Annotated in this window: 37 protein-coding genes (1 of these 37 only partly in view); 14 read left to right on the top strand and 23 right to left on the bottom strand. The window is 68.4% G+C overall.

The annotated features are described in order from the left end of the window. The 4 genes from A3OM_RS0122980 to A3OM_RS0122965 all read left to right on the top strand — a co-directional run. On the top strand, positions 1-587 hold a 587-nt coding region (locus tag A3OM_RS0122980; RefSeq protein ID WP_018046151.1), incomplete at its 5' end, for an undecaprenyl-diphosphate phosphatase. Positions 588-785: 198 nt separating this feature from the next. Then, positions 786-2657 (top strand): methylmalonyl-CoA mutase subunit beta, encoded by a 1872-nt coding sequence (locus A3OM_RS0122975; RefSeq protein WP_018046150.1) that lies wholly within the window; start codon positions 786-788, stop codon positions 2655-2657. Between the two features lie 65 nt (positions 2658-2722). After that, a complete protein-coding gene (locus tag A3OM_RS0122970; RefSeq protein ID WP_018046149.1) occupies positions 2723-3109 on the top strand; it encodes a hypothetical protein in 387 nt (128 codons plus the stop codon). Positions 3110-3254: 145 nt separating this feature from the next. Further along, positions 3255-3683 (top strand): hypothetical protein, encoded by a 429-nt coding sequence (locus A3OM_RS0122965; protein WP_026176341.1) that lies wholly within the window; start codon positions 3255-3257, stop codon positions 3681-3683. A gap of 87 nt (positions 3684-3770) precedes the next feature. Here A3OM_RS0122965 and A3OM_RS0122960 read toward each other — a convergent pair whose 3' ends face one another. The 9 genes from A3OM_RS0122960 to A3OM_RS0122915 form a co-directional block, all read right to left on the bottom strand. After that, on the bottom strand, positions 3771-6842 hold the full coding sequence (locus A3OM_RS0122960) for an N-6 DNA methylase (protein ID WP_018046147.1): 3072 nt from the start codon (positions 6840-6842) through the stop codon (positions 3771-3773). Between the two features lie 105 nt (positions 6843-6947). Further along, complete coding sequence (locus tag A3OM_RS0122955) at positions 6948-8492, bottom strand: sensor domain-containing diguanylate cyclase (protein ID WP_018046146.1); 1545 nt, start codon at positions 8490-8492, stop codon at positions 6948-6950. 169 nt (positions 8493-8661) lie between these two features. After that, entirely contained in the window at positions 8662-10467 is a 1806-nt protein-coding gene (lepA, locus tag A3OM_RS0122950) for a translation elongation factor 4 (RefSeq protein WP_018046145.1), read from the bottom strand. 195 nt (positions 10468-10662) lie between these two features. Continuing rightward, on the bottom strand, positions 10663-10923 hold the full coding sequence (locus A3OM_RS24590) for a type II toxin-antitoxin system HicB family antitoxin (RefSeq protein ID WP_018046144.1): 261 nt from the start codon (positions 10921-10923) through the stop codon (positions 10663-10665). Next, positions 10920-11228 (bottom strand): BrnA antitoxin family protein, encoded by a 309-nt coding sequence (locus A3OM_RS0122940; RefSeq protein WP_018046143.1) that lies wholly within the window; start codon positions 11226-11228, stop codon positions 10920-10922. Before A3OM_RS0122940 ends, A3OM_RS24590 begins: the two co-directional genes overlap by 4 nt. After that, a complete protein-coding gene (locus A3OM_RS0122935) occupies positions 11203-11490 on the bottom strand; it encodes a BrnT family toxin (protein ID WP_018046142.1) in 288 nt (95 codons plus the stop codon). The genes A3OM_RS0122940 and A3OM_RS0122935 overlap by 26 nt, the downstream gene beginning before the upstream one ends. A 417-nt stretch (positions 11491-11907) precedes the next feature. Further along, on the bottom strand, positions 11908-14856 hold the full coding sequence (locus tag A3OM_RS0122925) for a response regulator (RefSeq protein ID WP_018046140.1): 2949 nt from the start codon (positions 14854-14856) through the stop codon (positions 11908-11910). 307 nt (positions 14857-15163) lie between these two features. Beyond that, complete coding sequence (locus A3OM_RS0122920; protein WP_018046139.1) at positions 15164-15892, bottom strand: Crp/Fnr family transcriptional regulator; 729 nt, start codon at positions 15890-15892, stop codon at positions 15164-15166. A gap of 386 nt (positions 15893-16278) precedes the next feature. Beyond that, positions 16279-17550 carry a polysaccharide biosynthesis/export family protein gene (locus A3OM_RS0122915; protein ID WP_018046138.1) on the bottom strand — a complete coding sequence of 424 codons (1272 nt, stop codon included), beginning with the start codon at positions 17548-17550 and terminating at the stop codon, positions 16279-16281. Between the two features lie 394 nt (positions 17551-17944). On the opposite strand from A3OM_RS0122915, the gene A3OM_RS0122910 reads away from it, so the two are divergent. The 3 genes from A3OM_RS0122910 to A3OM_RS24580 all read left to right on the top strand — a co-directional run bounded on the left by A3OM_RS0122910 (position 17945) and on the right by A3OM_RS24580 (position 21463). Continuing rightward, the gene (locus tag A3OM_RS0122910) at positions 17945-18949 is read left to right on the top strand and encodes a UDP-glucuronic acid decarboxylase family protein (RefSeq protein ID WP_018046137.1); all 1005 of its coding nucleotides are present in this window, start codon (positions 17945-17947) and stop codon (positions 18947-18949) included. After that, positions 18946-19902, top strand: coding sequence for a WecB/TagA/CpsF family glycosyltransferase (locus tag A3OM_RS24585; RefSeq protein ID WP_018046136.1), 957 nt, complete (start codon positions 18946-18948; stop codon positions 19900-19902). The genes A3OM_RS0122910 and A3OM_RS24585 overlap by 4 nt, the downstream gene beginning before the upstream one ends. Before the next feature lie 103 nt (positions 19903-20005). Further along, positions 20006-21463, top strand: coding sequence for a sugar transferase (locus A3OM_RS24580; protein WP_157196531.1), 1458 nt, complete (start codon positions 20006-20008; stop codon positions 21461-21463). A 623-nt stretch (positions 21464-22086) separates the two neighbouring features. Here the strand turns inward: A3OM_RS24580 and queC are convergent. From queC to queE, 3 genes are all read right to left on the bottom strand, one after another. After that, positions 22087-22797 (bottom strand): 7-cyano-7-deazaguanine synthase QueC, encoded by a 711-nt coding sequence (queC, locus tag A3OM_RS0122895; protein ID WP_018046134.1) that lies wholly within the window; start codon positions 22795-22797, stop codon positions 22087-22089. A gap of 2 nt (positions 22798-22799) precedes the next feature. Beyond that, entirely contained in the window at positions 22800-23159 is a 360-nt protein-coding gene (queD, locus tag A3OM_RS0122890) for a 6-carboxytetrahydropterin synthase QueD (protein ID WP_018046133.1), read from the bottom strand. A gap of 61 nt (positions 23160-23220) precedes the next feature. After that, positions 23221-23853: a 7-carboxy-7-deazaguanine synthase gene (gene queE / locus A3OM_RS0122885; RefSeq protein ID WP_018046132.1), complete on the bottom strand. Its 633-nt coding sequence runs from the start codon at positions 23851-23853 to the stop codon at positions 23221-23223. A 363-nt stretch (positions 23854-24216) separates the two neighbouring features. Between queE and A3OM_RS0122880 the strand changes: the two genes are divergently transcribed. The 3 genes from A3OM_RS0122880 (at position 24217) to A3OM_RS0122870 (ending at position 27867) form a co-directional block, all read left to right on the top strand. Next, entirely contained in the window at positions 24217-25725 is a 1509-nt protein-coding gene (locus A3OM_RS0122880; protein ID WP_018046131.1) for a serine hydrolase, read from the top strand. A gap of 31 nt (positions 25726-25756) precedes the next feature. After that, the gene (locus A3OM_RS0122875) at positions 25757-26875 is read left to right on the top strand and encodes a GTP-binding protein (RefSeq protein WP_018046130.1); all 1119 of its coding nucleotides are present in this window, start codon (positions 25757-25759) and stop codon (positions 26873-26875) included. 137 nt (positions 26876-27012) lie between these two features. Next, positions 27013-27867 carry a hypothetical protein gene (locus A3OM_RS0122870; protein ID WP_018046129.1) on the top strand — a complete coding sequence of 285 codons (855 nt, stop codon included), beginning with the start codon at positions 27013-27015 and terminating at the stop codon, positions 27865-27867. 39 nt (positions 27868-27906) lie between these two features. Here A3OM_RS0122870 and A3OM_RS0122865 read toward each other — a convergent pair whose 3' ends face one another. From A3OM_RS0122865 to A3OM_RS0122845, 5 genes are all read right to left on the bottom strand, one after another. Next, complete coding sequence (locus A3OM_RS0122865; protein WP_018046128.1) at positions 27907-28233, bottom strand: HPr family phosphocarrier protein; 327 nt, start codon at positions 28231-28233, stop codon at positions 27907-27909. A gap of 174 nt (positions 28234-28407) precedes the next feature. Beyond that, a complete protein-coding gene (locus tag A3OM_RS0122860) occupies positions 28408-28809 on the bottom strand; it encodes a PTS sugar transporter subunit IIA (protein ID WP_026176340.1) in 402 nt (133 codons plus the stop codon). A gap of 122 nt (positions 28810-28931) precedes the next feature. After that, positions 28932-29456 carry an HPr kinase/phosphatase C-terminal domain-containing protein gene (locus A3OM_RS0122855; protein ID WP_018046126.1) on the bottom strand — a complete coding sequence of 175 codons (525 nt, stop codon included), beginning with the start codon at positions 29454-29456 and terminating at the stop codon, positions 28932-28934. 12 nt (positions 29457-29468) lie between these two features. Continuing rightward, positions 29469-31226, bottom strand: a complete 1758-nt coding sequence (locus A3OM_RS0122850; RefSeq protein ID WP_018046125.1) for a sensor histidine kinase — start codon at positions 31224-31226, stop codon at positions 29469-29471. Positions 31227-31394: 168 nt separating this feature from the next. Continuing rightward, positions 31395-32105, bottom strand: coding sequence for a response regulator transcription factor (locus tag A3OM_RS0122845; RefSeq protein ID WP_018046124.1), 711 nt, complete (start codon positions 32103-32105; stop codon positions 31395-31397). 338 nt (positions 32106-32443) lie between these two features. Here A3OM_RS0122845 and A3OM_RS0122840 point away from each other — a divergent pair, with 338 nt between their 5' ends. Continuing rightward, positions 32444-33259, top strand: a complete 816-nt coding sequence (locus A3OM_RS0122840; protein WP_018046123.1) for a DUF2470 domain-containing protein — start codon at positions 32444-32446, stop codon at positions 33257-33259. A gap of 174 nt (positions 33260-33433) precedes the next feature. Here the strand turns inward: A3OM_RS0122840 and A3OM_RS0122835 are convergent, their stop codons facing one another. Then, positions 33434-34735: a polysaccharide biosynthesis C-terminal domain-containing protein gene (locus A3OM_RS0122835; RefSeq protein WP_157196530.1), complete on the bottom strand. Its 1302-nt coding sequence runs from the start codon at positions 34733-34735 to the stop codon at positions 33434-33436. A gap of 172 nt (positions 34736-34907) precedes the next feature. Continuing rightward, entirely contained in the window at positions 34908-37100 is a 2193-nt protein-coding gene (locus tag A3OM_RS0122825) for a polysaccharide biosynthesis tyrosine autokinase (RefSeq protein ID WP_018046120.1), read from the bottom strand. A gap of 332 nt (positions 37101-37432) precedes the next feature. On the opposite strand from A3OM_RS0122825, the gene A3OM_RS24575 reads away from it, so the two are divergent. Next, on the top strand, positions 37433-38971 hold the full coding sequence (locus A3OM_RS24575) for a right-handed parallel beta-helix repeat-containing protein (protein ID WP_085984235.1): 1539 nt from the start codon (positions 37433-37435) through the stop codon (positions 38969-38971). On the opposite strand, the gene A3OM_RS0122815 is transcribed toward A3OM_RS24575, so the two are convergent. The 4 genes from A3OM_RS0122815 to A3OM_RS0122800 all read right to left on the bottom strand — a co-directional run bounded on the left by A3OM_RS0122815 (position 38949) and on the right by A3OM_RS0122800 (position 52282). Continuing rightward, a complete protein-coding gene (locus A3OM_RS0122815) occupies positions 38949-39803 on the bottom strand; it encodes an FkbM family methyltransferase (RefSeq protein ID WP_018046119.1) in 855 nt (284 codons plus the stop codon). The two genes, A3OM_RS24575 and A3OM_RS0122815, sit on opposite strands and share 23 nt — an antisense overlap. A 52-nt stretch (positions 39804-39855) precedes the next feature. Continuing rightward, positions 39856-46089 (bottom strand): type I polyketide synthase, encoded by a 6234-nt coding sequence (locus A3OM_RS24570; RefSeq protein ID WP_018046118.1) that lies wholly within the window; start codon positions 46087-46089, stop codon positions 39856-39858. Between the two features lie 34 nt (positions 46090-46123). Continuing rightward, entirely contained in the window at positions 46124-50758 is a 4635-nt protein-coding gene (locus tag A3OM_RS24565) for a MupA/Atu3671 family FMN-dependent luciferase-like monooxygenase (RefSeq protein WP_018046117.1), read from the bottom strand. A gap of 294 nt (positions 50759-51052) precedes the next feature. Then, complete coding sequence (locus tag A3OM_RS0122800; protein ID WP_157196529.1) at positions 51053-52282, bottom strand: hypothetical protein; 1230 nt, start codon at positions 52280-52282, stop codon at positions 51053-51055. 424 nt (positions 52283-52706) lie between these two features. Here A3OM_RS0122800 and A3OM_RS0122795 point away from each other — a divergent pair, with 424 nt between their 5' ends. Together A3OM_RS0122795 and A3OM_RS0122790 are read left to right on the top strand one after the other, a co-directional pair. Further along, a complete protein-coding gene (locus tag A3OM_RS0122795) occupies positions 52707-53510 on the top strand; it encodes a response regulator transcription factor (RefSeq protein WP_157196528.1) in 804 nt (267 codons plus the stop codon). A gap of 848 nt (positions 53511-54358) precedes the next feature. Continuing rightward, positions 54359-54724, top strand: partial view of an SDR family oxidoreductase gene (locus A3OM_RS0122790; RefSeq protein WP_081612717.1) — the 5' portion only. 726 nt of this gene lie beyond the right edge of the window; the window shows 366 of its 1092 coding nt (coding positions 1-366); the start codon lies at positions 54359-54361; its stop codon lies beyond the right edge, outside the window.

Here is a 54724-nt window from a genome sequence, read left to right as displayed (position 1 = left end):
TTCCGAGCGATCCGAACGCGAGACGCTTCGTCCTGGGCATCCTCCTCGCCTTCCTGCCGGCGGCGATCATCGGCGGCCTGTTCTCGAAATACATCAAGTTCTACCTGTTCAACCCGTGGATCGTCTGCGCCACCCTGGTGGCCGGCGGCCTCGTCCTCCTCGTCCTCGACGAGACCGACCTCGAGGTGAAGAAGCGTGACGTCTTCGACTTCACCCTGCCGATGGATTTCAGGATCGGCCTGTTCCAGTGCATCGCGATGATCCCGGGCGTGTCGCGCTCCGGCGCCACCATCGTCGGCGCGATGCTGATGGGAGCGGACAAGCGCTCGGCCACCGAGTTCTCGTTCTACCTCGCGATCCCCACCATGGCCGGGGCCTTCGCCAAAGACCTCCTCGACAATTACAAGAACCTCTCGCAGGACGATTTTGGCCTGATCGCCATCGGCTTCGTCGTGGCCTTCCTCTCGGCCTTCGTCGTGGTCCGCACCGTGCTCGACTACGTCTCCTCCCACGGCTTCCGGCTGTTCGCGTGGTGGCGCATCATCGTCGGCTCGCTCGGCTTCGCGGGGTTGATCCTGTTCGGCTGACGCACCCGCCTCGCGGCCCCGGACCCGCCTCGCACGCCGGGGCTCGCGACGCGGCGGCGGCCTTCGTTTTTCTTTGAGTCCGCGCTGATTTCTTTGATGAGTCCGGCGTGTTGCCCGGCAAGCCTCGCCGTGCGAGGGCTGTCGCCGACAGCGTCCGGCCATGCGCGGCCGGCGGAAGCGTGCGCCAAGGCCCTGACGATGGACAATCGCCCCCTCGCCGACCTGTTCCCCACGCCCACGCGCGAGCGGTGGCTCGGCCTGGTCGAGGGCGTGCTCAAGGGCGGCGATTTCGAGAAGCGCCTGGTCTCGAAGACGGCGGACGGCATCCGGATCGAACCGCTCTATGAGCCCGCCGCGCCGGTGGCGCAGCCCATGCGCGCGCCCGGCCCCTGGCGCATCGCCCAGCGGGTGGACCACCCGGACGCGCAGGCCGCCCACGATCTCGCCATGGCCGATCTCGAAGGCGGCGCCGATGCGCTGAACCTCGTCTTCGCGGGCGCGGTCTCGGCGCGCGGCTTCGGCCTCGCCGTCGACGACGTCCCGGCCCTCGACACCGCCCTGTCGGGCGTGATGCTGTCCCTCATCGCGACACGGCTCGACGCCGGCGGGCGCGGGCTGGAGGCCGCCCGTCTGGTCAAGGCTTTGGCGGCGCATCGCAACGAGGATCTCGGCAGTCTCGACCTCGATCTCGGCCTCGACCCGATCGGGACGCTCGCCGCCACCGGCCGCCTCGACGCGACGCTCCCTGAGATCGGCGCGGCGGTCTCGGCGCTCCTGTCGGAGTTCGACGGAGCCGGCTTCACCGGCCGCGCGATGCTCGCCGACGGGCGCCCCTATCACGAGGCCGGGGCCAGCGAGGCTGCGGAACTCGCCGCCACCCTCGCCACGGCCGTCGCCTATCTGCGCATGCTGGAGGCCGGTGGGCACGACCTCGCCCGCGCCCGCGATGCCGTCGCCATCCTCCTCGTGGCCGATGCCGACGAGTTCCTGACCATCGCCAAGTTCCGCGCCATGCGCCGCCTCTGGGCGCGGGTGGAGGCCGCCTGCGGGCTCGACCCGAAGCCGCTGCGCCTGCATGCCGAGACCGCGTGGCGGATGATGAACCGGAACGACCCGTTCGTGAACATCCTGCGCACCGGCATGGCCGCCTGTTCGGCGGGGCTCGGGGGTGCCGATTCCGTCACCGTCATCCCCTACACCGCCTCGCTGGGCCTCGCCGACGCCTTCGCCCGGCGCGTCGCCCGCAACAGCCAGATCGTCCTGATCGAGGAATCCAACCTCGCCCGCGTCGCCGACCCGGCGGCAGGGGCCGGCGGGTTCGAGGCGCTCACCGAGGAGCTCACCACCACGGCCTGGGCCGCCTTCCAGGCCATCGAGCGGGAGGGCGGAATCGTCGCCAGCCTGCAGGCCGGCGCGATCCAGGCCCGGATCGGCGAAACCCGCGCCACCCGCGCGAAGAACGTCGCCACGCGCCGCGAGCCCCTCACCGGGGCGAGCGAGTTCCCCTTCCTCGCCGAGAAGCCGGTGACGGTCCTCGACCTGCCGCCCTTCGATGTCGTGGCGCCCGCCTTCGCCCTCGGTGGGGCCGGGACGACCACCTGCGAGGCCCTGCCCTCCTTCCGCCTCGCCGAACCCTACGAGGCCCTGCGCGACGCGTCCGACGCCCATCTCGCCGCGACCGGGCGGCGCCCCCTGGTGTTCCTGGCCAATCTCGGCACGGTCGCGGTCTTCAACGCCCGCTCGACCTTCGCCGCCAACGCCTTCGCGGCCGGCGGCATCGAGGCGGTGAACGAAGAGGGTTTTTCGGAGAGCGACGCGCTGGCCAAGGCTTTCGCCGCATCCGGCGCGCGCATCGCCTGCCTCTGTTCGTCGGACGCCCTCTACGCCACCCACGCCGTCGCGGCGGCCGAGGCTCTGAAGAAAGCGGGCGCGACCACCGTGTACCTCGCGGGCAAGCCCGGCGATCTCGCGGAAGGGCTCAAAGCCGCGGGGGTCGATGCCTATCTGCACGCGGGAGGTGATCTCCTCACGCTGCTTCAGGCCGCCTTGGGCGAAGCCACACGAGCGTGAACCGCAACCGATACGCGATCAGGGGCGTTTCCAGCCCCGATCACGTCCTTGCAGAACAGGCTACGATGCGACGCTTCCTCCTTGCCGCCGGCTCCCTCGCTCTCCTCACGACGTCCCTCGGAACCACCGACGCGGCCACGCGGAAGGTCTCGGTGCCCAACCGCTACGACGGCGCCTGGAGCATCGAGGTCATCACCCAGGACGGCCCCTGCGACCGCGCCTATCGCTACGGCGTCCGGATCGCCAAGGGCGAGGCGAGTTATCCCGGCGGCGATTTCGACATCCGGGGACGCGTCTCCGGCAACGGCTCCGTGCGGGCGACGATCATGCGCGGTTCCGATGGTGCCACCGTGGTCGGCCAACTCGATCGCGGCGGCTACGGCAGCGGCACCTGGTCGAGCAACGGCATGATCCGCTGTTCCGGCCGCTGGAACGCCGAGAAGCGGGGCTGACCCGGCTTCTGTGATCGGCCGGGCACAGTCGGCTCACGAAATCGCGCATCGCAGGTTTCGGGGCGCATCGTGCCCTGTTCCTGTCCAAGTCTTCGATGAATACTTGGGGCGAATCGATTTCGATCGACCTCGAGGTATGTGCGCGATGAAAGCTCGGCTGCTTGGCGCTTTCTTGATCCTTGTCGCGACGGCGGGTGCCGCGAACGCGGCGCCCCGCACACCCGGACACGCCCATGCGGCCATGGCGCCACTGGAGCGCGCCGCCACGGAGTGTTTCGCCGAGACGGTGATGGCCAACCCAGCGGCCATGCGCCATGCCCGGGCGGGCCGCTGGTACGAGGCGGCGGGGATCATCGGCTTCCTCTGCCGCCCCGAGGTGGATGCGATGATCCGCACCCATGACCAACTCTTCGGCAACGGCACCGGCCAGCGCTACTTCAAGGTCGCCTATACCCGTCATCTCGGCGGCGAACTCGCCATCCGCCTTCAGCCGATGCTGGAACGCACGGCCGTGGCGACCGCCGAACCGGCCGCCGATAGGACCGCCCCGGAAACCGGCGACAAGGCCGAGTAGCGACTTCGAACCGAGCTTCGCCGGGTCCGGCTCACTAAGGCCTGTCTGCGCGACCGAGCGGCGGTATTCGTCCGCCGGGCCTTGGTATCAGGCGTCGACGGTCTCTTCCTCGTCGCGGGCAGGAACGGCTTCGTCGTCCGGCAGGGCGAGGCGCGGATCAGGCCCGAGGAGCGTCTCCACCAAAGCGTCGATGCGGGCCGACACGCCCTCCTCCCGCAAGGCGTCCCGCACCAGGGCCCTCGCCTTTTGGAACGAGACCCCCATGGGCAGCGCGACGGCGGCCGCCACCTCCTCCGCCACCGCGCCTTCCGCCGCCAGCCCCGCATGAACAGCCTCGCGCGGGTCGAAGCGGGGGATCGGAAGCGTGAACATCAGCTTGTCGAAATGTCGCGGCCCCTGCTCGCCTCGTGCCTGCATGTGAGCGATGCGGCGACGCACGGCTTCGCTGTTGAAGAGAGCCTCCAGATAGCGTGCTTCCGCCATCGACTCGACCGCTGCCCAATAAAGGCTGTGGTCGATGATTCCTTCGGGACCGAGGAGGCACGAAGCCAGTCGGGAGCCTGTCTTGGTGAAGACCACGCGAATGGGCTGCACCGGAAACTGCGCGGACAATCCGCGTTGAAAATTCCAACGCTGCTTTAGGGTGATGCGTCCGGCGCTGTGTTGCGCCCAGCTTGCCTCGGCCTGTCGCATCCAGGCTCCGAGGCGGGTCGCACCATGATCGCTCGCCTGTTTCGCGTCGAGAACATTCCCATCGGGTGTCATGGGCACGATGCCCTCGAACGGATTCAAAACGCGAAACGACGCGATGGATTCGCCGAGATAGACCGGCCGGACGTAATCGCTTTCGACAGCCCCCTGCTGAGCGGGCAGGTCTCGCCAGGGGACTTTCTCCTGTGGGGACCTCCTGCTTCTCAAGAGAGGTGCTGCGGCGTTACCGCCGAGACGGCCTGACTGAACGCGATCCACCAGACACAGCATGCGCGGAACGAGGGTCGCCCCTTGATGGAAGAGCGGGCGATAGGGCGACCCGGCCTCGAAGTTCGCAGGCACCGGTGCATCGGCCCGATCCAGCCGCAGGCAGCGATCCGCCACCTCCTCGGGCACGTCCTTGAAGGGGAGCCGCCCGGCGAAAGCCGTGACCCGCATGGGCGTCGGCCGGGCCTCCCCCGCCGTGACATCGGCGAACAGGACGCAGGTGGGCACCCTGAACAGGGGCGAGACGGCCTGATTGTCGAGAACCCAGGCGTCCGAGAACGCGACACGGACCTCGGTCCAGTCCCCGCTGCGGAAGGCTCGGAACTGGCCCCGGCTCAGGGCGGCGAGCGGCAGCACCATGGCGACCCGGCCGCCCGGCCGGTCGCCCTCCGGCGGCCGGACATAGAGCTCCGCCGCCCGTGCGAAGAACAGGCCCGACAGATCGGTCTGCGTCACCAGCCGCGCCTCGTCGGGGCCGACCCAGATGCCGAGCCGGCGCGCGGTATCCCGGAACAGGGCCTGCAGGGCGGGCGCCATGTAGCGGTAGGACAGCCAGGGCGGGTTGCCGATGACGACATCGACCCTGGCGCCGTCCGAGAGCGCCACCGGGCGGCTGAGGTTGCGGGCGAAGAAACCCCAGACATGGTCGCGCCCGGCCCGGCGCAGGCGGTCGTAGATCGTGAAGGTGGTGACGAGCGTTGCGTGCTGCTCCGCCGCGACGCCAAGCCCCGCGAGCCCACGCGCGAAGGCGTCCGCCGTGCGGCCGGCCTCGCTGGCATCGTACATGGCGGTGACGACGCGGTCGAACAGGGGCGGATCGGCACAGAGGCCGAGGGGGAAGCGCAGGGTCGGCGCGCCTTTGCGGCCCTCGCGGGGGTCGCGCGGCACCTCGACCACGAGGTCGCTCTCGAACGCGTCGCGCTTCACGTTCCATTGCAGCGCATCGCCGAGATAGACCGGCAGGGAGATGTCGCCGCCTCGCCCCGGCAGGGCGTCGCCGAGGGCCAGCAGGTAGGTGACGCGGGCGAAGATCACGGCCACCGGATGGACGTCCAGCCCCGTGACGGAAGCGCAGCAGCGCGACGCGATCTCCGTGAGCGGCACGCCCGCCGCGATCAGGGCCTCACGCTTGAGGCGCACGGCGTGGAACAGGAAGCTGCCCGAGCCGCAGGCGGGATCGAGGCAGGTCTGCTCGGCCGGCCGGTCGAGGGCGCGCCGCACCACCTTCCGGGCGAGCCAATCGGGCGTGTAATATTCACCGAGATCGTGCCGTTGCGCCGGATCGATGAGGGATTCGTAGAGCACTTTCAGAAGGTCGACATCGACGCTGCCGAGGTCGAACCGGGCGGCATGCGCGGCCAGGCTGGCGACGATGGACTCCCCGCCCGGCGCCTGGATCACCCAGCCGAAGAAATCCGTCTCCACCGCGCCGTGGACCCCCGCCTCGTGGAAGGCGCGCCCCGACAGCAGATCCTCGGGCGAGCGCCCGGTGGCGCCCATGGTTCCGGCGGCGATCGCCTTGGCGAGGATGACCAGATAGGTGTGCTGGAGCCAGAGCGTGTCGTCGTCGATGGCCTTGCCGTAGACGAAGCCGAGATGGCGCGACCAGAGCTGCCGCTTCAGGACCGCCTCCGGGTCCGCCGCCAGCGCCTCCCAGGCCTTGGCGAGGAGGCCGAGGGTCCGCGCGAAGGCGGCGCTCTGGCGGCCGAGTTCGTTGGTGATCCCGGCCGCGTCCGCCGGCAGCCAGTCGAGGACCGCGATGACCCCTTCGAGCCAGGCGGTGAGGCCACGGGCGTCCGCCAGCCTCACCTCGTGCTCGGTGAGCCGCACCAGGACGCCGTCCCGCATCTCGTAGGCGGTGAAGGTGGCGCCGTCGGTGGCGAGCCCCACGTAACGCTGGCCGGTGGCGCCCTCGCGTTCGGGCAGGTAGCGGGTGAGCTGAGCCTCGGCGTCCCTGGCCTCCCGGCGCAGGTCGGACTTGATCTCGATGATCGTCCTGCCGAGCAGGGCATCGAGGCGCCCTCTAACCTCAGGTATCTTTCTCTCGAAGAAGATCTGCTCGCTCTTGGCGCCCAGCGCCTCGATCAGCAGGCGATAGAGCAGCGCCCTGACCTTCTCATGTCCCGGACGGATCGAGAGTTCCGCGATGATCGGAGTCAGAGCATCGTCATCGATCGCCATCGCCAGCCCTCACGTGAGGCTGCGAACTATATATACCTGAGGTTGCCCATCAAGCACGGAACGCGATCACGCACAGGTTGTACGCGAGGCGTGGGTGCGCGCCCTTCAGGCGCCCGCCAGACGAAAGCTCGCCTGGCGCCGGTCCACCACGCCGCGACGGCGCTCGACGAACCGGGTCTGATTGCGGCCGTTGGCCTTGGCCTCGTAGAGCGCGGCGTCCGCGAGACTGAACAGGTCCGACGGCGTGAGGGGGTCGGCTCCCGGCGCGCCCATGGTCGCGACGCCGATGCTCACGGTCACCGATCCGGCTTCGATCCCGGCCGAGTCCACCGACAGGAGCGCCACCCTGGCATGAACCCTCTCGGCGATGAGCAGGGCCGCCGTCTCGTCGCCATCCGGGATCAGGATCGCGAATTCCTCGCCGCCCACCCGGCAGACGAGATCGACGGGACGGTGAACGCTCTCCAACAGGCAGCGGGCGAGGCCGCGCAGCACCTCGTCGCCCACCGCATGCCCATGGCGGTCGTTGAAACGCTTGAAGTGATCGGCATCGATGACCAGCAGCGCGAAGGGGCGGGCCGCCTGGTCGGCATCGCCCCGCAGGGCGGTCAGGGCCTCCTCGAACCGGCGGCGATTCGGCAGGCCGGTCAACGCATCGGTGAGCGACTGCCGGGCGAGTTCGACCTGCATCGCGCCGCGCCGCTCCAGCTCCCGTCCGAACAGGAGCAAGAGGCCGATGGTCAGGCCGCACAGCACCACCACGATGGCGCTGATGACGATCGCCTTCGCGCGCCATTCGGCCTCGATCTCGTTCACCGCCAGGGCGACGTTGAGGATCAACGGCAAGGTCCCGACCTGCGTGAAGGCATAGTGCCGGTCCACCCCGTCAAGGCTGGAGGTCCCGACGAAGCTACCGCTGCCCTCGCGGACGAACCGCTCGAAATTGGCCGTTCCGGCGAGGCTCGTCCCGAAATCGGAGTCCCGGTTCGGGTAGCGCATGACGCGCGTCCCATCGTGCAGGTACAAGTTGATCGCGCCGTCGCGCCCGAGGCCCAGGCGGTCGAACAACCGCGTGAAGTACGACAGCTTCAGGGTGCCCAGGACCACCCCGCCGAACGACCCGTCCGGCTTGTCGACGCGTCGGCTCAGCACCATGACGCGTGCGCCCGTCAGACGCGACATCAGCGGCTGGCTGATCAGCAAGCCACCGCCGCCCCGGGCCTTGTGGGCCTTGAAGTAGTCGCGGTCGACATTGTTGGTGTGGCGCGCCGGGATGGCATGGCCGTCGAGAATGCTGTCGCCTCGCTCGTCGAGGACGAGGATCACGCCCATGTCCTGTGCCGAGATCGCCCGATCGAACAGGATCAGCTGGCGCAGCTCCGGCGACAGATCGGCGAGAGCGGGAAGTTTCAGGTTCTCGGTGACGCCCTGCAGCGACAGATCGATGATCTCGATATTGCGGGCGATGTCGCGTTCGATGATCTGGAGCAAGTTCTGCGAGGTTTGCTCCGCCTTATCCCAGGCGTCCTTGCGCAGGTCGAGCAGCATGATGGCGGACACGACGAGCATGCCCACCGGCGCCAGGATCCCGAAGAGGATCCACGTGCGCGCCGAGCGGAACCTGCGAGCGAATCGGCGCGGCAGGACCATCGGCATCTCCTCCCAGGTCACCCGGAGGTGCCTGGTTCAGACCATGTTACCCGCCTCTTCAGCCGGGACACGGCGTGCCGTGGGTTCTAAGCCACAGGCCTTAATGCGGGGTTAAACGCGCCGCGACACAACCGGAGGTGGAGACGGAGGCTCCCGCTCCGGCTCCGGCTCAATCGTCCATCTTCAGCGCGGCGATGAACGCCTCCTGCGGGATTTCCACGCGGCCGAATTGGCGCATCTTCTTCTTGCCCTCCTTCTGCTTGTCCAGCAGCTTGCGCTTGCGCGAGATGTCGCCGCCGTAGCACTTGGCGGTGACGTCCTTGGAGAGGGCCTTGATGGTCTCGCGGGCGATGATCTTGCCCCCCAACGCCGCCTGGACCGGGATCTGAAACAGGTGGCGGGGGATCAGGTCCTTCAGCTTCTCGCACATGGCCCGGCCGCGATGCTCGGCGCGGCTGCGGTGGACCAGCATGGAGAGGGCATCCACCGGCTCGGCATTGACGAGGATCGACATCTTCACGAGGTCGCCCTCCCGGTAATCCGAGATGTGGTAGTCGAACGAGGCGTAGCCCTTCGAGATCGATTTCAGGCGGTCGTAGAAGTCGAACACCACCTCGTTGAGCGGCAGGTCGTAGACCACCATGGCGCGCTTGCCGACGTAGTTGAGGTCGACCTGGGTGCCGCGCCGGTCCTGGCAGAGCTTCAGGACGCCGCCGAGATACTCGTCGGGGGTGAGGATGGTGGCGCGGATCCACGGCTCCTCGATGGCGGTGATCTTCATCACGTCCGGCATGTCGGCCGGGTTGTGCAACTCCTTGATCGTCCCGTCGGTCATCTGCAGGCGGTAGACCACGGAAGGAGCGGTGGAGATCAGGTCGAGGTTGAACTCGCGCTCCAGGCGCTCCTGGATGATCTCGAGGTGGAGCAGCCCGAGGAAGCCGCAGCGGAAGCCGAAGCCGAGCGCCGCCGAAGTCTCCATTTCATACGAGAACGAGGCGTCGTTGAGCCGGAGCTTGCTCATGGCGCTACGCAGGGTCTCGAACTCGGCGGCATCCACGGGGAAAAGCCCGCAGAACACCACCGACTGCACGTCCTTGAAGCCCGGAAGCATCTCCTTGCAGGGGCGCTTGTCCTCGGTGAGCGTGTCGCCCACGCGGGTGTCGGCGACCTCCTTGATCGAGCCGGTGAAGAAGCCGACCTCGCCGGGGCCGAGCTCGCCGATATCGGCCATCTTCGGCCGGAACACGCCGATCTTGTCGACGCCGTGCACAGCGTCGGCCCGCATCATGCGGATGTTCATGCCCTTCTTGAGCACGCCGTCGACGATGCGCACCAGCACGACGACGCCGAGATAGACGTCGTACCAGCTGTCCACCAGCAGGGCCTTGAGGGGCGCGTCGCGGTCTCCCTTGGGCGGCGGCAGACGCTTGACGATGGCCTCCAGCACCGCCTCGATGTTGAGGCCGCTTTTCGCCGAAATCGCCACCGCCTCGGAGGCGTCGATGCCGATCACCTCCTCGATCTGGGCGCGGATGCGCTCGGGCTCGGCGGCCGGCAGGTCGATCTTGTTGAGGACGGGGACGATCTCGTGGTTGGCGTCGAGCGCCTGGTAGACGTTGGCGAGCGTCTGCGCCTCGACGCCCTGCGAGGCGTCGACCACCAGCAGCGAGCCCTCGCAGGCCGCGAGCGACCGCGACACCTCGTAGGCGAAGTCCACGTGGCCGGGGGTGTCCATCAGGTTGAGGATGTAGTCCTTGCCGTCCTCCGCGCGGTATTCGAGGCGCACGGTCTGGGCCTTGATGGTGATCCCGCGCTCCTTCTCGATGTCCATGGAGTCGAGCATCTGCTCGCTCATGTCGCGGAGCGCCACCGTGCCGGTGGTCTGGATCAGCCGATCCGCCAGCGTCGACTTGCCGTGGTCGATATGCGCGACGATGGAGAAATTACGGATGTTGTCGATGGGGACGGTGGTCATCGAGGGGTCTGTCTCCGGCGCGGTCGCGGTCCGTCGGCGTAAGGACGGGCCCGGCGCACGGCTTTTCGGTGTGTGGACGCGTGTCGGGAGATAGCAGTGCGGCACCGGCACGCCAAGCGGAGCCGCGTCCGCACGTGGTCGCGCCCCTCGGTTCCAGGCGCGACGGCTCTCAGAGCGGACGACGGTGAGCAGACCTCACCGTCGTCCGGTAGAGACGACGTCCCGTAAAGCGACACGCTCGGTCTCCTGCGGCGTCCCCTCGGTTGGCTGCGGCATAGGAAGGCCCCAGCGCCCATGCCCCCGCCCGACGGCCAACAGGGCCTCGGCCATTTCATGCAATGCCTCCTCGCGGGTCGCCCCCCAGGCGACCGCTTCCGGTACGGCTGAGCAATAGGCGTGGAGCGTGCCGTCCTCCTCCCGGCGAAGCGCGACGGAATAAATCCGTTCGCCCGTCATCGCGCCAGCTCTCCCGCGCCCCTCGCAAGGGCCTCGTGCATCCGCGTCTGCCAGCCGGCGCCCGTCGCCTTGTAGGCGTCGAGCACGGCGGGATCGACGCGGAGCGTCAGATTCACCTTGGGGGACTCGACAGGCGGTCGGCCGCGCCCGCGCTTCGTCATGAGCCTATACATCTCCGGCGCCGCTTCCTTGAGGGGCTTGAGTTCGGCGAGCTCTGCGTCGGTCATCGGGGGCGTGTCGGATACCTCGTCCCAGTCCTCCTGGGAGAAGCTGACGCCCTCAGGCTTGGGATTGGTGGTCGTCATAGGTCTTCCTCTCTTTCCCGTTGGCTGGGCGAAGGCTGACGATATCGAACGCTTCCGTCCCCAGGGGTGAAATGATGACGACCACGACGAGGACGTCGTTCCACTCGCCGATGAGCATGTAGCGGTTGCGGCCGGTGCGGCTCGGCCTGGTCGGGCGAATGAGTGCCCGTTCCGCATCGAACGAAGCATCAAAGTCGGCGAAGTCCAGCCCGTGCTTGAGCAGGTTGGCCTTGCGCTTATGCTCGTCCCAGGTCGCGGTCACGCGATTATATGTATGGGCGCTTAATCACAGCCGCAAGCAATTTTTCGCTATGGCGGAAAATAGCCCATCCGATCTCATAAGGTCGTGGACTCCGTTACTCATGTGGCTTGAAGGGGTCGTGCGGCCACATGCTACGCGTAGAGGTCGATCTCTTCGCTGAAAATCACCATGCCCGTTCCGAGGCCGCCTGCCCCGTCCGCCTTGCACGATCCCTCGGGCGTGATGAGAGCATCGAACGGACAGCCCGATGCGTCGAGTTTCGTCGCGCCCTTGCAGGGACCGATCGGCGTTTTCGTCACAGCGACCGAGGTGGACGCTCCAAGGAGGCTTGCCTCGACCCGAAGGGCGAACCGCCCACGGTCACGGTCGGTTCTCTCTCAAAGTACGACGACGCAGCGGGAGGTGTGTGAGAGATACTCAGAGCAGGGCCACCGTCTGGCGGATTTCGGGCATGGTCGGCCCCGTGATCTCGTGGACCATGCGGTTCATCAGGTCGCGGGCGATGAGGCAGCGCCCGCGGGCCTCGTCCCGCGCGGCACCGGCGGGCAGCGCGGCGAAGGTCCGGCAGGCCTTGGCGAGGTCGCGGAATCCCGTCCTGTCGGCCCGGGCCGCGATGGTTTCCGCGCTCGCCCCGTCCGTGTCGGGTCCGAAACGGTCGACGAGCCTGACGAAGGCACGCACGTCCTCGCGGGCCGCCTCCTCGCCCATCCGGGCGATCAGGGCGTCGAAGGCGCTCCGGTCGAAGATCGGCGGCCTTTCCGGCATCGGCGCGTCCGCGTCGCTCTCCCGCAGGACGATGGAGGAGATCTGGTCGCCGATCACCCGCGACAGGGTCGGGAGATCGAACGGCTTGCCAAGTTGACCGTTGGCGCCGGCCTCCGTGAGGGCCCGGACCCGGTCCGGCATCATGCTGGCGCTCATGGCCACGATCGGCACCCGGCGCGCCGGGTGCTGCAGGGAGCGGATACGCCGGATGGCCGTGGTCCCGTCCATTCCGGGCATCGACACGTCCATGAGGACGAGGTCGTAGGCGCTGGCCTGCACCGCCAGGATGGCCGCCTCTCCGTCGGTGACCATGTCGACGCCGTAACCCAGGCGCTTCAGCATCGCCTGGACGACCTCCCGGTTGATCGGGTTGTCCTCCACCACGAGGATGCGGCCGGCCCCGGGCGCGTCCGGGCTCGGAGCCGGCGCCGCGCGTGTCAGCACCGGCGCCGGCGCCAGGGAGAGGGAGAACCGGTAGGCCGCCGTCTCGCCCAGCGGCGTGCTCCGGTCGATGCGCCCGCCCCCCATGAGTCCGACGAGGCGCTGGGCGATGATGAAGCCGAGGCCGCTGCCGTCGAGGGTCACGGTGCGGGCTGCGGACTGCTCCGGGTCTTCGCCGGCATGGGCGGTGACGAAGACGCGCCAGCGCTCGGCGGCCTCGGCGCCGCGCGGCCCCTGCAGCGCGAGGGTGACGGTGCCCCGGCGCAACGTGCCGATGGCGTCGTTGAGCAGGTTGAGGAGGATCTGCCTCAGGCGGCGCTCGTCGCCCAGGACATGGCGGGAGCCGTCGCCGGGAACGGCCACGTCGATGGCGCCCCCCCTCGCCTCGGCCATGGGCCTCACGAGATCGGCCGTCCCGCTCACCAGGGCGGGCAGGTCGATTGGGATGCTGTCGAGGCGCAGATTGCCTTCCCCGGCCCGGGCATAATCGAGGACGTCGTCCACCGTGCCGAGAAGCGTGTCGGTGGCTGCACCCACCAGGGCGAGATAGCGGATCTGATCGGGTGAGAGCCCGGTCGTGTGCGCGAGGAGGTCGGTGAAGCCCTTGATCGTCGTCAGCGGCGTCCGGATCTCGTGGCTCATGAGGTTCATGAACTCCGACTTCGCCCGGCTCGCATTCTCGGCCTTGGCCTGGGCCAGTTCGGCGGCGTCGCGGGCCATGCGCAATTCGTCGGCCTGATCCTGCCGCTTCGTCACGTCCCGCAGGGTCGATATCACGTTGGGCGCCCCAGGCGCGGCGGAGGTCAGGAGGTCGTTGACCGCCTCGATCCAGATGCAGCGGCCATCCGCATGGCGCATCCGGAACAGGGAGACGATGCTCGGCCGGTCGGGGGCGAGGCGGGCATCTGCGGCGGAGAAGGCGGCGAGATCGTCGGGGTGGATGCGCGTGCGCGGATCGAAATCCGACCCTTCCGTGCCGAACAGCGCCGCGCCGGAAGGCGAGACATAGGCGATGCGCCAGTCGGCATGGCGCAGGATCACCACGTCGGTCATGGTCTCGGCGAGGAGTTTGTAATGCGCCTGGCTCGCCGCGAGTTCGCGGCCGCGCTCGGCCACCCGGACCTCCAGGTTGGCATTGACCTCCGCGATGGCGGCGTGGTGCTCGGCCGAGACGCGGGACGCCGTCACGAGCGCCCTGCCGATCTGATCCACTTCGCGGATCTCGCTGGCGGGAAGGTGGACGGGGTCGCCGCGCCCGACCGCGCCGGCGGCTCGCTTCAGGTTCCGCACCGCCCTGGCCACCTGCCGGGCATAGATCCAGGCGACGATCCCGCCGCTGCCCAGCAGCGTCACGGCGAGGAAGGCCAGGACGGCGAGCGAACGATAGAGCGAGGCCTCGAAGGCATTCCGGTCGAGGCCGGTGACCACCGTCCAGTCGGAGACGCCGGAGCGATGGTGGAATTCCATGACGCTGGCCTCCGCCTTCTCCCAATCCTCCAGACGCTGGAGCCTGGGCGGAGACGAGGAGGGCTCTTTCGTGGAGAGGCCGGACGAGTCGGGCGCATCGTCGGTTTGTGCGACGATGCGCTTCGCGCCATCGACGAAGACGGCGGAGAACGGGTCGTCGATCTCGGCCTGTGCAATCAGGCGGGCGAAGTGATCCGTGCGCACGGCGATGGAGACGAACATCTCCGGGGCGCCGCCGCGCAGGACCGGCGCGCAGATCAGGACGATATCGGCCCCGGTGACCACGCTCTTGATCACCGGAGAGATGACCGGGCGCCGGGTCGCGATCAGGGACGCGGCGAGCGCGGGACGGGGGGAGGACGGCATGGCCGTGCCGACGGGCACGCGCGTGTTGACGATCTGGCGGCCATCGACATGGACGAGGGACACCGTGAATTCGGTGGTGTCCACGAGTGCCCGCCCCTGGGCATCGAACCGCGCCCAGTCCTCGGCATCGATGGAGGGCGAGGTCGCCAGGGTCCTGGCCATCGCGCTCATCTCGGAGAGATCGCGGTCGAGGCGCTCGCGGAGATGGTCTCCGGTGAGCTGTCCCATGGTCTGCAGACGGGCTCGCTCGGCGGTCACGTACCAGTCGGTGATGACGCCGGCGAGCACCACGAGGGGAAGCGCGATGGCGAGGGCGAAGACCATCATGGCCGCCACCGCCGAGTGTTGCCCCCGCTCTCCGCGCCTGCGCACCGCTCTCTCACCTTGTCGATGGGCGCACCGATGGGACGCGGCCTCGCTTCACCTAAGCAGGGATTCTCCGGCTGGCCAATGGATTGTGAGGTTGTTCGAAATTCATGGTTTCGACGGCTTTATGAATAGCGTCGTCCAGGGTCCGCGCTTACGCGAAGGTTCGATTTCAATCGGGTCCGACTCATGCGTCCTCGGTGCGTTCGGCGGACACCCGCCATGGCACGGGCGAAGGGTGATGGGTTTCCCTCACCTCCGTCCGGTCTCAGATGAAGGGGCCGATCAGCCGCTCGTACTCGGCCTCGGCGAGGCCATAGCTGTCGCCGGCCAGTTCGACGAGCTTGAGCCGGTCACGGATCGTGATCTGCCCGCGCCGCATCACGATCATCCGCGTGCGCTCCAACTCGTGCAGAGCGACGGTGACGCGCGGGCGATGCATGCCGAGCATCAGCGCCAGCATCTCGTGGGTCATGACCACGCGGCCCTCGTCGAGCCTGTCGCTGGCCAGGAGGAGGCAGAGCGCCAGGCGCTCCTCCACCGAATGGTGCCGGTTGGCCAGGGCCATCTGGCTGGTCCAGAGGATGACGACCTGGACGTAGCGCAGGAGGATGTCGCGCAGGGCGCTGCTCTGGGCCATCGCCTGACGCAGGGCGCCCGCGCCCATGCGGAGGGCCCGGCCCGCCACGCGGACCTCCACGGTGAGGGGCGTGTGCTCGATGCCGAGCACGAGGGCGGTGCTGACCATTCCGTCGCGCCCGACGACAGCGATCTCGACGGTGCCGCGTTCGGCGATCGCCATGGTCACGGAGGCCAGTCCACTCTCGATGAAATACGCGTGCGGGATGGGCTCGTTGGCCATGACGATCCGCTCGCCGACGGTCAGCACCACCTCTTCGAGCTGCGGCAGCATCTGGCTGAAGACTTCGATGGGAAGCGCCCGCAGGAGGCGGTTCTCGACCAACGGCGCCTGGAGCGGCTGGAGTCGTGAGTTCATTAGTGACGCTCCGGCAAGCATCTCGCCTATACTTTCAAGGAACTCGGAATTAACAGTGGCGAAGAGCCGTATTCTACAGAATATTGATTAAAATTCCAGTAAAATAGAACAATATTAAGTACTAGCTTGGGCTTCGATGTGTATTTTAATTCGTAACATTTGAACCTCCGCGATGTGCCCGAGCGATCCGGGTGCCGAGGCCGAGCGGCGTGTCCAAGGCGATCGGCTCCCGCGTCCGCCCGTGGCGGGGGAAGGGGGCGAGCCTGCGCCTACATGCGTCCTGCAAGTGCGAGGCGGATGATCGTTGGGACGTCGACGGGCCCGCGACGCCGGGGCCGCGTCGGCGTCTGCCGCGGCCGGCCGTGGGAGAGGTGCCGGTTCCCGTATCAGCGCGCCGGGACGGAGCCCGGTTCCGGCAGGGCCAGGCTTGTCCGGATCGGACTCGTCGGCGGCTCGCGACGGACGTCGATGATGTCGCCCGGCTGGAGGAGCGCACGCTCGTTCGCCTCGAAGGTCTCCGTCCGCTCGCCCACGGCGCGCGTGATGAAGACTTTCCGCGCCGGGGTGCCGGGGCTGGCTGCACCGAGCATGCCGCCGGACTGGAGGCGCGCCTCCCGGATCTCGCGGGCGCTCGGCAACTGCATCTCCACTTCCGTCAGGCGCGTGGTCACGTCCTGCAGTTCGGCGAGGAGGCGGCGATGATAGGTGTCGGTGAGTTCCTGGACGCGCAGGGCGAGGTCGCCGATCGCCAGATCGAGCCGGGCGAGTTCGGAGTTCAGCCGCGCGATGGTCCCCTTGTTCCGGGCCTCCTCGCGCTGCAGTTCGATCCCCTGGTACCGTCGCGCCAGACCGTTGCTGATGAGCTTCTCGTAATCCTCGAGATGGGACTGGATCAGCCGGAGCTGCGTCTCCTCCGCCTTGCGCTGCGCCTCGACGCCGGCGATCTCCGCCTCGATCCGCGGCTTCTGCGCACGGAGCATCTCGGCGGATTGTGCGAAGGCGCTCCGCTGCGCCTTCAGGATCCCGCGTTCCTCCGCGAGGAGACGGGTGAAGCCCTCGTCGCGTTCGCTGCCGCGCGGCGGGGTGAAATCCTCACGGTCTTGCCGCTGCGCTTCCAGCCTCTCGCGCCGGACCGTGAGCAGGCGCAGGGTCGCCTCCAGGACCCGGACCCGTTCGTCGGCACTGAGGAACTCCGTGCGCTGGGAGATCTGCGCCTGTTCGGGCAAGGCGAAGCCGCCGGCCAGGGCGATGCCGCTGAGAACCGAGGCCCCGTAGCGGAACGGGTAACTCCCCGCGACGCGCACGTCGCCCAGGAGGTAGATCGGCCGCATCTCCGTGATACGCAGGCTCACCACCGGCTGCTGCAGAAAGCCGTCGGCCAGATGGCTGACGATCTGCTTCTGGGCCTCCGGCAAGGTCATGGCCGAGACGGAGACTTCGCCGATTAGGGGCAGGAACAACGCGCCGCTGCCATTGACCACGAACTCGCCCGAGAGTTCGGCCTGGCCGTAGACCGACAAGCCGAGCCGGTCTCCGGGCGCGAGTCGATAATCGGAATCCTGGGCGCCGGCCGCCCCGCCGAGGGCGACCCACAGGGCGAGTGCCGCGATGCGGTGGGGCACGCGCGCCAGGCGCGTCCGTCGATGCTGTCTCATCATGGATCAACCGACCGCTTGTCTGGTGAGGCCTATCTCGCAGGATTGCCAATAGTCTAAACCGCGGAAATTCCGGCTCCGGCATCGCCTTTCGGACGATCCCGGCCCTACAAGGAGTTAATCCTTCCGAATATCGGCCATACTATAAAATCTAATCGATGATTTTTGGCGTCGATTCGCGGTAATATTCGATGGTACTATTCCTTATTCGGTCATGAAGCCTGCCCTATGCACCGGATGCGCCACTTGTAGCGTGCAATGATTGTCCTCCATGGTTCGGCGGCGCTCCGAGTTCCTCCCCGAGGGGACGGTCGAGCGAGATCACCGACGGAACGCTCGTTCCAGTCTCGGACGCGACGATCGTCGGTCCTGGGAATGAGCCGGAGGGGCACCGACAATGAAGCGCATCCTCGTAACGGGTGGGGCCGGGTTCATCGGGTCTCATCTCTGTGGACGGCTGATCAAGCAGGGAAACGAAGTTCTCTGCGTCGACAATTTCCTGACAGGTGCGCGCTCGAACCTGGATAAGCTGCTCACGCACCAATCCTTCGAGCTCCTTCGCCACGACGTGACGTTCCCGCTCTACGTGGAGGTCGACGAGATCTACAATCTCGCCTGCCCGGCCTCTCCGGTTCACTATCAGCGCGACCCCGTCCAGACGACGAAGACCAGCGTGATGGGGGCGATCAACATGCTCGGCCTGTCCAAGCGCCTTCACGCCCGCATCCTCCAGGCCTCGACCAGCGAGGTCTATGGCGATCCGGACGTGCACCCGCAGCCCGAGAGCTATTGCGGCCATGTCAGCATCGTCGGGCCGCGCGCCTGCTACGACGAGGGCAAGCGCTGCGCCGAGACGCTGTTCCACGATTACCGGCGTCAGCACCGGATGTCGGTGCGCGTGGCGCGGATCTTCAATACCTACGGGCCGAACATGCATCCGCAGGACGGCCGGGTGATTTCGAACTTCATCGTCCAGGCGCTGACGCATCAGCCGATCACGATCTACGGCGACGGCTCCCAGACCCGGTCGTTCTGCTACGTGGACGATCTCGTCGAAGGCTTGCTCCGGCTGATGGCGGTGGAGGAGGAGCCCGGCGACGTGGTCAACCTCGGCAACCCGTCCGAGATCAACGTCCTCGCCCTGGCCGAACGCATCGTGCAGTTGTGCAATTCGCGCTCGACCATCGAATGCCGGCCCTTGCCCCAGGACGACCCGAGGCGGCGCTGCCCCGACATCTCCCGCGCCCGGGAGAAACTGAGATGGTCGCCGCGGGTCGATCTCGACACCGGTCTGGTGCGGACGATCGCGTATTTCGAAGCGCGGCTCATCCAGAAGGGCTCGCCGATTCATGCCCTGCGCGAACTGGCCCGCTCCGAACCCCTGACGCAGGTCGCGGGATGACCGACGATCTCACGCCGAGTGGCGCCGATCTCAATCGCTGGGCGCGATCCGTGCGCCCGGAAACCCGCCGCCGCCACGCGGTCGAGCTGACGGGCGCGGAAACGGCGGGGGCTTCACCCGCCCCTGCCGGGGGCTGGGAACTGCCGCGCGCCGAGATTCTCGGGCTCGACGTCAGCGCCATCACCTTCGCGGACGCCATTGCGGCCATCGATGCCTTCGTCCGCTCGGGCAAGCCGCATTACGTCTGCATCACCGGAGCCCATGGGGTGATCGAGAGCAGAAGCGATCCGCACTTGCTCGCGATCCACAACGCGGCGGATCTCGTGACGCCGGACGGCATGCCCCTCGTCTGGATGTCGCGGCTCCTTGGCCACACTTCGACCGAGCGGGTCTATGGCCCCGACCTGATGCGCGCGATCACGCGCCTGTCGCCGTCCCGCGGCTATCGCCATTTTTACTACGGCGGAGCGCCCGGTGTGGCCGAGGCGCTGAGCGCCCGCCTCCGGAATGCAAATCCGGGACTGTCCGTGGTCGGCACCTGCTGCCCTCCGTTCCGGAGCCTGTCGCGGGAGGAGGACGAGGCGGTGGTGGCACAGATCAATGCCGCGCGGCCGGACATCGTCTGGGTCGGCCTCAGTACCCCCAAGCAGGAAAACTGGATGGCCTCCCATCTCGGACGCATCGATGCGCCGGTCATGATCGGCGTCGGGGCAGCCTTCGATTTCCTGGCGGGCGCCAAGCGGCAGGCCCCGGTCTGGATGCAGAAGCGAGGCCTCGAATGGCTGTTCCGCCTCGTGAGCGAACCGAAAAGGCTCTTCGCCCGCTACATGAAGATCGTCCCCCTGTTCCTGCTGCTCGCTGCCGGGCAGCTTCTCAGGACCTGGTTCGCCTCCCGCATCAGGGATGGGGCCTCTCCGGCGATGCCGGCCCCGCCGCCTCATCGGCCCGGGTGATTCCCGCTCCCGGGCCGTGCCGGGCCTCGCCCCCGTGGCCACGGTGTCCCGCCTTCTCTCGTTCCAGGGCCGGTATGGCCTCGAACTTTCGGAATGGCTTCCCATGAGCACCACCGACAGCATCATTCTCGCGGGCCCTGCGGTCGAGCGGATCAAACCGGTGGAGGTCGAACTCCGGCCCGGACGGCGGCGGGCCATCGTCACGACGGTTCTGGTCGGGGGGGACCTGTTCTTCTCGGGCATTGTCGGCGTCGTGCCCTGGCTGCTGACCGGCTGGCCGCCACTGACGGATTGGTTGGGACCCTCCACCTCGGTGCCGATTCCCCCTGTCGGCGTCGTGCTCATCCTGGCGGTGTTCGGGCTCTATTCCAGCTATGGGCCGAGCCCCCCGGAGCGGTTGCGGTTGCGCGTCCTCGGGGTCTGCATCTACGCGATCAGTTGCCTGCTGGTGGTGAGCGCTCAGGGGCCGTCGGCGCGGGGCGTTGCCGAGATCGCGGTGGTATCGGCGCTCCTGGTGGTGATCGGCTTCTATGGCGAATCCGCGCTGCGAAGCGCCCTGATCCGGTGGAGACTCTGGGGGGCTCTCACCGTGATCGTGGGGACCGACACCGCCGGGCGCAGCCTGGCCGACACGCTCCTCGCCCAGCCGGAACTCGGGTTTCGGCCGGTAGGCTTCCTCGCTGAGCGCGGGCAGGAGCCGGTGCGGATAGAGGGACTGCCCATCCTCGGCATGATCGACGAGATGCCGGCGGTGCCGGTGGAGGTGCTGCTGTTCTCGTCCTGCGCCACCCTCGCCCTGTATGACGGCAAGGGGGCGGGCGGGGCTCCCGCTCCACGCACGGTCCTCGCCCAGCAGATCCACGAGTTGCAGAACATGTGGGTGCAGGTGCAACCCCTCGGCAGCGCCATCGGCCTCGAGATCCGGCGAGAACTGTACCGGCCGCGCAACCTCGCCCTCAAGCGCGTGATCGACTGCACCTTCGCAGGCCTCGGCCTGATCGTGGCCCTTCCGGTGATCGCGATCCTCGCCGTAACGATCCGCAGCCTCGATCCGGGCAGCCCGTTCTATGTCCAGATCCGCGTCGGGCGGCATGGACGGCCGATCCGGGTCCTGAAGTTGCGGACGATGTATTCCGACGCGGAGCGCCGGCTGCACGCCCACCTCGAATCCTGCCCGGCGGCCCGCGAGGAATGGCAGCGCTTCTTCAAGCTCTCCGCCGATCCGCGAATCCTGCCGAAGGTCGGGCATTTCATCCGGCGCACGAGCCTGGACGAGCTGCCCCAGCTCTGGAACGTCCTGCGCGGCGACATGAGCCTCGTCGGCCCGAGGCCGTTTCCGGCCTATCACATGGACGGGTTCGATCCCGATTTCCGTGCGCTTCGCACCAGCGTGCCGCCCGGCCTGACCGGCCTTTGGCAGATCTCGTCGAGAAGCGACGGCGATCTCCACGTCCAACGCAGCCAGGACACCTACTATATCCGCAACTGGTCGCCGTGGCTCGACCTCTACATCCTGATGGGAACGGTCTCGGCGGTCCTGGGCGCCAAGGGCGCCCGGTAACCTCCGGCAATCCGGGGCGACGAGGGATGATTGTCGACGCATTCGCCAAGCCGATCCGCCGGCGGGCCGGTCACCAACTCGCCCAGCGAGGATACGGGCAATACCAGCGATATCCTATGGGCCGATGTCACCGAGGCGGACATCGCGCCCCAGGCGCACTCGACCAACGCGTCCGCTTGGAACCGAGACCCATTCGACGAAATCGGGCATCCGAATCGATGTGCTTGTCCCGAAGATCCATCCTACGGGACAAGCATTCTTATGGTTTTCATTCAATCGATCGAATTGTCGTCCCACTCGATATGCTGCCGCTTCTCAGGCCATAAGAATATAACGATCAATCCTATGCTGCCAAAAATCGAAACAAAGGCAGAGATCCAAAATATGATTTCCAGCACGGCACCCTCCGGTCGTGCAATGGCGCCGAATCCTTTTTCGCCGATGAAGAATCGGCTGTCAATTATCCCACGACTTCTACGATCTATTGATTGAATATTTTAGCTGAACCTGAATCCAGTCCTGAAACAGGACGGATGTCGCTGATCGTCTCGTGCGAGAAATGGCGTGGGGAGCCCGGCACGGCGAAGGGGGTCCCGCTGTCCGCGACGGCGCAGGCGCCCACTCTACTCCGTCACCGCCTCGGCCACGAACTTCGCATGGCCCTTCGCACGCAGGTCGCAGGCGGGGCAGGTGCCGCAGCCGTAGCCCCAGGCGTGGCGTTCCCCTCGTGTGCCGAGGTAGCAGGTGTGGGTGTCCTCGACGATGAGGTCCACCAGGGGCTGGCCGCCGAGGTCCTTGGCCATCTTCCATGTCTCGGCCTTGTCGATCCACATGAGCGGCGTGTGGAGGACGAAGCGGCGGTCCATGCCGAGGTTCAGCGCCACCTGGAGCGCCTTGATCGTATCGTCCCGGCAATCGGGATAACCGGAGTAATCCGTCTCGCACATGCCGCCGACGATATGGCCCAGCGACCGGCGGTAGGCCAGGGCGGCGGCGAAGGTCAGGAAGATGATGTTGCGGCCGGGCACGAAGGTGTTGGGCAGGCCGCCCGCCTCGAAGGCGATCTCGGTGCTGCGGGTGAGCGCGGTCTCGGAGACCTTGCCCAGGGCATCGAGGGCGATGGTGTGGTCGCGGCCCAGACGCCGGAACCAGGCCGGGTTCATGGCCGCCATCGTCTCGCGCAGGGGCGCCCGCCCGTCGAGCTCGACCCGGTGGCGCTGATTGTAGTCGAAGCCAAGGGTCTCCACCCTGGGAAAGCGCTCCAGCGCCCAGGCGAGGCAGGTGGTGGAATCCTGTCCGCCGGAGAACAGGACCAGGGCACCGTCGTCGCTCATGGTCAGGCTTCGCCTTCGTATTCGGCCCAGGACATCGGAGTCTCCATGACCTTGACCGAGGACAGGCCGGGCAGGGCGGGCTTCGTCCGATGCCAGATCCAGGCCGCGATATGCTCGGCGGTCGGGTTCTCCAGCCCCTCGACCTCGTTGAGGCAGTAATGGTCGAGCTGGGCCAGGATCGGCGCGAAGGCGTGCTCCACGTCGAAGAAGTCCACCACCCAGCCCGTCGCCGGGTCCACGGCGCCGGAGATCGTCAGCTCGACCCGGTAGGAATGCCCATGCATCCGGTGGCAGCGATGCGTCTCGGGCACGTTGGGCAGGCGATGCGCCGCCTCGAAGGTGAAGGCCTGGGTGATCTTCATGAGAGTCGACTCTGAGGTTCTCCGCGCGCCGAACTGACCGGCACAAGGTCACGGAAGGGGGTCACGGGATACCGATGATCTTGTGGGTTTGCAGCGAGAGCCGCCAGCGCGCGTCGCGGCGGCAATACTCCACCGCCGCTCGGGTATGGGCAAGGCGGTCCGGCCCGTCCATGGGCTGGAGCCAGTGGTGGCGGAAGTCGAGGGTGGCGAAGCGCTCGGGACGCGCGTCGTCCTGGGGGTAGACGAGCTTCAACTCGTGCCCGGTGGTCTGGACCAGGGCATTGCCGGCCTTCGGGCTCACGCAGATCCAGTCGATCCCCTCGGGGGTCGCCAGGGTACCGTTTGTCTCCACCGCGATCTCGAAGCCGCACGCGTGCACCGCCGCGATCAGTGCGGGGTCGAGCTGCAGCAGTGGCTCGCCGCCGGTGAAGACCACGTAATGGTGAGACGCGCCGCCCTCCCAGGTGGCGGCAATGGCGTCGGCGAGCGCCTCCGGCGTCGAAAAGCGCCCGCCGCCCTCGCCGTCCATGCCGATGAAATCCGTATCGCAGAACGTGCAGGCGGCCGTGGCGCGGTCTTCCTCGCGGCCGGACCAGAGATTGCAGCCGGAAAACCGGCAGAACACCGCGGCCCGGCCCGCCTGGGCCCCCTCGCCCTGGAGGGTGTGGAACAGTTCCTTGACCGCGTAGCCCATCGCTCTCTCAGCCGATCTCCCCGGAAGACCCCGTCCCGCGCTGGGCAACGGCCTGCTTCCGACATCGCGACGCGATGGGACAGCCCATAGACGCCTCCTCGCTCCGAGGCCATGGCGCGGAGCCCAACGCAACTATGCGCGCGCGGCAACGTCCGCCCGTCCGGACCTGTGCATCGCACCAATCGTTCGGCCGCATCGCCATGGTCTCGCCATGGAGACGGCGTTGATGGGCATTCGCGCCGAGCCCTCTCGCAGGGTTGGCCGCAGGCTGGCATCCCTCGCCAAAGCTCGGCCGTTGCGCTATTTTTCTTCGGACGGACCGACCATGATGGCGTCGGGGCGTTCCCTTTCGAGACGGGCCTGATGTCGAACCGATTGTTGCGCCGCCTCGTTCTTGGTCTCGCCACGGCCGCGGGATTGCTCGGAGCGGGTGCGGCCGGCGCGGTGACGGCGCCGATCCTCGTGGTCGAGGTCGATTCCGGCAAGGTCATCTACGCTCAGGGCGCCACCGACCCGTGGTTCCCCGCCTCCATCACCAAGCTGATGACCGCCTACGTCGCTCTCGACATGGTGCGGCAGGGCAAGGTCTCGCTCGACACCCTCATCACCATCTCGCCCGCCGCCGCCGCCGAGCCACCCTCGAAGATGGGCTTCAGGCCGGGCACGCAACTGACCCTCGACAACGCCCTGAAGATCATCATGGTCAAGTCGGCCAACGATGTCGCCTGGGCGATCGGCGAGAATCTCGGCGGCTCGGTCGAAGGCTTCGCCGCCCTCATGAACGAGACCGCCGCCCGGATCGGCATGCGCGAGAGCCGCTGGACCAATCCCAACGGCCTTCCGGATGCCCGGCAATGGACCTCGGCCCGCGACATGGCGGTGCTCGGCCGGGCACTGATCCGCGACTTTCCAGACAACCGCGCCCTGTTCTCGATCAGCGCGATCCAGTTCGGCAAGTCGATCATGGCCAACCATAACGGCCTGCTCGGCCGCTATGCCGGGGCCGACGGCATGAAGACCGGCTTCATCTGTTCGGGCGGTTTCAACGTGGTGGCCAGCGCCACCCGCAACGGCCGCCGTCTCATCACCATCGTCATGGGCCAGCCGAGCGCCCGCGAGCGCGACCTCAAAGCGTCCGACCTGTTCGATTACGGCTTTGGCCAATCGGCGGGATGGACCGCGCAGACCATCGATTCCCTGCCCGCTTCCACCATCTCCGAGCCGCCGGACCTGCGCCCCTATATCTGCGACAAGCGCAAGGCCCTGCCGGTCGACGAAGGCCCCGGTCCCATCGCCTCGCAGGCCGGCAGCGAGAATGCCTCGATCCTCGCCGCCGCCGCGCCCGTGGGCTCGGCGCTCGCTTTCGCCACCCTCAACAACGGCTCCCTGAAGGGCCGTGCCCTGCCACCGCGCGCGCCCCTGCAGCCGATCCTGGTCTGGATCGGCCGCGATCCGGCCGAAGGCGCCATCGCCCTGAACGAGCAGGCCGAGGCCGAGAAGGCGGAACGCGCCGCCAAGATCGCGGAGGCCCGCAAGACGAAGCTCGAGGCCGCGAACGCCAAGCGCGAGGCATCGAGGCTCGCCAAGCCGGCCGCGAACGGCAAGGGCGCCGTGCCGGCCACAGCCAGCGCCTATGCTCCGGTGGAGACGACGCCCGTGATCGCGGGCGGCGCGAAATCCTCAACCAAAGCCGATGCCGGCAAGAAGCCCGTTGCGAAAGCCGCGACGAAGCCGGCCCACAAGTCCCCGGAAAAGCCTGCGGCGAAGGCTGCGGACAAGTCCACGGCCAAGCCTGCGGCCAAGTCTTCAAAAAGCGCCGCCAAGGCATCAGGCACCGGCAAGACCTCCGCTGCGCGATCCGCCGAGGATTGAGCCGGCGGCGGCGGCGGGGTAGGCCGGTTCCATGGCCAATCCCTCCCAGCCCACGTCTCCGAACGACGATCCCCGTCGTCCGAAGCCGATCCCGCTCACGGTGCTCACCGGCTTCCTCGGAGCCGGCAAGACCACGCTCCTCAACCGGATGCTGCCCGATCCGGCCCTGTCGGACACCGTGGTCATCGTCAACGAGTTCGGCGAGATCGGCCTCGATCACCTGCTGATCGAGACGGTGGACGAGGACATGATCCTGCTCGGCGCCGGGTGCCTGTGCTGCACCGTGCGCGGCGACCTCATCGCCACCCTCGAAGATCTGCTGCGCAAGCGCGACAACGGCCGCATCACGCCGTTCCGGCGAGTCGTCATCGAGACGACGGGCCTCGCAGACCCGGCCCCGATCCTCCACGCACTGATCTACCATCCCTATCTCGCCCTGCGGTACCGGCTGCAGGCCGTCGTCACCGTGGTGGACGCGGTCAACGGCGCATCCACCCTCGACGCTCATCCCGAGGCCGTGCGCCAGGCCGCAGTGGCCGACCGGATCGTGCTGGCGAAGGAGGATCTCGTCGACACGGGAAGCGACGCCCTGCGCGACCGCCTCCGGGTTCTCAATCCCACGGCGCCCATTCATGGTCCCGACGTGGCGCCGGCCGAGCTTCTCGGCGGGTTCTTCGGTCTGGACGGCAAGAGCGCGGATGTCCGCGCCTGGCTCGGCGCCGAGGCCTTCCCGGACCACGATCATCATCACGGCCACCACCATCACGACGTGAACCGGCACGACGCCGCGATCCGGGCCTTCACCCTCACCAGCGACGTGCCGGTGAAGCGGGCCGCTCTCGAGATGTTCCTCGATCTCCTGCGGTCCGGCCACGGCCCGAAGCTCCTGCGCCTGAAGGGGCTGGTGGCGCTCGCCGACGAACCGGATCGTCCCGTGGTGGTCCACGGCGTCCAGCACGTGATCCATATGCCGGTCCAGCTCGCCGCATGGCCCGACGACGATCACCGCTCTCGCCTCGTCCTGATCGTGCGCGATCTCGATCCGGCCTTCGTCACCGGCCTGTGGGATGCCTTTCTGGGGCGTCCGAGGGTCGATGCACCCGATGCCGCCGCGCTGACGGCCAATCCGCTGGCGATCCCCGGAGGCTAGTTCACCCGCCCTCTCGGCCGAACCGTCCTGTTTCAGGAATATCTATGCGGCATTCATTTTGAATCTATATACCATGCTTGGCCTTGTGGCCGAGGATGATGTTCCATTTCGGAACACATCGGTAGCGGAATCGCCGAATGAGACAGGGGCTGAGCATCATCGAGGGTGGCCGGTTCGTCGAAGCGGGGCGAATCGGGACGGGTGTCGACGCGGAGGAGTGTCGCATCGTCTTAAGGCGGCCCAACGTGGTGGAGCCGGTGGAGATCGACGCGTGGCGCGCGCTCCTCACCCGTATCCGCTGGCCGGAACCGATCTACGCCGACCCGGACTACCTGCTCACCGCGGCCGTGCACCAATCCGGCGGTCGCGATCTCGTCTTCGCCTTCGCATGGAGCGGCCAGGGCGAGCTCGCACGCCTGCGCGGCGTCATTCCCCTGTCCATGCCGCACGGCCTGTGGGGCAATGGCCGGGCACAGGGCTGGTACCCGCCCGGTCCGGTCGTCGCGCCCACCATCGAGCCCGGGTTCCTCGATGAGGTCGAGGGCGCGTTGCGTGCGGCGGTCAAGGCGGTCCATCCCCGCTCGACGCTGATCATGATACCGCCCCCCGCGGTGCCCCTACCGGAGGAGACGGTCCTTCTTTCGGATGCGTCCGATGCCCAGGTCGTGCCGGCGCGGGATCGCGTGGGCGTGCGGCTTGCCGGACCGTGGACCCGCGATGGCGTCGAGATCGAGCGCATCACCGAGCCCTTCCGCATCCGCGATGCCGTCGAGACCTATCTCTCGTTCGATGCGCGGGTGTCCGGAAACCCGATCGTGCGGGATCCGTCCGCCTCGTCCATGGTCAGGGTGGTGACGCGGCGCTTCGCCCAGAGGCGCCAGACCAGCGTCGACTTCGCGCGCAAGGATGGCGTCATCGTCGCCGCGGTCCTGCGCCTCGGCGCCGGTCCGGGCTCGATCGTATGGCGGCAAGCCGAGACGCGGGCGGCCTGACCACCCCGTAAGCTTCGGATATCGAAGGCCGCTCCCGGCCTATTCGTCCTCGCCGAACTTGTTGGCGAGGAGGTCGGTGATGGCTTGGAGGCAGGCTTCGGCATCGCTGCCAGAGGCCACCACGGCGATGGACGTACCCTGTGCCGCGCCGAGGGTGAGCAGGCCCATGATCGAGCGTCCGCCCACGGTCTCGCCCGAGCGTGTGACGGTCACCGCGGCCTCGAACTTCTCCACCGTCTGCACGAACTTGGCCGAGGCCCGAGCGTGCAGGCCGCGCCGGTTGATGACCGGAAGGATCCTCAAATGGCCGCCCTCCGGGACCGTGATCTCGGGCTCGACATCGTCGTCGTCGTAAGCGTCGCTCATGGGCCTGTGCCGTCCCTGTCCCGTCCCTGTGGCCGGCGCGCCAACGGTGAGCCCGGCCCGATCCTCGTCCAGTGATGGCACGGCCGAGCCGGGACAACGCCGCGCGAAATCGCCACGCTTGCCTGATAAGCCGACAGAGGATGTTTGGGAAAGTCCGTTCGTCTCGCGGACGTGTTATTTGCCGGCGAGGACGCGCGAGGCGACGTTGATGTACTTCCGGCCCGCCTCCTGGGCATGGAGCACCGCATCCCCCAGGGGCTCGGCATCGCGCACGCTGGCGAGCTTGATCAGCATCGGAAGGTTGATTCCGGCCACCACCTCCACGGTCCCGCCATTCATGCAGGACAAGGCGAGGTTGGAGGGCGTGCCGCCGAACATGTCGGTGAGCACGACGACGCCCTTGCCGGTATCGACCCGGTCCACGGCTGAGACGATGTCGAGCCTTCGAAGCTCCATATCGTCGTCGGGGCCGATCGTGATCGTCTCGATCTGCTTTTGCGGACCGACCACGTGTTCAAGGGCAGCCTTGAACTCGGTGGCGAGCAGCCCGTGGGTGACGAGCACCATTCCAATCATAGACGCGTGTTCCGACACCCAGTGGGAGCCGCCATTTTGTGCAGCGCAAGGTCGGACGCAAGACGAGAGTGACGTTTTGCGTCTCCTAGCCCCAGGATCATGTCATGTGGGTGGGCGCCACGCTATATGGGAGAGCCGAATTCGCATGAGACGGTGCGGAGGTGCGTCCGTGGGGCAACGCTCGCACCGGGGATGAGAGCACAGAGCACGAGACCCGGCGCCAACGCGCGGTCGCGGATGTTGCGGTCCAGCATGATCCGGCGAATCGCGATGCCAAGGACATCGACCGAATCCATGGGCGTGTCGGGCAGTCGCGGCAGCGTCCCGACGAGATCGACAACGAGGCGGATGACGGCCGCATGGGCCAGCGGCGATGCCCGGACGAGCCCCATGCCCCGGATCTCGATCAACCCGTGAAGGGCGGGGTGGCCGCGAGCGACCACGCGTCCGTGATGGGGGGTGAGCCCGATACGGTCGTCGCCCACCAGCGCGCCGTAGCCGCCCTCCTGCCGCGCCCGGTCGAGGAGAGCGAGGGCCAGGGACGATTTGCCGGCACCGGATTCGCCCCTGATGAGGATGCCGGCTTCACCCAGGACCAGGCAGGTGGCGTGGACCGTGAGGGCCGATGCGGGAGGGGGCCGCTCCACGGGCCGGCGTGCCTAGCGGGACGCCGCGGGGAGGCGCACGACGAACCGCGCGCCGCGCACCGTCGCCTCCCCGTTCTCGTCGGCGGGTCCGGGGCGGTTCGCGGCCCTGATCGTGCCGCGATGGGCCTGGACGATCTGGCGCGAGATCGACAGGCCGAGGCCGGAATTCTGGCCGAACCCCTGTTCCGGCCGGTCGGTGTAGAAGCGCTCGAAGATCCGCTCCAGGGCGTGTTCGGGGATGCCGGGGCCCTCGTCCTCGACGATCAGTTCCACCTCGGCGCGGACCCGGCGCAGGGCCACCCGTACCTTGGCATCGGGGGGTGAGAACGAGCGGGCGTTGTCGAGGAGGTTGTTGACGACCTGTCCGAGCCGGCTGTCATGCCCGAAGATCATGAAGGGCGCCTCCACGTCGCCGGGCGGCGTGTCCACGTCGAACTGGATGAGCGCGTCCTTCGGGCGCCGCCGCTCGTTGGCGACGGAGACCACCGTCGTCATCAGCTTGTGCAGGTCCACCTTGCGCGCCTCGGCGCGGGCGAGCTCCGCATCGAGGCGCGAGGCATCGGAGATGTCGCTGATGAGGCGGTCGAGGCGCTTCACGTCGTGCTGGATGATGGCGAGCAGGCGCGAACGGGAATCGTCGGACTTGGCGAGGGGGAGCGTCTCCACGGCGCTGCGCAGGGACGTGAGGGGGTTCTTCAGCTCATGGCTGACATCGGCGGCGAAGCTCTCGATGGCGTCGATGCGCCGGTAGAGGGCCTGGGTCATGTCGCGCAGGGCGCCGGACAGGTGGCCGATCTCGTCGGTCCTGCCGGTGAAATCGGGAATCTCCTCGCGAGACTTGATGCCGAGGCGGACCTTCTCGGCGGCGTCCGCGAGGCGGCGCACCGGGCCGGCGATGGCCCCGGCCAGCAGGATCGACAGGACCAGCATCACGGAGGCGGCGATGAGGAAGACCTGGAGCAGGCCGAACCGCTCGGAGGCGATGACCCGGTCGATGTCGCCGCCTTGGGTCGAGAGCATCAGCGCGCCCCGGACCGCCCCGGACCGCAGGATCGGGACCGCCACGGAGACGTTTGTCTCCCCGGCCTCGTTGCGGCGGACCAGGGTGCCGCGGGCGCCGCCGAGGGCGACCTGGACTTCCTTCAGGCTGTGGCCGCTCGCCGGGCCGACCTCTTCCAGGACCGACGTGCGGGCGGTGCCGAACAGCTTGGCCTGGACGAACTCCCAGGCCTGTTCGAGGAAGTTGTGCTTGCTCCGCACGACGATGCCGTCGCTGCGGCCCATCTCGCCGCGGGCCGAGAGCGTGCGGGTGTCGAACAGCAGGCCGCCATCCTGGTCGTAGACCCGCGCGCGGTTGCCGGTGGGCGTGATGAGACGGCGCAGGAGCGGCGCCACCCGCTCGGGGTTGAGGGAAAAGGTCAGCGGAGAGGGGGTGTCGTCGCCCGCACCGCCTTCTCCGGCCTGCAATTGGAGCAGCTTGTCGGGATCGATGCGGATCGCGTCGGTGTCCACCGAGGCCGAGGAGGAGATCGCCCCGGCGATGATCTCGCCCTGGATCAGCAGGCTCTGCACCCGCGCCTGGATCAGTCCCTGCCGGAACTGGTTCAGGTAGAGGAAGCCGAACAGGAGGGCGATCAACCCGACGAGGTTGAGGACGACGATCCGGCGCGTCAGGCTCGAGGAGGCGCGCTGGCCGATGCCGCGCCAGATCGTGCGCGGCAGGGAGAGGAGGCCGCGTTGCGGAGCATCGGCTTGGTCTTGGGAATCCACGATCGTCCGAAGTTGGAGATTTTGCCCGGAATGGGCGCCATCGCTGCAGCAAAACCACCGCCACGCGACGCCCGTAAACACCGCCATGCGACGGCGAAACCCGTCCGTTCGGGCGGGCGGCGCGTGGCGGTGACGTTCTCGAGGGAGTTCGACGTCCGTGAGTCCGGCTCAGCCTTCCTTGAAGCGGTAGCCGACGCCGTACAGGGTTTCGATCATGTCGAAATTGGTGTCGACCACCTTGAACTTCTTGCGCAGGCGCTTGATGTGGCTGTCGATGGTGCGATCGTCGACGTAGACCTGATCGTCATAGGCCGCGTCCATCAGGGCATTGCGGCTCTTCACGACGCCGGGCCGGTGGGCCAGGGCCTGCAGGATGAGGAACTCGGTCACCGTGAGGGTGACGGCCTCGCCCTTCCAGGTGCAGGTGTGCCGCTCCGGGTCCATCATCAGCAGGCCGCGCTCCAGGGAGCGGGCGGCGGCATCGGCCTCGCGCGCGGCGGCGCCCGGCCCGTCCTTGGGGGCGAAGCGGCGAAGCACGGCCTTGACCCGCTCCACCAGGAGGCGCTGCGAGAACGGCTTATGGATGAAGTCGTCGGCGCCCATCTTGAGGCCGAAGAGCTCGTCGATCTCCTCGTCCTTCGAGGTGAGGAAGATCACCGGCAGGTCGGATTTCTGGCGCAGGCGGCGCAGCAGCTCCATCCCGTCCATGCGCGGCATCTTGATGTCGAAGATCGCGAGATCGGGGGGCGAGTGCTTCAGGCCGTCGAGGGCCGAGGCGCCGTCGGTGTAGGTCTGGATCCGATAGCCTTCGGTCTCGAGGGCGATCGAGACCGAGGTGAGGATGTTTCTATCGTCGTCCACGAGGGCGATGGTGGGCATTTCGCGTTCCCTGTTGCTCGGATGCGGCCTTCGCGGACGTCGGTTCGCTCTTGTCGTCTCCGCATCCCGCCCTCAGAAGACGAAGGCCGGCAAGACGCGCTGGCGAACCCGTCGGAAACGGGGCCGCATTCGCGCGGAGAGTCAGGCTGTGTAAAGACTTCGGTTGAAAAAAGCGAGCTTGCCCGGTGGATATGTCGGTTTGACGCTTGACTGAGGCCGCCGTGCCGCAGTCCGGCGGCCTCGCGCAAGCGGTCCGAGAACCCCTATCATCGCGATTCTGAATGAAGGCCGGCGGTCGGAAAAGCCCGGCCCGAGCCCACATGAAAGCAGGATGCACCATGGCTGACGGAAACCGGATCGAGGATGGTCGGGGCGGGGGCGAGGCACCGCCGCAGCGGCGGGGCCCCGCCGCTCCGCTCCCGGCCTCGGAGGCCCCGTTCGATGCCATCGGCCTCGCCCGGCATCTCCTGCGCAGCATCCGCTCCGGGGCATTGGCCACCCTCGACGCCGAGGACGGGACGCCCTTCGCCTCGCTGGTGACGATCGCCACGGATGTGGACGGCACCCCCCTGATGCTGCTCTCGCGCCTCTCGGCGCATACGCGCAACCTCCTGGCCGATCCCCGCGCCTCGCTGCTGTTCAGCTCCGGCGGCAAGGGCGATCCCCTGGCCCATCCCCGCCTCACCGTCACCGGCCGGGTGACGCAGACGACGGAGCCGCGCATCCGCGAGCGCTTCGTCGCCCGCCACCCGAAGGCGAAGCTGTACGCGGACTTCCCCGATTTCGGCTTCTTCGCCCTGGAACCCGGCGCCGGGCATCTCAACGGGGGCTTCGCCAAGGCGGCCACGCTGACCCACGCCGAGCTCCGCCTCGACCTGTCGGGGGCCGAGACCCTGATCGCCGGCGAGCGCGGGGCGGTGGAGCACATGAATGCGGACCATGCCGACGCGCTCGCCCTCTACGCCAAGGGCGAGGGCGGCGGCGACGGACCCTGGCGCCTGACCGGCCTCGACCCGGAGGGCATGGACCTCCTGGCCGGCGACCGCACCGCGCGCATCCGCTATCCGGCGCCGGTCACCGACATGGGCGGCCTGCGCAAGGTCCTGGTCGAGATGGCCGCGAAGGCGCGCGAGGCCCCTGTAGTGAGCGAATGACGACGCAGTCGCGACGACGCAGTCGCGACGACGTGGCGCCCGAGCGGGTTGGCCCCGTCCGGCATTCCCCCTCGCCCGGGCCGTCCGCCTCATCGGCCCAGGGCCGTCGCCCGGGGAAAATCCCCCGTGTCCCGATCATCGCCGACGGGTATCGGTTCCGGAGCCGGCATGGCCTCACCCGGATCGTCCGCGGAGCGGGGCCGGGACGGCCTGGTCCCGCACCCGGCCGGAGGAGGCGTCGGCGGTGTCGGTAGCGATCATTCTGGTGAAGAGGAGGTGCAGCACGACGAGGCGGACGGCGTTGGCGAGGCAGAGGGCGATGCAGGCTCCGTTCAGGCCGAACCCGATGATGAGCGGGATGGCGATCGGGATCGTCGCCACGGCCCCGGCCGCGTTCACGATCAGGGCCTGCTTGGCTTGCGAGACGCCGTGGAAATAGGCGCACACGATGTCCGTCACGAACGCGGCGAGGGCCGCGATGGCGAGGAGCCGGACCGGGGTCGCGATGTCCACATAGGGAGAATGGGCACCGTAGATGAGGCCCAGCACCTCGTGGGGAAATGCCACGATGGCCGCCAGGAACACGATCACGATGGGCATCCCCGACAGGGCGAGGGGGTGGGTGGCGCGCCAAGCCTCCGCCTTTCCCCCGGCATGCGCCCGTGAGGAGACCTGAAGGATGACGTTGCCGAGCCCGATCATGAGCGGGTTGAGCAGGTTGACGATGTTGAAGCCGGCTTGCAGCAGCGCCGGCAGAGCGGCCCCGGACAGGGCGGCCAGGAACCAGAACAGGAACTGGACCCGCAGGGCGGCGCAGAGGTTGTTCGCCAGCGCCCATCCGCCGAGGCGCCAGAAGTCCAGGGCGACGGCCCGGATGCGGGTCATCGCATGCCGGCGCAGGGAGAACCCAACCTGTATCCCCTGGAGGACGGCCGCCGCCGCCGATGTGACGGTCATGGCATAGAGGGCGGTCTCCAGGGTCAGGTCACCCCGGAGCGCGAGCCAGACGGCGATCAGGATCTGCCCCATATAGCTGACGATCTCACCGGGGACGGCGGCTCCGAAGCGCAGTTCCACGAACAGGTAGCGCCGGAACGCCTCCTGCACCTGCCAGACGAAGAAGTAGACGAGCAGGGCCGCGATGAGGTCGGGCCGGCCGATGAGGAAGGCCGTGACGGCCAGGACGAGACCGGCCGGAACGCACAGGCCGACGAGCAGGATGAAGCTCACGCTCATCAGTTCGCCGATGCGGCCCCGGTCCGCGGGATCGGCCAGGACCGACATCGGATAGAACAGCACCGATGCCATGACGGTGTAGAGGATCATCAGGATCCCGAAGAGCAGCGCGAAGGCGCCGTATTCCTGCGGCGGCAACGTCCGCGCGAGGGCGATCGTGAACAGGAAGTTGCCGAGGCTCGCGACGCCTTGATCGATCAGGGGCCAGGCGATCCGTGCAGCCCGCACTCTAGCGAGCACCGGCCGGCTCCACCGCCGGCGGCGTCGGGCAGGCCACGGCCGCGCGGGACAACGGCGCGCCGCCTCCGCCGACAGGCGTGAACACGATGATGATCGAAGCCATGATCGACATCCGCTGGATGGCCGCCGAGAAGAAGTCGTGCAGACAGGGAACGGGTCCGTCGGGCCGGTCCTAGGAGGACAGCCTGGACGGCAGCAGGTCGCCGCGGGCGTGATGCGCCCCGGCTTCCTCGAAATGCCCCCGGTAATCGTTGTAGTGGGAGCATTGGTCGACCACGCGGAAGTCCTTGTGCTCCGTCAGATTGACATGCGTCAGGACCAGGCCGCGCAGGCGCACGGAATTGTCCTGCAGCCGCCGCAGGGCCGCCTGGACCGTCTCGCGGGGGGTCCGGTTCCAGGCAACGGCCAGGATCGCGACATCGGCGAGGCCGCCCATCGTCAGGACATCCACGGACAGCATCACGGGGGGAGCCTCGAAGAGGACGAGATCGAAGCTCTCCCGCGCCCGCTCGATGAAGCTCTCGAAGGCCGGTGTCAGGAAGAGGTCGTGCGAGTCGCCGTGCTCGGCCCGATGCAGCACGACGACCTTGCCGGGGTCGCTCCGCAGCGGGAAGCCCGCCGGGTCGCCGAACACGACATCATCGAGGCTGGGCCGGTCGGTCTCCCCATGGAGGCGCGGCGTGCTGTCGATCACGAGGGTCCGGATGCCGCGCTGAGCCAGGAGGCTCGCCATCGCCATGCAGAGAAGCGATTTGCCCTCGCCGGGCACCGAGGACGTCACCATGACGACGCGGGGCTCGGCCAGGGCGCGGGCTCCGGTGAGCGCCGCGCTGACGAGGCGGATCGATTCGTCGAACATCCGGACCTCGGCGGCCGACGAACCGCCGGTGAGTTCCGGCACCATGCCGAGGCAGCGGTGAGAGGTTTCGTGCGCGATCTCGGCATCGGACCGGAAGCCGGTGTCGCGCCGGTCCATCATGACGGCGTAGCCGACCCCCACGCCGCCCGCCCCGAGGACGCCGAGGCAGATCAGCAGGAGCCGGTTCGGCCCCGACGGGACCGTCACCGGCTTGGCCACCATGACGATCTGCGTGGTCGATGATTTCATCCCGGTGAGCGCCAGCGCCTGGGCGTGGCCGTCGCTCAGGAGCTTGAGGCGCTCGCGGATGGCCACCGCGTTGGTCTGCAGGCTCTGCAGCTTGGCGTCCTGCCCCATCCCCTCGACGAGGTTCGCCTTCAGCACGTCGACCCTGTCGGCGAGGTTCGCCTCGTCGGCGGTGGCCGCCTTGACGTCGCTCTCGAGATTGCCGATCGCGCGCTTGATCTCCTCGCGAAGCCGCGATTGCGCGGCCTCGATATTGGCCTTGGCCTGGAGGTAGGCCGGATGACGCGGTCCGGTGGCGGCGACGTTGGCGAATTCCCGCGTGGCCGATTCCGCGCTCTCCAGCATCCTCTGGATCAGGGGCGCGCCGGAAAGGTCCTGCGCGGAGGGGGTGCCGCCGGCGGCGAAGACCTCCTGGGCCCGCGACAGGCGCGCCTCGGCGGCGAGCCGGTTCTGGCGGGCGGCGGCGAGCTGGGCCACGGCATCGCGCACCTCCTGCTGCGGCAGGCTCATGCCCTGCGTGCCGCCCTCCACATAGCCGGTCTGCCGCCTGTAGCGGTCGACGGCCGCCTCGGCGGTCTCGAGCTCTCGCCGGCTCTCGCCGATCTGCTCCTCGAGCCAGGTCCGCGTCCGCTCGGCCGCCGCCACCCCCATCTCCAGGCGGTTGCGCAGATAGGCGTCGACCACGGCGTTGACGATCCGCGCCGAACGCTCCGGCGAGGTCGAGTTGTAGGACACGTTGATGAGGTAGGCCCGCGTGTCGTTGGTCACGGCGAGGTTCCGCGAGACTTCGCGGGTCACCGCCTCCACCGAGGCGGTGGAATCGGCGGGCTCCTTCGCCGGTCCGGGCAGTACCGTGGACAGGATGCGGGAGACGAGGCCCGGCCCCCGCGCGAAGGCCGGGTCGTCCTGGAGCTTGAGGTCCTCGACCGCATGTCTGACGGTGGCCAGCGAACGGATCACCCGCGCCTCGCTCTCGACGATGGCCCCGGCATCGAGGCTGGTCGCCGCCTGCTGGTTCGGCGACGTGGCCTGTGAGGCGGCGACGCGGCTGAGATCGACCTGGATCAGGGATTCGGCGCTGTACTTGTCGGGCAGCGACCAGCAGATGGCGGTCGCGAGCACCAGGGCGGCGGCGGCGAGCCCGACGATCACCCGGCGATGCCGAAGGATCGCGGTGAGGAACCCCAGGGTCTGGGCTTCGTAGGTCTGGCGGAGCACGACGCTGACCCCGCCCTTGGAGTGGTCCAGAACCCGGTTCATTCGGTCCTCGTTGATCGTAGCAGGCGCGACGCTCCGGTCGGGGGATCGGCCGTCTTCCGAGCATCCGGTCCGTGACGGCGGAGCTTGCAGGCACCACTCGGCCGATCCGCCGTCTGGTCGGGGCGATTGAGCGGGATTTCGACTTCGCTTGGGAAGTGAGATCACGGACTAACCCGTTCGCCCCGCTGCTCTAGACCGTTTTTCGTCTTCCTTTCCGCGAGCGGGAACCCGCACAGTTTCGCAGAACCCGGCACAGGGGCGGCGGCGTCGGAATCTCGACACGGCCGTGACTGTCGCGGCGGGCGAGAACAGCGTCCCGAAGGATCGGACCGGTGCATGACCGCTCGGCAAAGGCCTCACCGCCGGCGATGCCCGCCGCCCGCTCCCCTCACCGGGCGGCGGGAGCCATGAGGCGGCGCGCGCTCCGCCTTGCGCTGCCCCTCGCCGGGCTGATCCTCTGGCAGGGGGGCGACCCGGCGCGGGGAGAGGGCGCGGAGGGTGCCTGCCCCGGCAAGGCCGTGCGCGTCGCCGCCGGCGAGTCGATCCAGCGGGCCGCGATCCGCGCCGGTGAGGGCGGGACCATCTGCATCGGCGCCGGCCTCTACCGGATGCAGGAGATCGCGCCCTTGCGCGGTCAGACGTTCCTCGGCGAGCCGGGCAGCGTCCTCGACGGTTCGCGCATCGTCCGGCAGTTCGAACGGGCGGGTCCGTACTGGTCCCTCACCGGATTGTACCCGCGCCATGTGGGCGCCGGCCAATGTCGCGGCGGCGGCTCGCTCTGCCTGCTGTCGCTGGCCGTGTTCCTCGACGGCCAGCCGCTCACTCGCGTCGCGTCCCGCGGCGACCTCGGTCCCGGACGTTACGTGGTTGAGGCGGCGGCCGGCCGCGCGATCCTCGCCGACAACCCGGAGGGACGCCGCGTCGAGGTCAGCGCGGCGCGCTTCGCCTTCCGCAGCCGGGCCGCCGATGTGCGGATCAAGGGGCTCGTCGTGGAGAAATACGACACGCCGACCCAGATGGGGGCGATCCGCGGCGGCGAGGGCACCGGGTGGCGCGTGGAGGATTCGCAGATCCGCCTGAATGCCGGGCTCGGCGTCGATGTGGGCTCCGACGGGGCGATCACCGGCAGCACGATCGAGCGGAACGGCCAGCTCGGCGCGGCCGCGCAAGGGCGGCGGATCCTGATCGAGAACAACCGCATCGCTTGGAACAACACGGCCGGCTTCGACCCCGAATGGGAGGCAGGCGGCCTCAAGATCACCCAGAGCCAGGAGGTGGTCCTGCGCGGGAACCACGTCCACGACAATGCGGGTCCGGGCCTCTGGTGCGACATCGATTGCCGCGACGTCCTGTTCGAGAAGAATACCGTGGAGAACAATTCCACCGCCGGGATCTTCTTCGAGATCTCCTACGACGCCGTGATCCGCGGGAATACGCTGCGCTTCAACGGCGCGGGCCATCCGGTCTGGTTCTGGGGGGCCGACATCCAGGTGGCGGCCTCGAGCGGCGTCGAGGTCTCCGACAACACCATCACCGTCCGGCCCGACGGCCGCGCCATCGTGCTCGTCGACCAGGGCCGCGAGAAGGACGGCGGCGGCTTCTACAGGACCACCGGCAACCGCGTCCACGACAACCGGATCCTGTTCACCGGCAGGGGCAGCGCCGGCGGCGTCACGGATACGAACGAGGCCGCCCCGAATGCCCGGATCATCGAGGAGGGCGGCAACAGTTTCGACAGGAACACCTACGCCGCGCCCGCCGACGTGAAGCCGGTCTTCATCTGGGGGCGGACGCCCATCGACTATGCGGGTTTTCGCGAGGCCGGGCAGGAGAAGCTCGGCCGCCTCGTCACGCGGACGGCACCACCTTGAGAAGCCCCCTCGTCGGCCAGTGCGACGTGTCGCCCCTCGCGGATGCGGCGCGGGACTTGAAGAGCATCAGGTTGTCGCCCGACAGGATCATCTCCCGCCGCTCGCGCAGGAGGATGTCCTGCAGCGGAAAGCTGGTTCCGTCGCCCGGCAGCATCCAGTCGTGCGGTTCGACGATGATCGCATGCGGCTCGGAGACCCAGCCGATCTCGCCGGAGAACACGTCCTTCTCGAAGCCCTCGACGTCGATCTTGACGATCAGCAGCTCGCCGTTGGGGATCAGGTCCTTGAGTTCCGCGATGACGGTGATCGGGATGCCGTGGTCCGCCCGCTCGGTCCGCCCGCTGTCGGCGTCGCCGCTGCCGTGTTCGAGGTTCACGCAGCCGCTCCGGCCGCCGAGGGCGGTGGGGACGACGCAGATGTTGGGGCAGACCTCGGTGTTCTTCCGGCAGACGGCGAGGATGTCCTCGTCCGGCTCCACCGCCAGCACGACCGCCCTCGGATAGGCCCGCGCGAAGTAGCGCGCCGCGATTCCCACATTGGCGCCTCCGTCGATGACGATCGGCGTGTGTCCCGCCGCGCAGATCCTCTCGTACTCGCTCCGGGTGGCCGCCCCCTGGCGGACCCGGTCGAGGTCGTAGACCATGCGGCCGAAGACGGATCTCAGCACCTCCATGTCCGACGTGTGCGGCCGGATGTAGAACGCGCCGTGGACCGTCCGGACCAGACGGGCCTCGCGGGAGGAGGCGCGGCGGTGCAGCCCGCGCAGGAGCACGGGCAGGCCGAGTTGTTTGACGTCGCTGTAGTGCCTGTAGGCGCGATCGACGAAATCCATCTTCGGTCTCCCTACCGGGCACGGGGTGTCGTCGATCGCGGAACGGGGCGGATCAGGCGCTCTTGCGCACGGGATAGTGCATCAGGCCGTCGAGCCTGCGCCGGAGGATGCCGGCGAGCTTGTCGACGGCGGGCTCCTGGAACAGCGTCTCGTGCGTCGCCGCGATCTTGTGGATGTCGATCCCGCCCCGGACGAGGCCGCCCCAGCCGAGATCCGGCCCGGCGAGGAGATAGGGGACATACGCGTCCGTCGAGCGGAACAGCAGAATGCTCCCCGCATAGGGCTCGGGCGTGTAGCGGCCCTGCGCGACGAGATAGGCGTTCATGATGAACTGCGCGCGGTACATGTCGGGGATCGGGACGTTCGGGTCGAAGCGCTCCCGCGCGAATTCCGCGGCGCGGCGGCGGCGCTCGATCAGGCGGGACGGCCAGCCCAGCGTATAGCCGAGGCTCCAGCGGCGGACCGCCCAGAGCCGTTCGACCGTGCTGTGCTGCTGCGCGACGCTGGTGGTCGACAGGGTGTCGAAGAGGACCAGGAGCGCGATGGAATAGCCCGCGCGGGTCAGTTGCTGCGCGACCTCGTAGGCGATCACCCCGCCGCCGGAATAGCCCGCGATCCGGTAGGGACCGTGCGCATCGACCTCGCGGATGGCCGCGATGTAGGAGGCCGCCATCTCCTCGATGGAGTCCAGCGGCGCGAGCCGCCCGTCGGCGCCGCGCGCCTGCAATCCGTAGAAGGGCTGGTCCCGGCCGAGGCGCCGGCTCAGCTTCTCGAAGTTCAGGACGTTGCCCTGGCCGCCATGGATGCAGAAGATCGGGGCACGGGTGGGCACGCCCCGGCAGATCTCCACCAGGGGCGACCAGGCGACGGCCGGCATCGCCAGCACCTTGTCCGACGCCGCCGCCCCTTCGGCCCCGTCCGCCGCGGGTTCCGGGGCGATCATCCCGCCGACCAGGCTCGCCAGCTGGCGCAGGGTGGAGGCGCGGAACAGGGTGGCGATCGGCAGGTCCACGTCGTGGTTCTTGCGGATGCGGGCGAACAACCGGACCGCCAGCAGAGAGAACCCGCCGAGCTCGAAGAAATCGTCCTGGGGGCGCACCGCCGGGACGCCGAGCAGGTCCGCCCAGTACCCGCCGATCTGGCGTTCGATCTCGCTCGCGTAATCCGCCTCGCCGCTCTCCGGCCGGGCCGAGCGCTGTGCCGCCGGCGGCTTCGGGCGGATCGCGGACAGGGCCTCCCGGCGCAGGTCGGACAGGGCGATCGACGACGCGACGATCCCGGCGCCCCGGCAATCGAAGACCCGGCGGAACAGGTCGGGAGCGTCCGCCGCCATGATGCCGGCTTTCAGCCGCGCTTCGAGGCTCGGCGGATGCGCGTCGGCCTGCGAGGACTTCACGGCGCGGGACACGCTCTGCAGGGTGAAGCCTTCGAAGACGGCGAGCGGCACGCCGTTCACATCGCCGATGACCACGTCGAACCGGGCGGAGGCGCCGTGCTGCAACGCCGTGAGCCGGGCGTGGCTGCGGATCCGGCAGGGCCAGCGCCCCGGCGCGATCCGCATGCGCTCGATCGAGGTCGGGACGTAGACCATGTCGTCGGCCGGGGGCGCGAGGAGATGCAGCCCGAAGGTGGTCGCGATATCGGTGAGCGCGGGATGCGCCGTGATCCCGTCGAGGTCGCCCGCGAACTCGGCGGCCAGTTCCAGTTCGGCCACGGCCTCCCAATCGCCGCGCTCGATCCAGCGTATCGTGTGCCAGCGCGGCCCGAACGTCACGGTCTCGCCCTGCGGGAAGCCGAGGCCCGGAAGCGCGTGCACCCCCTCCCGGCGCGCGGCCCGGCGGGCCACCCGCCGGACCGCCCAGGGCAGAGTCGATCCCGGCCACAGGGTGGCGCGCGCATGCTCGACCCATTCCTCGCCCAGGAGGGGGCGGCTCTCGACGGAGAGGGCGAAGCCTCCGCCGTCGAGGGCCGTCAGCGTGGTGCGCACGAGACGCTTCACGCCCGGCTCGAACACGAGGGGTAGATCGACCGTGAGCCCCCGCAGATCGACGCCGGAGGACGTGAACCCCGCCGTGGCGGCCGCGAGCGCGATCTCGGCATAGGCCGCGCCGGGCAGGATCGGACGACCGTCGAGGACGTGCTCCGCCAGCACCCACATGCGGGCGGGGTCGTAGAGGGCCTGGAAGGTGATGGCGGTCTCGGTGCGGCCGGTCTCGACCCCGAGGAGCGGGTGACCTTCGGGGGTACCGGACAGGGCCGCTCCCCCGTAGATCCGGGCCGCCATGCCGATATCGCCCCAGATCCCCCAGGCCACCGAGAGGCCGTCGCCGCGCCGGGCGGCCAGGGCGTCCAGGGCGGTGTTGGCGGCGGCGTAATCGACCTGGCCGGGCGGGCCGATCTGGGCGCTGGTGGAGGAGAACACCACGAACAGGTCGAGGCTTCCCTCCGGCAGCAGCGCGTCGAGGACCAGCCCCCCGGCCAGCTTCGGCGCCATCACCCGGCGGCTGGATTCGACGGTCTTCTCCATGATCGGGCCATCATCGATGGAGCCCGCCGCATGGAAGATTCCGTGAAGCGCGCCGAAACGCTGTCGCGCGGCGACGACGACCCGCTCCATGGCGGCGCGGTCGGTCACGTCGGCACTCACCGCGAGGATCTCGGCCCCCTCGGCCTCGAGGTCGCGGATCGCCGCCACATGGGCGGAGGCATCGCGCCCCACCAGCACGAGCCGCGCGTTCACGTCGCGCGCCAGCCACCCGGCGAGGGCGAGGCCCAGGCCGCCGAACCCGCCGGTGACGAGATAGACGCCGCGCCGGCGCAGCCGATGGGGAAGCCCCGCCGGCCCCTCGATGCGCGTGGGCACCATCCGCTGAACCAGCCGCGTGCCTCCGCGATGGGCCACGAGGTCGACGCCGTGCTCCGCGTCGCACTCCGCCAGGACGAGGGCGGCCTCCGCCACCGGATCCGCGTCGCGGCCGGGGCCATCTTCGCCGCCGAGATCGATGAGCTGCGTCGCCAGGCCCGGCATCTCACGGGGCAGGACGCGGCACAGGCCGAGCAGGGTGGCGCGCTCCGGGTGGCGGGCCGCATGGTCCGGGGGCGACTGGCTCTCCCGCGTCACGACGCTCAGGCGCTTGGGCACCGCGACGTCGCAATATTGCATCGCCTGGCAGAGGGCGAGAAGGCTGTCGAAGCCCGGTGCCTGTTCGGCGCAGGGGCGCTCCGGGGACGGGTCCGGCGCGCTCGTCGACCAGAGGTGGAGGATGTGGTCCGGCGCCATTCCATCCCGGTCGAGGGCCGCGACGAGGTCCCGGTACTGGGTCGGCTGGTCGGGCGTCAGCTGGAACAGGCGGTTGCGGACGGTGAAGGCCTCGCCTGGACGCACGACGGTCACACGCGCGCCCCGGTTCTCCAGGGCCGCCAGGATCGCGGTGCTCAGACGCGAAGCGTCGGCGAAAACCAGCCATGTCCGGTCCGGCGCGGCCGCGCGGGGGGCGACGGGCACCGGCATCCAGTGGGGCACCGAGAACCAGTTCTCCATGGACTCGAGCCGCTGGAGCCCGTCCGCCCCGGCATCGAAGGCCACCGGCATCGTCGCCGCCCGCACCGGCTCGATCCAGTGCCGGTGTTTCTCGAAGGCGTAGGTCGGCACGGGAACCCGGCGCGCGTCGTCACTCCCACGGATCGCCGCCCAATCGACGTCATGGCCGCAGGCCCAGAGCTTGCCGATCGCGGTCAGGGCGACGCAGACGTCCGATTCCGTGTCCCCCGGCTGGCCCATGGTCGGAGCGATGGCCAGAGGCGCGAAGCCCCCGCCCTCCGCGAGACGCGCGAGGGCACCGAGGCTGTGGCCCGGCCCGATCTCGAGGAGCGCCCGGTCCGGCTCGGCCAGGATCGCCGAAACGCCGGCCGCGAAGCGGACGGTCTGCCGGAGATGCGAGACCCAGTAATCCGGCCGCGTGAGTTCACCCGGCCCGACGAAGGAGCCGCTGAGGTTCGAGACGAAGGGGAGCGTGGGCTCGTGGAGGGCGATCGCGTCCAGGCGCGCGCGGAACCGGTCGAGGAAGGGGTCGAGCATGCGCGAATGGGCGGCGACGTCGATGCGCAGGCGGCGGAACTCGATCCCGTCCTCCGCCAGCCGCCGTTCGAGGGCGGCGATCTCCTGGACAGAGCCGGTCGCCACCGTGAGCGTCGCGGCGTTCTCCGCCGCGATGTCGAGGGCGTCACCCATCCGCTCGCGCAGCTCGGCGGAGGGCAGCGACACTGCCAGCATGGCGCCCGCGGGCGCGGCCTCGAAGATCTGCCCGCGCAGGACGACGACGGACAGGGCATCGGCGAGGGACATCACGCCGGCGATGCAGGCGGCGGCATACTCGCCCATGCTGTGCCCGATGACGGCGGCGGGGCGGATGTTCCAGGCGAGCATCATGCGCGCCGTGGCGTATTCGACGATGAACAGGGCCGGGATGGTGTAGCGCGGCCGCGCCAGGAGGGCGGCCGCGGCGGCATCGCCCGGCTCGCTGTCGAGGAGCAGCGCCCGCAGGCCGTCCGGGGCATCGGGCGGCAGCAGCGCGAGGCAGGCCTCCAGCGCCTCGCGGAAGGCCGGCACGTCCCGGTAGAGGTCGCGGCCCATGCCAGGATATTGCGCCCCGCCGCCGGGGAACATGAAGACCGCGCCGACGGTCCCGGCACCGGCGCTGCCCGTTCCCATGCGGCGGTGGGTGTGGCTGGCGAGGATCTCGCACGCACCTGCATGATCGCGGGCGACGACGGCGCAGCGATGCGGGAAGGCGCGGCGGCCGGTCTGGGTGGTGAAGGCCGCGTTCGCCAGGGTGAGGTCCGGCGAGGGATCGGCCAGCGTCTCCCGCCATTTGCGCTTCGCCCCGTCGAGGGCCTCGGCGGTCCGCGCCGACAGGGCGAGGATCTGCCAGTCCCGCGCGGGACCCGGCACAGGCGCGGCCGGGGCCTCTTCCAGGATGACGTGGGCGTTGGTGCCGCCGACCCCGAGGGAGTTCACCGCGGCGCGCCGGGGCGTCCCGGTGCGGGGCCAGGGCCTGGCCGTCGTGACCACGGTGAACGGGCTCGCGGAAAAATCGAACCGGCCGTTGGGCCGGGCGCAGTTGAGGCTCGCGGGGAGTTCCTCGTGGTGCATCGCCAGGGCGACCTTGATCAGGCCCGCGACGCCAGCCGCCGTGTCGAGATGCCCGATATTGGTCTTGAGCGAGCCGATGCCGCAGAACTGGCGCCGGCCGGGGACGGAATAGGCCTCGCTCAGGGCCGCGAGCTCGATGGGGTCTCCCACCGGCGTGCCGGTCCCATGGGCTTCGATGTAGCTGACGCTGCCGGGGTCGACCCCCCCGACCGCGAGGGCCTCGGCCGCCGCGCGAGCCTGTCCCTCGACGCTGGGCGCGAGGTAGCCGGCCTTGGTCGAGCCGTCGTTGTTGACGGCCGAACCGCAGATGACCGCGTAGATGTGGTCGCCGGCGGCGACGGCGTCTTCGAGCCGGCGCAGGGCCACGATGCCGGCCCCGCTGCCGAAGAGGGTGCCGTTGGCCGCGTCGTCGAAGGCGCGGCAATGCCCGTCCGGCGACAGGATCTCGCCTTCGGCGGCCCGGTAGCCCTGCCGGTGCGGCACCTCAATGGTCACCCCGCCGGCCAAAGCCATGTCGCATTCACCCGAGAGCAGGCTCTGGATCGCGAAATGGACCGCGACCAGGGAGGTCGAGCAGGCGGTCTGCACCGAGATGCTCGGACCCTGCAGGTCGAGGAGGTAGGAGGCCCGGGTGGCGAGGAAGTCCTTGTCGTTGCCCGTATGACGCAGGAGGAAGAGCCCCACCTGTTCGACGAGCTCGGCATTGGTGAGCAGGTTGTTGGCGAAATAGGCCTGCATCCCGCAGCCCGCGAAGACGCCGATGGCCCCCGCGAACGCCTCGGGACGATGGCCCGCATCCTCCAGCGCCTCCCAGGCGCATTCGAGGAAATGCCGGTGCTGGGGGTCGAGGATGGCCGCTTCCCGAGGGCTCAGGCCGAAGAAGCCCGCATCGAACGCTTCCATGTCGGGCAGGACCATGCCGGCCTTGACGTAGCGCGGGTCGCGCAGATGCGCGGCGGAGACGCCGGAGGCCAGCAGTTCCTCGTCGCTGAACCAATGGGTCGCCTCGCGTCCCGACTTCAGCAGACGCCAGAGCTCGCCGGTCGTGGCGGCGTCCGGGAAACGCCCCGCCATGCCGATGATGGCGATCCGGCCCGGTGCATCACCTGCTGTGTCGGGGGTCGGCGAAAACATGGCGTACCTCACGTATTCTGTGGTGACCGAGGGCTCAGGCGACCGTCGCCGGCATCTCCTGGCGGCGTCGGAGCGCCTGCCGCGCCTTGGCCCGGTCGTGTCCCCGGTCCGACGCCGAGGGACCGGTGGCGAATCCTCCCAGATGCAGGGAGAGGGTGCGGATCGTGGGGAAGCGGAACAGGTCGGTGATCGCGATGTCCCGGCGGAGCTCCTCGCCGAGGCGGCGCTGGACCTGAACCACGAGGAGGGAGTGACCGCCAAGATCGAAGAAGTTCTCGTTCGTGGCGACCACCCGGCGACCGAGCGCTTCGCCCCAGATGCCGGCGATCAGGGCCTCCACCGAGCTCATCGGCGCCTCGGGCGATGCCGAGTGCGTCTCCGGTGACCGATGCGGCGCCGGCAGCGCGCCGCGATCGACCTTGCCGTTCAGGGTCATCGGGAGGGCAGGCAAGACCACGATCACGGCCGGGACCATGAAGGCGGGCAGGGTCGAGGCCACCGCCTCGCGCAGGGCCTCGGGCCGCAGGGTCGCGCCGTCCCTGGCGGTGACGTAGCCCACCAGGCGCTGGTCGCCGTCGGTATCCTCCCGCGCCACCACGACGGCGGCGGCGATGCCGGGCTGGCGCGCCAATGCGGCCTCGATCTCGCCGAGCTCGATCCGGTGCCCCCGGACCTTGACCTGGTGGTCGAGCCGCCCGAGGAAAACGAGCCCTCCCGAGGCGTCCCGGCGGACGAGGTCGCCCGTCCTGTAGAGCCGCCCCGGACCGAACGGATTGGGAATGAACCGCTCGGCCGTCAGGTCTTCTCGGCCGAGATAGCCACGGGCGAGGCCCTCCCCGCCGATATGGAGCTCGCCCGCCAGATAGGCCGGGCACGGGCGCCGGTGCGCGTCGAGCACGTGCAACGTGGTGTTGGCGATGGGTTCGCCGAGGGTCACACCGCGTTCCACGCCGTCGATCTCGACCACGGCCGACCAGATCGTCGTCTCCGTCGGCCCGTACATGCCGAGGAATCTGCCGGGCAGGAGGGCGCGCAGCCGGCCCGCGAGGTCCGCGCTCAGGGCCTCGCCGCCCACCATCATGGTGTCGAGTTGCGCGAGGGCGCGCCGGCCCGCCGCATCGGCCACCAGCATCCGGGCCATGGAGGGCGTGCACTGGAAGTGGGTGACCCGGTGCCGGACGATGTCCTCCGGCACCGAGGCCGGCGCGGTGGAGGTGAGGGTTCCGGCCAGAACCATCAGGCGTTTCAGGTGCTCGAGATGGTCGAGGGCGAGATCGGTGGGCACCCCGAAATCGACGAGGCAGGCGATCTCGTCGGTCCCGATGCGCCGCACCGCCTCGACCATGCCGAGGCAGGATTCCGGGGTGCCGAACAGGCCGCCGGTGCGGTGATAGCGCTCGAAGGCGTGGTCCAGCAGCGCGTCGCGATCGGCGGGCGACAGGTCTTCGGCGTCGAGGATCTCGGCCGGCGTGCGGCCGTCCGAGGCCGCGCGCTGGACGAAGGTCGGGAAGGTCCAGGCGGCCTGCCTGACCAGATCCATCGCGCTGCCGAGGTAGCGCTTCATGGGCTCGCGGACGGTCTCGCGGACCGCATCCTCGTCCTCGCCCACGAAGGTATGGAGCATGAGGGTCACATGGCCCTCGCCGGCATGGCCGGCCTCCCGCCAGGCCTGGCGGTATTGCCGGATCTTGTCGGCCAGTTCCTCGAGGGTCTGGCCGAGGAGATGGGTGAGGACGCCGCATCCCAGCCGCCCGGCCTGGACGAAGGTGTCGGGATTGCCGGCCGCCGTGAGCCACATCGGCAGTTCGGGCTGGATCGGCCGGGGCATCGTGCCGATCTCCACGACCTTGCCCAGCGGATTGGGGAACGGCAGGCGCTCGCCGCGCCAGAGGCGGCGGATGTCGTCGATCTGCCCCGCCATTCTCTCCTTGCGCTCGGCGAAGCGCTCGGGGGCCAGGACGAAGTCGTTCGGCTGCCAGCCCGAGGCGAAGGCGATCCCGGCCCGGCCCTTCGACAGGTTGTCGATCATCGCCCAGTCTTCGGCGACGCGCAGGGGATGGTGGAGCGGCAGGACGCAGCTGCCCGCGCGGATCTTGACGCGTTCGGTGCAGGCGGCAAGGGCAGCGGCGCTCAGCGCGGCGTTGGGGTAGAGGCCGCCGAAGGCGTGGAAATGCCGCTCCGGCGTCCACACCGCCTCGAAGCCGTTGCGGTCGGCGAAACGCGCGCCCTCCAGCAGCAGGCGGTACTTGTCCTGCGGGTCCGCCGCGTCGTCGTTCGAGAAGTAGAACAGGCTGAAGCCGGGGCCGGGACTCGGCTCGGAGCGCTGGCCGTGCAGCACCACCGTGAAGCCGCGCGCCAGGGTCCAGAGGATCTCCAGCACCGAGATGTCGAAGGACAGGCTCGTCGCCGCGAGCCAGATGCCGGGGGGATCGTGCGGGATGCGGGCATCCATGCCGGCGCAGAAATTCATCAGGTTGCGATGGGTGATCGCGACGCCCTTGGGCCGGCCGGTGGAACCCGAGGTGTAGATGACGTAGGCGAGATCCCCTCCGTCGGCGCGACCGGGCGGCGGCGCGGCCTCGCCTTGGGCTTCCGCAGTGTAGAGCACCGTGGCCGGAGCGAAGGCGAGGCGCTCCTGGATCGGGCGGCTCGTCAGCAGCACCTCGGCGCCGGAATCCTCCAGCATGTAGGCGAGGCGCTCGCGCGGGTATTCGGCATCGAGGGGCAGGTAGGCCGCCCCCGCCTTCAGGGTCGCCAGGACGGCCACGACGAGGTCGGGCATCCGCTCGTGGCAGATGCCGACGATGGTCCCCGGCCCGATCCCGGCCGCGACGAGGCGGCCGGCGAGCTCCCCGGCGGCGCGGTCGAGCTCGCCATAGGTGAGGCTGGCGTTGCCGGCGACCACGGCGTCCCGCTCGGGCAGCTCGGCCGCCCTGGCGGCGATCTCGTCGTGGATGCCGCGATCGTCCGCGAAGGGCGTGGTGGTGGCGTTGAGCGCGGCCACGATGGCCGCCTCTTCCTCCGGCACGAGGGGCAGCGCGCCGAGGCGAATCTCGGGATCGGCCAGGAAGATTTGGAGGAAGGCCGCGAACTGCCCGGCCATGGCTTGCGCCACCTCGGCCTTGAAGGTCCGGCCGCAGACGATGAGCTCCGCCCGGCTTTCGCCCTCGCTCAGGACCAGCACAAGTTCGGAGCCGGTACGCGCCAGGAGACCCGGTTTCGCACCGCCATGGACCAGGCCGATCTTGCGCCATGCGACGGCCCTTTCGCGCATGTCCGGCGAGGCGGCGCGTTGCGGGAGATCGGCGGCCAGAAGGCCCCTGGCGGCGAGGTCGGCGCGCTCGGCTGCGAACGCCGCCCGGAGCTCCGCGACCGAGCCGTCCCGGTCGACGGCCAGGGTCAGGGGGCGGTCCGGCAGGAACCACGGCCAAGTATCGCGTTCGGAATCTGCGGCGGCCTCGCTGAGCCCCAGCGTGATCCGGGGCGTGTCGCAGACGAGGCCGATCCAGGCGAGGAAAGCCGCCGCCGCGTCGTCCGCGCTCGCCGTCCGGGCAAGCGGGATGGCGAAGGCATGCGGCGCGGCCTCGGAGCCCCCGGCCCCGCGACGGGGATAGGGCAGCGTCGGCGCGGCGACATCGGCCAGGCGCTCGATCCAGAACGCCTCGTGGGCGGCGGCGGGGCGCTGGGCGGCCGCGAGCGCCTCGCCGCGCGGGCCTTCGATCTCGGGCAGGACCGAGCCGGGGCTGAACAGGGAGCCGGCCGGCTCGCCGCGCAGAGTCGTGAGGCCGGAAAGGACGATCTCGCGATCCGCCGTCGCGACGGACACGAGATCGGGCCCCACCCGCGTGATCGTGCCGGGACGGAGGTGACCGGAGGCGGCACCGATCTCCACGCCCCGGACCAGAACCAGATCCTGCCCGGTGAAGATCTTCGGGCGCGCCATCGGATTGGGCACCGGGCCGAAATCGAGGGCGCGGACGAGGGCGGCGATCCTCGCGGCGGGCTGGCGGAAATCCAGGGTCGTGGCGCGATCCGGGCGCTTGAGCCGGCCATGATAGAGGCGCTCGCCCCGCTGCGGCCTCGCTTCCACGCGGCCCGAGACGAGCCCGTCGAGGAGGGCGGAAAAGCTCGAGGCGCCGGCTTCGTAGCAGCGGCCGTTGAGGCTGAAGACGGTATCAGTGGGCAGGATGTCGAAATGCTCCTGCGCCAGGATGGCACCGGTATCGATGGTCTTGTCGATCTGATGCCAGGTCACGCCGTGCGAGGTCTCCCCGGCGAGGATCGCCCAGGTCGTGGCATGGAGGCCGGCATGCCTCGGCAGGGGACCATCGTGAAAGTTGATCGCCCGGCGCCGGACGCGGGCGAGGATGGCGGGCGGGATCACGTCGAGGTTGCCGACGCTGAACAGGAAATCGACTGGCACGTGGCCCTGGCCCGCTTTCAGGTACGCGTCCTTGTCGATGAGGGTGAGTCCAACACGGCGCGCCCAGTCGGCGGCGCGGGGATCTCGCGTGACGACGGCGGAGATCGCATGCCCTGCGGCGAGAAAAAGCTCCGCGCATCGGATCAGCAGCGTCCCGTCGCCGATGAAGCAGGCGGTGGGTCTCGCATCGTCCTCGGCGTGATGGGCGACCGTATCGTCCCGAGGACGGTTCCCGATGAATTCCATCTCGACAGGCTCCGGCACCGCTGTACGTCAGGGGGATCGACGACTTGAAACAAGAAACGAGATTTCGAATTTTCAAATTCGAGATAAAATGCTCGTTCCGGCAAACAAAGACATGAATTTCGACGAATTATTGAGGCAATGATCGAATAAGGGCCAACGATCCGGATAGAAATCGTACCGACCGTCATTCCTGAAAGGGATTATTGAGACGAACCCGGACCCGCATGACGGGCCGAACTCGTTTCCTCGACCTTTCAAATAAAAGATGCGGCGTTAATCCCTGTAAGAGAAGCACTACTTCGGATTACTGAGCTTTTTCCCCGATGGCGCCCCGTCGCCGCGGGCGGATTTCAATTGCGGCGCCCCCTGGGCCAGTGCCGGGCGCACGAGCGACGAAACCGGAAGACGCGAGGCCCGGACCGTGTCGTGGGCCTCGCCGTCCGGGCCGGCGCCTCCGTCGTCGGGGAGCGCCTTCCCGGCGGGGGCGGCCTTGGCGGAGGACGGCGCGGCGGCGTTCGCCTGGGGCCGCCCGCGATTCGGGCGCGGAGCCACGCGGCGGAGGACGGAGGGCGTCGGCAGCGCTTTTGGCTTCGATGGGGCGATGCCCCTCGCGAAGGTCAGCGCGTCGAGGGAGGCGAAGGTGGCGCCGCCGAGCGTCAGCCATCTCGGGCGCAGGTCGCTCACGGGCGCGTCGTCCACCGACGCGACCTCCCGGACCCTGGCCGCAGCGGCCCGCGCCGCGCCGGACCCGCCCTCCGCAGCGTCGGCTTTCGCGACGTCGCCCTTCGCATCGATATCGACCGACGCCAGCTCCATCCGCGCCGGGGCATCGCCATCGCGGGCGAGCCCGACCTCCGCCAGGGCGGTCTCGGCCACCCGGCGCGCCTCATCCGCCAGCGCCTGCGCGCGGATCGCCGCATCGGCGCGGGCCTGGAGATCCGCGGCCTCGGACCGGAGGGTGGAGACCTCCCCGCGGCTGGCCTCGAACTGCCCTTCGAGGCGCCGGAGCGCCTGCTCGCGGTCATCCGCGCGGGCGGACAGAAGCTGGCGATCGTATTGCGTCCGCTTCAGGTCGGCCTCCACGGCCTCCAAAGCCCGGCGCCCTTCATCGACCTGCCGGCCCAGAAGGGAGCGGGCGATCTCGGCCGCGTCCTTCTCGGAGCGAAGCGCCAGGGCGAGGGTCGTGATCCTGTCCTCGGCCTGCCGCAAGGCGGCCCGATGCCCGTCCTGCTCCTGGCGTGCCTCGCGCGCTCCCACGGACCGGGTCGTCTCGACCACGAGGCCGAACACGATCGCGCTGAGTATGGAGGTGGTGGCCAGCAGCCAATAGAGGTTGCCCGAGAAGCGGGAGCCCGGCCGAATCGGGCCGACGAGGTCGGCATGGTCGTGCCGGAACGACTCGGCCCACCCCCCTCCCCCGGGGAGCGGCGCGCGGACCGAACCGACCTGCGCCGCATCGCCGGAACCGAGCGATCTTTTGGAGCCGGCAAAGCTGTCATGAGCGTGCAACCACCTGCCCAACATATCGAATCTCACATCACCGCAGCTGTATGACGCCGATTGTACCTCGCGCTGCCAGTCATCGGAGATCGAAAGAGACCTACTCCGAACGGACGATCTCGACGTATGACCGGTCCCGAACGATCCGAGCGGAATCTATACAGTCGCTGAATTTGAGACGCCGTAGGAATCCCCGAGTGCACCTCTCAATGTTCGCACCAAGAACCACCACACATTAACATCCGCATAGAGCTTTCGGATGGCTCGGCGAAGTCGGAAGCCGGCATCGATCAAATGGGATGACCAAAAAAGGATTAGCTAACCCATTTTTCATTGACGATCAGATTGTTCCAATTCATACCTGACTCTCAATTTAATGTATCGATTTGTACATTACTTGAAAACGGAGTGGTCGATTTATTCAATGCGAATCGGTGGGGGTCCAGCGATGATTCATGTATCCGGAACTACCTTTCCACGACTCACTATTGCTCCCGCAAAACGTCCGGCGACCGTCATTAGCGGTGGAACGGCGCTCTACAGAGAAGGCTTACGCTACATCTTGATAAAGAGCGGCTTCGATGTCGTTTCCATGGCGGGAAGCCTGGATCAGTCCCAGGATTTTACCGAAACATTTGATTCGAATTTGATTATCATCATGAGTATTCAACCGACTGCGGACGCACCGACCGAAGAGATCATCAATGCTCGTCTTCGCTTCCCGAATAGCTTCATCATCTGCATCTGCGCGACCTGTGAAGCCGAGCATGTGGCACCGATGCTGGAATGCGGCGCGGCGGCCATCCTTCTGTCCAGCGCCGGTTCGGATACGCTGGTGCAGGCCCTGGAGCTGATCCTCCTCGATCACTGCGTCGTGCCGCACCTATCGGTTCGCGCGCATGTGAAGACCGAGCCATGCGAGGAGGAGGATCAGGCGCCCGCGCCCACCGGCGAGGATCGGCCTCCCTCGGACGATCAGGCGTTCCATCTCTCGGAGCGGGAACTCAGCATCATCGCCTGCCTGATCAAGGGCGATTCGAACCGCGCGATCGCCGAGCGCCTGTCCATTGCCGAGGGACGTGTGAAGGGGAACGTCAAGGCGATCCTCCGAAAGATCAATGTACGAAACAGAACACAGGCCGCGCTCTGGGGTATCAAATACTGCAACGCCGGGGACCGCAGCCGTCTGGTCGCGCATCATCCGGCTGTGGCGTCCCTGAACGACGTGCTCGAAGAGATGGCGACCGTCTAACAGTACCGTCGAGGCGTTCTCTCATCCTGAGGTGCCGCGTAGCGACTGTGAGGGAGCCTTCCAGTGACCGCTTTGGTCTCTGGAGGGCTCCCCTCAAAGCCTCCGCTACGCTCCGGCACCTCAGGATGAGGTGGTCTGATTGGATGCTCCGCTTTGGCAGGAACATCCGCTTAAGAATCCGATCAGACAGATGGGTTGTTTGTCAAAGGCTTCACCTCATCCTGAGGTGCCGCGCAGCGGCCTCGAAGGAGACCTCCAGTCATCGCGAGATCCCTAGAGGGCTCCTTCGAGGCCCTTTGCTGCAGCAAAGGGCACCTCGGGATGAGGTGGTTTGATTGGATGTTCTGCTTTGGCATGAGCAACAGCTGAGACATCCAACCAAATCGGCCTCACGCGACCTCCCCTCTCGGCCGGCACCTGGTCGATGCAGGGCGACAATCCTCCCAATGAAGACTTGAACTACACCTCATAACATTCGGCCCGACCGGCACACTGTCAGGCCGGCGCTTGCCCTCGCACGCCATATCGCGATGCCCCGGCCAACCCCGCCACGCCCAACCGTACACCATCGCGTCGCGTGGCCCTTCGGATGACGCGACGCCCGCGCCCCGCCGGCACCGCACATCAGCGCTCATCGCCGGTCGATCGGAGTGGATGAAGCCTGCCGCACCGGGAATTGTCTCGACTAACCCCTTCGCGCACCAGATCGGCTTGATTTGACACTATCGAAGACATCACGGTTCCATAGTTATTAGTCCGATTGTTCTTTTGATTTACCAGAACCATCACTTTAAATTGAATATCAAGACTGATGTAGATCGTTTTCATGACGTGATGGAAAGAGAGCCATGAACGCAAAAATTGCTGTCACGGGGGCGGGCGGATATATTGGATCCGTCATGGTCGGAGAGTTGCTGCGCAGCGGGTACAGGGTCAGGGCCATCGACGCATTCTACTTTGGAACGCCATGTCTTTCGAAGTATGACGGCCATCCGAAACTCGAGATCGTCAAGCAGGACATCAGGACCATCGATCACCGCGCCTATGACGATTGCGATTATGCCATCGATCTGGCCGCTTTATCCAACGATCCGTCCGGCGACCTCGACCCGGAACTGACACGGTCCATCAACGAGACGGGCCGCATCCGGGCCGCGATGGCCGCCAAGCGCGCCGGCGTCCGCCGCTACCTCTTCGCCAGCTCCTGCGCGGTC

It is taken from the genome of Methylobacterium sp. 88A (assembly GCF_000376345.1).
GTDB classification, from domain to species: Bacteria; Pseudomonadota; Alphaproteobacteria; order Rhizobiales; family Beijerinckiaceae; genus Methylobacterium; species Methylobacterium bullatum.
The sequence above is the reverse complement of the archived record's forward strand: the minus strand, read 5'-3'. Positions and strand labels throughout refer to the sequence as shown.

Coding starts and splice junctions, on each gene's coding strand:
- A3OM_RS0122975 (WP_018046150.1), top strand. CDS start 786: ATGGACAATCGCCCCCTCGCCGACCTGTTCCCCACGCCCACGCGCGAG.
- A3OM_RS0122970 (WP_018046149.1), top strand. CDS start 2,723: ATGCGACGCTTCCTCCTTGCCGCCGGCTCCCTCGCTCTCCTCACGACG.
- A3OM_RS0122965 (WP_026176341.1), top strand. CDS start 3,255: ATGAAAGCTCGGCTGCTTGGCGCTTTCTTGATCCTTGTCGCGACGGCG.
- A3OM_RS0122960 (WP_018046147.1), bottom strand. CDS start 6,842: ATGGCGATCGATGACGATGCTCTGACTCCGATCATCGCGGAACTCTCG.
- A3OM_RS0122955 (WP_018046146.1), bottom strand. CDS start 8,492: ATGGTCCTGCCGCGCCGATTCGCTCGCAGGTTCCGCTCGGCGCGCACG.
- lepA (WP_018046145.1), bottom strand. CDS start 10,467: ATGACCACCGTCCCCATCGACAACATCCGTAATTTCTCCATCGTCGCG.
- A3OM_RS24590 (WP_018046144.1), bottom strand. CDS start 10,923: ATGACGGGCGAACGGATTTATTCCGTCGCGCTTCGCCGGGAGGAGGAC.
- A3OM_RS0122940 (WP_018046143.1), bottom strand. CDS start 11,228: ATGACGACCACCAATCCCAAGCCTGAGGGCGTCAGCTTCTCCCAGGAG.
- A3OM_RS0122925 (WP_018046140.1), bottom strand. CDS start 14,856: ATGATGGTCTTCGCCCTCGCCATCGCGCTTCCCCTCGTGGTGCTCGCC.
- A3OM_RS0122920 (WP_018046139.1), bottom strand. CDS start 15,892: ATGAACTCACGACTCCAGCCGCTCCAGGCGCCGTTGGTCGAGAACCGC.
- A3OM_RS0122915 (WP_018046138.1), bottom strand. CDS start 17,550: ATGATGAGACAGCATCGACGGACGCGCCTGGCGCGCGTGCCCCACCGC.
- A3OM_RS0122910 (WP_018046137.1), top strand. CDS start 17,945: ATGAAGCGCATCCTCGTAACGGGTGGGGCCGGGTTCATCGGGTCTCAT.
- A3OM_RS24585 (WP_018046136.1), top strand. CDS start 18,946: ATGACCGACGATCTCACGCCGAGTGGCGCCGATCTCAATCGCTGGGCG.
- A3OM_RS24580 (WP_157196531.1), top strand. CDS start 20,006: ATGAGCACCACCGACAGCATCATTCTCGCGGGCCCTGCGGTCGAGCGG.
- queC (WP_018046134.1), bottom strand. CDS start 22,797: ATGAGCGACGACGGTGCCCTGGTCCTGTTCTCCGGCGGACAGGATTCC.
- queD (WP_018046133.1), bottom strand. CDS start 23,159: ATGAAGATCACCCAGGCCTTCACCTTCGAGGCGGCGCATCGCCTGCCC.
- queE (WP_018046132.1), bottom strand. CDS start 23,853: ATGGGCTACGCGGTCAAGGAACTGTTCCACACCCTCCAGGGCGAGGGG.
- A3OM_RS0122880 (WP_018046131.1), top strand. CDS start 24,217: ATGTCGAACCGATTGTTGCGCCGCCTCGTTCTTGGTCTCGCCACGGCC.
- A3OM_RS0122875 (WP_018046130.1), top strand. CDS start 25,757: ATGGCCAATCCCTCCCAGCCCACGTCTCCGAACGACGATCCCCGTCGT.
- A3OM_RS0122870 (WP_018046129.1), top strand. CDS start 27,013: ATGAGACAGGGGCTGAGCATCATCGAGGGTGGCCGGTTCGTCGAAGCG.
- A3OM_RS0122865 (WP_018046128.1), bottom strand. CDS start 28,233: ATGAGCGACGCTTACGACGACGACGATGTCGAGCCCGAGATCACGGTC.
- A3OM_RS0122860 (WP_026176340.1), bottom strand. CDS start 28,809: ATGATTGGAATGGTGCTCGTCACCCACGGGCTGCTCGCCACCGAGTTC.
- A3OM_RS0122845 (WP_018046124.1), bottom strand. CDS start 32,105: ATGCCCACCATCGCCCTCGTGGACGACGATAGAAACATCCTCACCTCG.
- A3OM_RS0122840 (WP_018046123.1), top strand. CDS start 32,444: ATGGCTGACGGAAACCGGATCGAGGATGGTCGGGGCGGGGGCGAGGCA.
- A3OM_RS0122825 (WP_018046120.1), bottom strand. CDS start 37,100: ATGAACCGGGTTCTGGACCACTCCAAGGGCGGGGTCAGCGTCGTGCTC.
- A3OM_RS0122815 (WP_018046119.1), bottom strand. CDS start 39,803: ATGGATTTCGTCGATCGCGCCTACAGGCACTACAGCGACGTCAAACAA.
- A3OM_RS24570 (WP_018046118.1), bottom strand. CDS start 46,089: ATGTTTTCGCCGACCCCCGACACAGCAGGTGATGCACCGGGCCGGATC.
- A3OM_RS24565 (WP_018046117.1), bottom strand. CDS start 50,758: ATGGAATTCATCGGGAACCGTCCTCGGGACGATACGGTCGCCCATCAC.
- A3OM_RS0122800 (WP_157196529.1), bottom strand. CDS start 52,282: ATGTTGGGCAGGTGGTTGCACGCTCATGACAGCTTTGCCGGCTCCAAA.
- A3OM_RS0122795 (WP_157196528.1), top strand. CDS start 52,707: ATGATTCATGTATCCGGAACTACCTTTCCACGACTCACTATTGCTCCC.